The organism is Parviterribacter multiflagellatus (assembly GCF_056863265.1).
In genome coordinates, this window is the sequence record NZ_JBXPIZ010000004.1 from 221,100 (window position 1) to 276,249 (window position 55,150).

55 protein-coding genes, 1 pseudogene and 1 riboswitch (2 of these 57 only partly in view) are annotated in these 55,150 nt (G+C 73.9%); of the genes and pseudogenes, 36 read left to right on the top strand and 20 right to left on the bottom strand.

Annotated elements, in window-relative coordinates; translation table 11 throughout:
- On the bottom strand, positions 1-1,468 hold the 5' portion of the coding sequence (locus AC1UE5_RS10450) for an HtaA domain-containing protein (RefSeq protein WP_482922890.1). The gene continues 1,184 nt to the left of window position 1, outside the view; the window shows 1,468 of its 2,652 coding nt (coding positions 1-1,468); the start codon lies at positions 1,466-1,468; its stop codon lies beyond the left edge, outside the window.
- A gap of 201 nt (positions 1,469-1,669) precedes the next feature.
- Between AC1UE5_RS10450 and AC1UE5_RS10455 the strand changes: the two genes are divergently transcribed.
- Both AC1UE5_RS10455 and AC1UE5_RS10460 read left to right on the top strand, forming a co-directional pair.
- Complete coding sequence (locus AC1UE5_RS10455; protein ID WP_482922892.1) at positions 1,670-2,275, top strand: HtaA domain-containing protein; 606 nt, start codon at positions 1,670-1,672, stop codon at positions 2,273-2,275.
- A gap of 93 nt (positions 2,276-2,368) precedes the next feature.
- The gene (locus AC1UE5_RS10460; RefSeq protein ID WP_482922894.1) at positions 2,369-2,977 is read left to right on the top strand and encodes a hypothetical protein; all 609 of its coding nucleotides are present in this window, start codon (positions 2,369-2,371) and stop codon (positions 2,975-2,977) included.
- A 3-nt stretch (positions 2,978-2,980) separates the two neighbouring features.
- On the opposite strand, the gene AC1UE5_RS10465 is transcribed toward AC1UE5_RS10460, so the two are convergent.
- On the bottom strand, positions 2,981-3,199 hold the full coding sequence (locus tag AC1UE5_RS10465; RefSeq protein WP_482922896.1) for a helix-turn-helix domain-containing protein: 219 nt from the start codon (positions 3,197-3,199) through the stop codon (positions 2,981-2,983).
- Between the two features lie 303 nt (positions 3,200-3,502).
- Between AC1UE5_RS10465 and AC1UE5_RS10470 the strand changes: the two genes are divergently transcribed.
- From AC1UE5_RS10470 to AC1UE5_RS10495, 6 genes are all read left to right on the top strand, one after another.
- Positions 3,503-4,648 (top strand): hypothetical protein, encoded by a 1,146-nt coding sequence (locus AC1UE5_RS10470; RefSeq protein WP_482922898.1) that lies wholly within the window; start codon positions 3,503-3,505, stop codon positions 4,646-4,648.
- 12 nt (positions 4,649-4,660) lie between these two features.
- Positions 4,661-5,134 (top strand): putative adhesin, encoded by a 474-nt coding sequence (locus AC1UE5_RS10475; protein WP_482922900.1) that lies wholly within the window; start codon positions 4,661-4,663, stop codon positions 5,132-5,134.
- Positions 5,135-5,209: 75 nt separating this feature from the next.
- Complete coding sequence (locus tag AC1UE5_RS10480; RefSeq protein WP_482922902.1) at positions 5,210-5,530, top strand: Rieske (2Fe-2S) protein; 321 nt, start codon at positions 5,210-5,212, stop codon at positions 5,528-5,530.
- A 77-nt stretch (positions 5,531-5,607) separates the two neighbouring features.
- Positions 5,608-7,032 (top strand): Fe-S cluster assembly protein SufB, encoded by a 1,425-nt coding sequence (sufB, locus tag AC1UE5_RS10485; protein ID WP_482922904.1) that lies wholly within the window; start codon positions 5,608-5,610, stop codon positions 7,030-7,032.
- A complete protein-coding gene (sufD, locus tag AC1UE5_RS10490) occupies positions 7,025-8,233 on the top strand; it encodes a Fe-S cluster assembly protein SufD (RefSeq protein ID WP_482922906.1) in 1,209 nt (402 codons plus the stop codon). Before sufB ends, sufD begins: the two co-directional genes overlap by 8 nt.
- A gap of 214 nt (positions 8,234-8,447) precedes the next feature.
- Complete coding sequence (locus tag AC1UE5_RS10495; protein ID WP_482922908.1) at positions 8,448-9,707, top strand: calcium-binding protein; 1,260 nt, start codon at positions 8,448-8,450, stop codon at positions 9,705-9,707.
- A gap of 4 nt (positions 9,708-9,711) precedes the next feature.
- Here the strand turns inward: AC1UE5_RS10495 and AC1UE5_RS10500 are convergent, their stop codons facing one another.
- Positions 9,712-10,485, bottom strand: a complete 774-nt coding sequence (locus AC1UE5_RS10500; RefSeq protein WP_482922910.1) for a class I SAM-dependent methyltransferase — start codon at positions 10,483-10,485, stop codon at positions 9,712-9,714.
- Positions 10,486-10,508: 23 nt separating this feature from the next.
- On the opposite strand from AC1UE5_RS10500, the gene AC1UE5_RS10505 reads away from it, so the two are divergent.
- A complete protein-coding gene (locus tag AC1UE5_RS10505) occupies positions 10,509-11,648 on the top strand; it encodes a M20/M25/M40 family metallo-hydrolase (RefSeq protein ID WP_482922912.1) in 1,140 nt (379 codons plus the stop codon).
- Between the two features lie 7 nt (positions 11,649-11,655).
- Here AC1UE5_RS10505 and AC1UE5_RS10510 read toward each other — a convergent pair whose 3' ends face one another.
- Positions 11,656-13,302 (bottom strand): Ig-like domain-containing protein, encoded by a 1,647-nt coding sequence (locus AC1UE5_RS10510; protein ID WP_482922914.1) that lies wholly within the window; start codon positions 13,300-13,302, stop codon positions 11,656-11,658.
- A 47-nt stretch (positions 13,303-13,349) separates the two neighbouring features.
- Positions 13,350-14,822 (bottom strand): calcium-binding protein, encoded by a 1,473-nt coding sequence (locus tag AC1UE5_RS10515; RefSeq protein ID WP_482922916.1) that lies wholly within the window; start codon positions 14,820-14,822, stop codon positions 13,350-13,352.
- Between the two features lie 129 nt (positions 14,823-14,951).
- Positions 14,952-15,120: riboswitch (cyclic di-AMP (ydaO/yuaA leader) on the top strand.
- A 10-nt stretch (positions 15,121-15,130) separates the two neighbouring features.
- Between AC1UE5_RS10515 and AC1UE5_RS10520 the strand changes: the two genes are divergently transcribed.
- From AC1UE5_RS10520 to AC1UE5_RS10530, 3 genes are read left to right on the top strand one after another with little or no spacing between them, the layout of a single operon-like run.
- On the top strand, positions 15,131-15,931 hold the full coding sequence (locus tag AC1UE5_RS10520; protein ID WP_482922918.1) for a peptidoglycan-binding domain-containing protein: 801 nt from the start codon (positions 15,131-15,133) through the stop codon (positions 15,929-15,931).
- Positions 15,932-15,972: 41 nt separating this feature from the next.
- Positions 15,973-16,653, top strand: coding sequence for an LOG family protein (locus tag AC1UE5_RS10525; RefSeq protein WP_482923305.1), 681 nt, complete (start codon positions 15,973-15,975; stop codon positions 16,651-16,653).
- Between the two features lie 28 nt (positions 16,654-16,681).
- On the top strand, positions 16,682-18,082 hold the full coding sequence (locus tag AC1UE5_RS10530; protein WP_482922919.1) for a putative bifunctional diguanylate cyclase/phosphodiesterase: 1,401 nt from the start codon (positions 16,682-16,684) through the stop codon (positions 18,080-18,082).
- Here the strand turns inward: AC1UE5_RS10530 and arfB are convergent.
- On the bottom strand, positions 18,079-18,453 hold the full coding sequence (gene arfB, locus AC1UE5_RS10535; protein ID WP_482922920.1) for an alternative ribosome rescue aminoacyl-tRNA hydrolase ArfB: 375 nt from the start codon (positions 18,451-18,453) through the stop codon (positions 18,079-18,081). The genes AC1UE5_RS10530 and arfB overlap by 4 nt on opposite strands.
- A 93-nt stretch (positions 18,454-18,546) precedes the next feature.
- Here arfB and AC1UE5_RS10540 point away from each other — a divergent pair, with 93 nt between their 5' ends.
- A complete protein-coding gene (locus tag AC1UE5_RS10540; protein ID WP_482922922.1) occupies positions 18,547-18,750 on the top strand; it encodes a cold-shock protein in 204 nt (67 codons plus the stop codon).
- A gap of 26 nt (positions 18,751-18,776) precedes the next feature.
- Here AC1UE5_RS10540 and AC1UE5_RS10545 read toward each other — a convergent pair whose 3' ends face one another.
- Both AC1UE5_RS10545 and AC1UE5_RS10550 read right to left on the bottom strand, forming a co-directional pair.
- Positions 18,777-19,112 (bottom strand): rhodanese-like domain-containing protein, encoded by a 336-nt coding sequence (locus tag AC1UE5_RS10545; RefSeq protein WP_482922924.1) that lies wholly within the window; start codon positions 19,110-19,112, stop codon positions 18,777-18,779.
- Positions 19,113-19,126: 14 nt separating this feature from the next.
- Complete coding sequence (locus tag AC1UE5_RS10550) at positions 19,127-21,130, bottom strand: DUF2339 domain-containing protein (protein WP_482922926.1); 2,004 nt, start codon at positions 21,128-21,130, stop codon at positions 19,127-19,129.
- Positions 21,131-21,206: 76 nt separating this feature from the next.
- Between AC1UE5_RS10550 and AC1UE5_RS10555 the strand changes: the two genes are divergently transcribed.
- A complete protein-coding gene (locus AC1UE5_RS10555; protein WP_482922928.1) occupies positions 21,207-21,812 on the top strand; it encodes a TetR/AcrR family transcriptional regulator in 606 nt (201 codons plus the stop codon).
- Here AC1UE5_RS10555 and def read toward each other — a convergent pair.
- Both def and AC1UE5_RS10565 read right to left on the bottom strand, forming a co-directional pair.
- Complete coding sequence (gene def / locus AC1UE5_RS10560; protein ID WP_482922930.1) at positions 21,809-22,366, bottom strand: peptide deformylase; 558 nt, start codon at positions 22,364-22,366, stop codon at positions 21,809-21,811. The two genes, AC1UE5_RS10555 and def, sit on opposite strands and share 4 nt — an antisense overlap.
- The gene (locus AC1UE5_RS10565; RefSeq protein WP_482922932.1) at positions 22,363-23,925 is read right to left on the bottom strand and encodes an acyl-CoA carboxylase subunit beta; all 1,563 of its coding nucleotides are present in this window, start codon (positions 23,923-23,925) and stop codon (positions 22,363-22,365) included. The genes def and AC1UE5_RS10565 overlap by 4 nt, the downstream gene beginning before the upstream one ends.
- On the opposite strand from AC1UE5_RS10565, the gene AC1UE5_RS10570 reads away from it, so the two are divergent.
- Both AC1UE5_RS10570 and AC1UE5_RS10575 read left to right on the top strand, forming a co-directional pair.
- Positions 23,924-25,249, top strand: coding sequence for a D-arabinono-1,4-lactone oxidase (locus AC1UE5_RS10570; protein WP_482922934.1), 1,326 nt, complete (start codon positions 23,924-23,926; stop codon positions 25,247-25,249). The genes AC1UE5_RS10565 and AC1UE5_RS10570 overlap by 2 nt on opposite strands.
- Before the next feature lie 25 nt (positions 25,250-25,274).
- Positions 25,275-26,198: a DUF559 domain-containing protein gene (locus AC1UE5_RS10575; RefSeq protein WP_482922936.1), complete on the top strand. Its 924-nt coding sequence runs from the start codon at positions 25,275-25,277 to the stop codon at positions 26,196-26,198.
- Here the strand turns inward: AC1UE5_RS10575 and AC1UE5_RS10580 are convergent.
- The 4 genes and pseudogenes from AC1UE5_RS10580 to AC1UE5_RS10595 all read right to left on the bottom strand — a co-directional run.
- A pseudogene (locus tag AC1UE5_RS10580) lies at positions 26,152-26,838 on the bottom strand (SDR family oxidoreductase); the annotation flags it as partial. The gene AC1UE5_RS10575 and the pseudogene AC1UE5_RS10580 sit on opposite strands and share 47 nt — an antisense overlap.
- An 11-nt stretch (positions 26,839-26,849) precedes the next feature.
- Positions 26,850-28,052, bottom strand: a complete 1,203-nt coding sequence (locus tag AC1UE5_RS10585; RefSeq protein WP_482922938.1) for an amino acid deaminase/aldolase — start codon at positions 28,050-28,052, stop codon at positions 26,850-26,852.
- Positions 28,049-28,915: a GNAT family N-acetyltransferase gene (locus AC1UE5_RS10590; RefSeq protein WP_482922940.1), complete on the bottom strand. Its 867-nt coding sequence runs from the start codon at positions 28,913-28,915 to the stop codon at positions 28,049-28,051. The genes AC1UE5_RS10585 and AC1UE5_RS10590 overlap by 4 nt, the downstream gene beginning before the upstream one ends.
- A 22-nt stretch (positions 28,916-28,937) precedes the next feature.
- The gene (locus AC1UE5_RS10595; protein WP_482922942.1) at positions 28,938-29,159 is read right to left on the bottom strand and encodes a DUF6458 family protein; all 222 of its coding nucleotides are present in this window, start codon (positions 29,157-29,159) and stop codon (positions 28,938-28,940) included.
- Between the two features lie 46 nt (positions 29,160-29,205).
- On the opposite strand from AC1UE5_RS10595, the gene AC1UE5_RS10600 reads away from it, so the two are divergent.
- The 7 genes from AC1UE5_RS10600 (at position 29,206) to AC1UE5_RS10630 (ending at position 36,040) form a co-directional block, all read left to right on the top strand.
- The gene (locus AC1UE5_RS10600; RefSeq protein WP_482922944.1) at positions 29,206-30,354 is read left to right on the top strand and encodes an acyl-CoA dehydrogenase family protein; all 1,149 of its coding nucleotides are present in this window, start codon (positions 29,206-29,208) and stop codon (positions 30,352-30,354) included.
- Between the two features lie 16 nt (positions 30,355-30,370).
- Complete coding sequence (locus AC1UE5_RS10605; RefSeq protein WP_482922946.1) at positions 30,371-30,997, top strand: metallopeptidase family protein; 627 nt, start codon at positions 30,371-30,373, stop codon at positions 30,995-30,997.
- Positions 30,994-31,740: an inositol monophosphatase family protein gene (locus AC1UE5_RS10610; RefSeq protein ID WP_482922948.1), complete on the top strand. Its 747-nt coding sequence runs from the start codon at positions 30,994-30,996 to the stop codon at positions 31,738-31,740. Before AC1UE5_RS10605 ends, AC1UE5_RS10610 begins: the two co-directional genes overlap by 4 nt.
- Positions 31,741-31,860: 120 nt before the next feature.
- Positions 31,861-32,643, top strand: coding sequence for an MIP/aquaporin family protein (locus AC1UE5_RS10615; protein WP_482922950.1), 783 nt, complete (start codon positions 31,861-31,863; stop codon positions 32,641-32,643).
- A gap of 40 nt (positions 32,644-32,683) precedes the next feature.
- Complete coding sequence (gene dhaK / locus AC1UE5_RS10620) at positions 32,684-33,685, top strand: dihydroxyacetone kinase subunit DhaK (protein WP_482923307.1); 1,002 nt, start codon at positions 32,684-32,686, stop codon at positions 33,683-33,685.
- 1 nt (position 33,686) lies between these two features.
- Positions 33,687-34,337 (top strand): dihydroxyacetone kinase subunit DhaL, encoded by a 651-nt coding sequence (gene dhaL / locus AC1UE5_RS10625; RefSeq protein ID WP_482922952.1) that lies wholly within the window; start codon positions 33,687-33,689, stop codon positions 34,335-34,337.
- Positions 34,337-36,040: a putative PEP-binding protein gene (locus AC1UE5_RS10630; protein ID WP_482922954.1), complete on the top strand. Its 1,704-nt coding sequence runs from the start codon at positions 34,337-34,339 to the stop codon at positions 36,038-36,040. The genes dhaL and AC1UE5_RS10630 overlap by 1 nt, the downstream gene beginning before the upstream one ends.
- Positions 36,041-36,047: 7 nt before the next feature.
- On the opposite strand, the gene AC1UE5_RS10635 is transcribed toward AC1UE5_RS10630, so the two are convergent.
- Both AC1UE5_RS10635 and dhaM read right to left on the bottom strand, forming a co-directional pair.
- A complete protein-coding gene (locus AC1UE5_RS10635; protein WP_482922956.1) occupies positions 36,048-36,317 on the bottom strand; it encodes an HPr family phosphocarrier protein in 270 nt (89 codons plus the stop codon).
- Positions 36,301-36,699 carry a dihydroxyacetone kinase phosphoryl donor subunit DhaM gene (gene dhaM, locus AC1UE5_RS10640; protein WP_482922958.1) on the bottom strand — a complete coding sequence of 133 codons (399 nt, stop codon included), beginning with the start codon at positions 36,697-36,699 and terminating at the stop codon, positions 36,301-36,303. Before dhaM ends, AC1UE5_RS10635 begins: the two co-directional genes overlap by 17 nt.
- A 34-nt stretch (positions 36,700-36,733) precedes the next feature.
- Here dhaM and AC1UE5_RS10645 point away from each other — a divergent pair, with 34 nt between their 5' ends.
- The 8 genes from AC1UE5_RS10645 to AC1UE5_RS10680 all read left to right on the top strand — a co-directional run bounded on the left by AC1UE5_RS10645 (position 36,734) and on the right by AC1UE5_RS10680 (position 46,045).
- The gene (locus AC1UE5_RS10645) at positions 36,734-37,549 is read left to right on the top strand and encodes an IclR family transcriptional regulator (RefSeq protein WP_482922960.1); all 816 of its coding nucleotides are present in this window, start codon (positions 36,734-36,736) and stop codon (positions 37,547-37,549) included.
- Between the two features lie 73 nt (positions 37,550-37,622).
- Positions 37,623-39,803, top strand: coding sequence for an ATP-dependent Clp protease ATP-binding subunit (locus AC1UE5_RS10650; protein ID WP_482922962.1), 2,181 nt, complete (start codon positions 37,623-37,625; stop codon positions 39,801-39,803).
- Between the two features lie 102 nt (positions 39,804-39,905).
- Complete coding sequence (locus AC1UE5_RS10655) at positions 39,906-41,426, top strand: flavin monoamine oxidase family protein (protein WP_482922964.1); 1,521 nt, start codon at positions 39,906-39,908, stop codon at positions 41,424-41,426.
- A 116-nt stretch (positions 41,427-41,542) separates the two neighbouring features.
- A complete protein-coding gene (locus tag AC1UE5_RS10660; protein WP_482922966.1) occupies positions 41,543-42,691 on the top strand; it encodes an acetyl-CoA C-acyltransferase in 1,149 nt (382 codons plus the stop codon).
- A 105-nt stretch (positions 42,692-42,796) separates the two neighbouring features.
- Positions 42,797-43,912, top strand: coding sequence for a sensor histidine kinase (locus tag AC1UE5_RS10665; RefSeq protein ID WP_482922968.1), 1,116 nt, complete (start codon positions 42,797-42,799; stop codon positions 43,910-43,912).
- Positions 43,909-44,571, top strand: a complete 663-nt coding sequence (locus AC1UE5_RS10670) for a response regulator (RefSeq protein ID WP_482922970.1) — start codon at positions 43,909-43,911, stop codon at positions 44,569-44,571. The genes AC1UE5_RS10665 and AC1UE5_RS10670 overlap by 4 nt, the downstream gene beginning before the upstream one ends.
- A gap of 95 nt (positions 44,572-44,666) precedes the next feature.
- Positions 44,667-45,281, top strand: coding sequence for a DedA family protein (locus tag AC1UE5_RS10675; RefSeq protein WP_482922972.1), 615 nt, complete (start codon positions 44,667-44,669; stop codon positions 45,279-45,281).
- A 152-nt stretch (positions 45,282-45,433) separates the two neighbouring features.
- Complete coding sequence (locus AC1UE5_RS10680) at positions 45,434-46,045, top strand: AAA family ATPase (protein ID WP_482922974.1); 612 nt, start codon at positions 45,434-45,436, stop codon at positions 46,043-46,045.
- On the opposite strand, the gene AC1UE5_RS10685 is transcribed toward AC1UE5_RS10680, so the two are convergent.
- Positions 46,042-46,395, bottom strand: a complete 354-nt coding sequence (locus tag AC1UE5_RS10685; protein ID WP_482922976.1) for a hypothetical protein — start codon at positions 46,393-46,395, stop codon at positions 46,042-46,044. The genes AC1UE5_RS10680 and AC1UE5_RS10685 overlap by 4 nt on opposite strands.
- A 115-nt stretch (positions 46,396-46,510) precedes the next feature.
- Between AC1UE5_RS10685 and AC1UE5_RS10690 the strand changes: the two genes are divergently transcribed.
- From AC1UE5_RS10690 to AC1UE5_RS10700, 3 genes are read left to right on the top strand one after another with little or no spacing between them, the layout of a single operon-like run.
- Positions 46,511-48,019, top strand: a complete 1,509-nt coding sequence (locus AC1UE5_RS10690; RefSeq protein WP_482922978.1) for a sensor histidine kinase — start codon at positions 46,511-46,513, stop codon at positions 48,017-48,019.
- Complete coding sequence (locus tag AC1UE5_RS10695; RefSeq protein ID WP_482922980.1) at positions 48,016-48,675, top strand: response regulator; 660 nt, start codon at positions 48,016-48,018, stop codon at positions 48,673-48,675. The genes AC1UE5_RS10690 and AC1UE5_RS10695 overlap by 4 nt, the downstream gene beginning before the upstream one ends.
- A gap of 27 nt (positions 48,676-48,702) precedes the next feature.
- Positions 48,703-50,085: an FAD-binding oxidoreductase gene (locus AC1UE5_RS10700; RefSeq protein WP_482922983.1), complete on the top strand. Its 1,383-nt coding sequence runs from the start codon at positions 48,703-48,705 to the stop codon at positions 50,083-50,085.
- Here the strand turns inward: AC1UE5_RS10700 and AC1UE5_RS10705 are convergent.
- Entirely contained in the window at positions 50,082-50,843 is a 762-nt protein-coding gene (locus AC1UE5_RS10705) for an SDR family NAD(P)-dependent oxidoreductase (protein ID WP_482922985.1), read from the bottom strand. The genes AC1UE5_RS10700 and AC1UE5_RS10705 overlap by 4 nt on opposite strands.
- A gap of 61 nt (positions 50,844-50,904) precedes the next feature.
- Between AC1UE5_RS10705 and AC1UE5_RS10710 the strand changes: the two genes are divergently transcribed.
- Both AC1UE5_RS10710 and AC1UE5_RS10715 read left to right on the top strand, forming a co-directional pair.
- The gene (locus AC1UE5_RS10710; protein ID WP_482922987.1) at positions 50,905-51,225 is read left to right on the top strand and encodes a cupin domain-containing protein; all 321 of its coding nucleotides are present in this window, start codon (positions 50,905-50,907) and stop codon (positions 51,223-51,225) included.
- Between the two features lie 78 nt (positions 51,226-51,303).
- Positions 51,304-53,463, top strand: coding sequence for an MMPL family transporter (locus AC1UE5_RS10715; RefSeq protein ID WP_482922989.1), 2,160 nt, complete (start codon positions 51,304-51,306; stop codon positions 53,461-53,463).
- Positions 53,464-53,487: 24 nt separating this feature from the next.
- On the opposite strand, the gene AC1UE5_RS10720 is transcribed toward AC1UE5_RS10715, so the two are convergent.
- Together AC1UE5_RS10720 and glpX are read right to left on the bottom strand one after the other, a co-directional pair.
- Entirely contained in the window at positions 53,488-54,180 is a 693-nt protein-coding gene (locus tag AC1UE5_RS10720; protein WP_482922991.1) for a dihydrofolate reductase family protein, read from the bottom strand.
- Positions 54,181-55,150, bottom strand: the 3' portion of a protein-coding gene (glpX, locus tag AC1UE5_RS10725; protein ID WP_482922993.1) for a class II fructose-bisphosphatase. It continues 65 nt past the right edge of the window; 970 of the gene's 1,035 nt are visible here — the last part of the coding sequence; the start codon falls outside the window, past its right edge; its stop codon occupies positions 54,181-54,183.

Below are 55,150 nucleotides of genomic sequence, written 5' to 3' on the forward strand. Positions count from 1 at the left end.
CGTTCATGTCGCCCGTGCCGGCGAGGGCGCCGCCGATGATCGGGAACGTGTCGCTCACCCACTGGGCACCGCGAGAGGCGTTGAGCGCCAGCAGCGAGATGGGCTGGAAGTCGGACTTGCCGTACACGAGCGCCACGCGCTTCTGGCCGGAGGAGCCGACCAGCACGTCGTCGCGTCCGTCGCCGCTGACGTCGCCGACGCCGGCGAACGCGCCGATGGCCGGCTGGAGGTCCTCGTTCGCCGGGTTCCGGATGCGGAAGCCCGAGCGCGCGGCACCGAGGTCGACCGGGGTCGTAGGACCGCCGAAGACCACGTCCGCGTAGGCGTCCGAGGCGGTGCTGACGGGCGCGCTCCCGACGAGCAGGTCCGGGTCGCCGTCGGCGTTCACGTCGCCCGCGGCCGCCACGCTGGTGCCGGCCGCGCGGCCCGCGACGTCGCCGTAGATCGCGCGCAGCACCGGGGCGGGAAGCGCGCCGGGCGCGACCGTGTGGGCGCCCTGGGCGTCGGCGCCGCTCACGACGAGCACCGCGCCGCCGTTCGTGCGGGCGGGCTCCGCGCCTCCCCCGTCAGGGTCGTGGTCGAACCCGCGGGCGCCGACCGCGAAGTCGGGCACGTCGTCGCCGTCCACGTCGTCGAGCGCGGCGAGCGGGCCGAGCGCGTCGCTCGCCGTCGTCCCGGTGAGCCGGAACATCGTCGACGCCGGGTCGGCCAGGTCGACGCTCGTGGTCGCGGACCGGCCGCGGACGACCATGGCCGCGCCGATGCCCGTCGGCGCCGGGCTGAGGCCGGTGCGCCAGGCCGGGATGCCGAGGCCGATCTCGTCCTTCCCGTCGCCGTCGAGGTCGCCGAGCCCGGCGATCGAGGCGCCGAGGCGGACGCCGACCGTCGCGCTGTACGACACGCCCTCGATGCGGAAGCCGCGCGCGCCGAGGTTCGCGAGGTCGATGCTCGGCAGCGCGCGGATGCCGTTCCCGCCGAACACGACGAACACCGCGCCGTGGCGGCCGTTAGGGCTGCCGACGGGGGACCAGCCGGTCGCGCCGATGAGCGCGTCGTCGACGCCGTCGCCGTTCACGTCACCGCCGCAGGCGACGCTCGCGCCGGTGGCGGACGCCTCGGTGCCCTTGCCCGGATCCCCGCGCAGGACCACGCGGTCGGCGAGGTCGCCGGCGGCGCCGAAGACGATCGTGGCCCCGCCCGGCGCGATCGGGAGGGCGTCCGGGTTGAGGTCCTGCTGGCCCACGATCAGGTCGGGCGTCCCGTCGTCGTCGAGGTCGCACCGGCCGGCGACGGCGTGCACGGAGCCCGCGCCGTCGGCGCCGAGGACGCGCAGCTTGGGGACGGTGGTCAGGTCGAAGGGGATGGCCGCCGCGGCGGTCGCGGGCGCGAGGCAGAGCGCGGCGGCCGCGAGGACGGCGAGGCGTGCCAGGAGCAGGGCGGGCCGGCCGTGGCCCGTCGTTCGGTGCATGGTGAGGCGAGACTCCAGAAACGGGTGGGTGTGCGTACGTTAGGATCGCCTAACTTAGGCCAACCTAACGGAGGGACACGCGCTTGTCCACGGGCGCTTGACAGAAGTTAGGGCACCCTAATACGGTGGCGCCGCGCCGGGCGGCAAGGGAGTCCGTCCGGCGCGTTCATCCACTCGACCTCCACCAGGGAGGGAGGCCACATGTCGCAGTCCAACCGCTCGTGCGGTCGCGTCGCCGTGCTCGCGGCGGCGTTCGTCGCCGCGCTCGCGTTCGCCGTCCCGTCCGTCGCCTCGGCGGCGTCGCTCAGCCAGACCGACTGGGAGCTCCGGTCCGGCTGGGTCAACTACATCAACAACCCGCTGTGGAAGAACGCCCAGCCGATCACGACCTCGTGGTCGTCGCTCGGGTCGAACACGTACGGCGTGCCGGTGGTCGGTGGCACGTCCACCGCGACGGTCCGCAACCACTCGGGCCAGATCGCGTTCGACGTGGACGCGCACTTCATCCACATCACGATCGGCAACCTCACCGCGACGCGCAGCACCTCGTCGCCCGACCAGGTGACGATCGCCGCCGACGTCTCGTACGACCCGCTCTTCGGCGCGGTCGTCAGCGACCGCCGCAACATCCTCACGCTCGACCTCGACAACGCCACCGCGGCGGAGCCCGGGGACGACGGTGAGACGATCTACGAGAACGTCCCGGCGCTGCTGACCAGCGGCGGCGCCGAGGTGTTCAACGGCGGCTCGAACGGCTCGTACAGCGCGGGCCAGGCGTTCGGCGACATCTCGATCGCCTTCCCGTAGCGCCCGGCGCGTGGGGCGGCGCGGGTCGGCGCCGCCCCACGCGTGATCATCCGTTAGGGTGCCCTAAGACATGACGGAGGGCGACGACTAGCGATGTGCGCGAGCTGCCGGCCGGCGCGCGTCCTGCTCGACATGGCAGGGGCGCTGCACCACGTGGACCAGAACGCGGTCGAGGACGACCTGGGGGCCCTCGCCGCCTGCGCGATCTTCGCCCGGTGCAGCGGGCCGGCGGGGCAGCTCGAGACGATCACCGGCGCGATGGAGCCGTTCACGCTCTCCGACGCGCACGTCGGAGTGGGCGACCTGCTCGTCGACCAGGTGCTCGCGACCTGGTGCGGCACGCCGCTCCTGCTCTGCGCCGTCGCGGCGGAGGCGGGCGCGCGGGCCGGGCTCGACCTCGCCGTCGCCGGCGACGGGCGCCACCACGTCGTCGTCCACCGCGAGGACGGCGCGGCCGCCGCCTACGACCCTGAGCGCGGGCTGCGGGCGCTCACCCGCGACGAGCGGCAGCGCTTCAAGCCGCGGTGCGGCCACCAGATCGCGTTCTCCGCGTTGGCGACGATCATCGAGCGCGCCGTGCGGGGCGGCGACATCGGCCTGGCGATCCGCGCGGCGGACCTGCGGCTGAAGCTCCCGCTCGCGGCGCCCCTGCGCGCTCGGGTCGAGGCCGAGCGCCACGGGCTGCAGGCCGTCCTGAACTGACGCTCACGGCATCGCCCGCGCCCTCCGCTCGAGCTGCGGAGAGGCCCGCAGGCGGGCCACCATCGCGGCACGCGAGTTGACCTCGAGCTTCTCGAAGGCGCGCCGCAGGTGCGCGGACACGGTCCACGTCGAGATGCCGAGTCGGAAGGCGATGGCCTTGTTCGTCATGCCGTCGGCGACCATCTCGGCGATCTCGAGCTCGCGGGGGGAGAGCCGTGGCACGCCGCGGCGCTCCAGCCGCTCGGCGTGCCACGCCCACCCGTCGACCGCGACGTCAGAACGTGTGGGTGGGCACGGCGTCCGCCCGCCGCTGGACCCGGCGCGTCAGCTCCCGCAGCAGGGTCATCGAGTCGTAGCCGTCGAGCGCCTCCACGACACCCGACCTTCCCACCGCCGCGCTCGGCTGTGCGCGGGTGTCGTCCGAACGTGTGAGACACGTCCGTGTGTTGCGTGTATGTGTCACTGGTCGACCCTGCACGCTCGGCTTAGCGTCACCGCGAAATTCCCCTCCACCAAGGAGCAGCGGTGAGTACCTCGCAGAGCAGCGGCAACGAGGCGATGGCCAACCTGCAGTCCGGTTGGTACAACGCGCTCGTCACGGGTCTCAACCTCGACCCGCAGCACTTCCAGACCTGGCAGCCCATGGCCCCGGTCGGCACCACGTCGGCCCAGCTGTGGGAGCTGCTGAACCTCATCCCGCCTGCCAGCCTCACGGCGCAGTACTCGGCGGCGGGCGGCAACCAGTTCTTCTCGGACTACGCCGCGGTCGTCGCCCAGCTGCAGTCGCAGGGCCAGTACCGCGTCCGGGACGCGCTGAAGGACGCCTACCAGCCGTGGGTCAAGTACGCGGCGACGCTCGACCCGAGCGCGGACCTGGTCCAGTCGTTCGTCCGCTGGGCGCAGATCCACTACCCCGACAAGGTCGTCCCGGGCCGCCAGGCGCTGATGGCGGCGGCGCTCGACCCGATCTACCTCGCGCAGGAGGCCGTCGCGCGGTACCTCGGGCCGCCGGCCCGGACGCCCGACTTCACCCACACGATCGACGACCTGTTCGACGACCTGCAGCACGCCACGGCGGGCACGGTCGCGTTCGACAGCTCGACGGCGAGCACCGACACGAGCCACACGTGGGCGTCGGGGGAGGTGAGCGGCGCGTACGACTTCTTCTCCGCGTCCGCGAGCGGCGGGTACGACAAGCAGAGCGCGCAGGCGACGTCGTCGCACGTCACCGTGAGCGCGAGCTTCCAGCGCGTCTTCACGTTCCGCGCGATCCCGGCCGGCTGGTACAACAGCGGCGCCTTCGGGATGGCGTTCCACCAGCCCGACAACACGGTCTGGGTCGCGGGCACGCCGAACTGGGCGAGCACGTTCGGCACCGCGGGGAACATGCAGCGGTTCGCCAGCTCGCTCGTCGTCGTCGACGGCATCACGATCACGACGACGTCCGACGCCACGTACTCGACCGACGACCAGACGGACATCCACGCCGCGGCGTCGGGCGGCGTGTGGCCGTTCTTCTCGGTCAGCGCGCAGGGCGGGATGTCGACCCAGGTCACGTTCGACGACCAGGGCCACATGACCGCGACCACCACGAGCCCCGCGGGCAACCCGGCCGTGCTCGGCGTCAACGTCCTCACCGCCGCCGACTTCCTCGGCGGGGCGAGCGTCTGAGGGGCGGTCGTCATGCCGATGGACGAGGGCGGCCCGAACCGCTGCCTGCTCCGCTACCGCACGACCCGCAACGCCAACGGCCAGGTGCTCTTCGTCTGCGCCCACGGCGGGTGGGACGGCACGTCGATGGTCCGGCTGCCGCCCGGCTCGCAGATCTGGTTCTTCGGTTCGAACCAGCCCAACGCGAACACGATCACCGCCGGCCGCTGCTACCAGATCATGCGGGCCGACACCCCGATCAGCCCGAGCTCGATCGGCGGCGGCCAGGCGTCGATCTGGAACTACTCGATCACCGAGTTCCCCGGCGACTGGCAGGGGGCGATCGAGGCGGTGGAGCACGCCAAGGAGGCGCACGGCATCGCGAACGACTGCGTGATGGTCAGCGACGACCGGCGCGGCACGAGGACGATCCGGCTGAGCGACGTGATGGCCGCGTTCCCGGGCTACCACGCGTACGCGTGGATGGCCTGCCGCGTGGGCCACTGACGGCCGGGCAGGAGGCGTCGGGGCGTCGCGGCGGGCTCGCGGCGCCCCGTCCTCGCGCGCGCCTATCCTCGGCGCGTGCCCTCGGAGACCATCGACGTGTGCCCGCTCGCCGACCTGCCCCCCGGCGCCCACAGGGTCGTCGAGTGGGAGGACCTGGAGATCGCCGTCGTCAACTGCAACGGCGAGCTGCTGGCCATCGAGGACCGCTGCTCGCACGACGACGGCATCCTGCTCGAAGGCGAGCTGGACCAGGAGCGATGCCGGGTCGAGTGCCCGCGTCACGGCTCGTGGTTCGACCTGCGCAGCGGCCAGCCGCTCAACCTTCCCGCCTACCAGGCCGTCGAGACGTTCGACGTCGTGGTCGAGGACGGGATGGTCCGTCTCGAAGTGGACTGACAGCACAGTCCACCCGGCCCGGGAAGTGACGTGCGGGCCGATACAATTCCTATTCCCCAGGCAGGAATTGGAGACCCATGGCTGCAACCCCTGAAACCGAGACGCTTCAGAGCCTGAACGCGGATTACACCGAGCGCTACGGGTTCCACGACGCGGAGAACTACCTCTACAAGGCCCCGAAGGGCCTGTCCCGCGAGCTCGTCGAGAAGATCAGCGACTTCAAGAACGAGCCCCAGTGGATGCGCGAGTTCCGCCTGAAGTCGCTCGACCACTTCCTCGCACGGCCGATGCCCACGTGGGGCTCGCCGATGCTCGAGGAGGTCGACTTCGACGACATCCACTACTTCGTCCGCGCGTCCGAGAAGGCGTCCCGCTCCTGGGACGACGTGCCGGAGGACGTCAAGAAGACGTTCGACCGCCTCGGCATCCCGGAGGCGGAGCGCAAGTTCCTCGCCGGCGTCGGCGCCCAGTACGAGTCCGAGGTCGTCTACCACCAGGTCCGCGAGGACCTGGAGAAGCAGGGCGTGATCTTCCTCGACATGGACTCGGGCCTGCGCGAGCACGAGGACCTCGTCCGCGAGTACTTCGCCTCGATCATCCCGGCGAACGACAACAAGCTCGCCGCGCTCAACAGCGCCGTGTGGTCGGGCGGCTCGTTCGTCTACGTCCCGCCGGGCGTCTCCGTCGAGATGCCGCTCCAGGCCTACTTCCGGATCAACACGGAGAACATGGGCCAGTTCGAGCGGACGCTCATCATCGCCGACGAGGGCTCGTACGTGCACTACGTCGAGGGCTGCACCGCTCCGACGTACAGCTCGGACTCGCTGCACTCCGCGGTGGTCGAGCTGATCGCCAAGCCCGGCGCGCGCATCCGCTACACGACCGTCCAGAACTGGTCGCAGAACGTCTTCAACCTCGTGACCAAGCGGGCCGTCGCCGAGCGCGACGCGACCGTGGAGTGGGTCGACTGCAACCTCGGCTCCAAGCTCACGATGAAGTACCCGTCCGTCTACCTCACGGGCGAGCGGGCGCACGGCGAGATCCTGTCCATCGCGTTCGCCGGCAAGGGCCAGCACCAGGACGCGGGCGGCAAGATCATCCACGCCGCGCCCAACACGACGTCCAACATCTTCGCCAAGTCGATCTCCAAGGACGGCGGCCGGTCCTCGTACCGCGGCCTCCTCGAGGTCGCCAAGGGTGCGCACGGCTCGCGGTCGAAGGTCGTCTGCGACGCGCTGCTCCTCGACGAGGACTCGCGGTCGGACACCTACCCGACGATCCGCATCGGCGAGGACGACGTGGACGTCGGACACGAGGCCACCGTGTCGAAGGTCGGCGAGGAGCAGCTGTTCTACCTCCAGTCGCACGGCATCGACGAGGAGGAGGCCTCGAAGCTCATCGTCAACGGCTTCATCGAGCCGATCGTCAAGGAGCTCCCGATGGAGTACGCGGTCGAGATGAACCGCCTCATCGAGCTCCAGATGGAGGGTTCCATTGGCTAGTGCCACCGCTACGGACTGGCGGGCGCTCGACCTCCCGCAGCACAAGGGCACGCCCGGCTGGGAGTTCACCGAGCTGAGGAAGTTCGACCTCGCCTCGTTCCCGAAGGCCGACGCGACGCCCGCGACCATCGAGGTGCCGGAGCCCGTGCTGCCGGCGCCCGAGGGCGCCGTGGTGCTCACGCAGGTCGACGGCGCGTGGCAGCGCGTGGAGAAGGCGGTCTCCGAGGGTCCCCTCGTCATGCCGCTGTCGCAGGCGGTCGAGGAGCACGGCGACCTCGTCGACAAGTACCTCGGCACGGTCGTCGACGACGCCGATCCGTTCGTCGCGCGCAACGCGGCGGAGTGGGAGGGCGGCGCGTTCGTCTACGTCCCGCGCAACACGCAGCTCGACGCGCCGGTCGTCCTCAACGCGATCCAGGCCCAGCAGGGCAGCGCCCTGAACTGGCGTGTGCTGGTCGTGCTGGAGGAGGGCGCGCACGCCGAGGTGTGGGAGCAGCAGCTCGCCGCCACCGACGGCCTCGTGAACGTCGTCTTCGAGCTCATCGTCGGCCAGAACGCGACGCTCCGCTTCCTGAGCGCGCAGGACCTCGACGAGAAGTCGTGGGTCTTCGGCCGCCAGCGCGCCCGCGTGGAGCGCGACGGCACGCTCGACTGGGTCGTGCTCGGCTTCGGCTCCGCCAACGGCAAGGTGTTCCAGAACACGATCCTCGAGGGCGAGGGCGCGACCGGCAAGGTCACCGGCGCCTACGCGACCCGCGGGCGTCAGCACCTGGACTTCGACACCACGCAGGAGCACGCGGCCGCCAACTGCGTCTCGGACCTCGCGTTCCGCGGCATCCTCGGCGACCGCTCCAGCGTCGTCTGGCGCGGGATGATCAAGGTCGACCCGGGCGCGCAGCAGACCGACGCGTTCCAGGAGTCGCGCAACCTCCTGCTCTCCAAGAAGGCCCACGCGGACGCGATCCCGGGCCTGGAGATCCTCGCCAACGACGTGCGCTGCACGCACGCGGCGGCGATCGCGCAGATCGATCCCGACCAGCTCTTCTACCTGCGCTCGCGCGGGCTGACGCAGCCGGTCGCCGAGCGGCTCGTCGTCGAGGGCTTCCTCGCCGAGCTGGTCGAGCGGTTCGAGGAGGGCCCCGTGCGCGAGGCCCTGGCCGCCGCGCTCGAGCGGCGCCTCGGCACCGTCCTGGGGGACTAGCTCCGCCGCTTCGCGTGCGCAGCGCCACACGGATGCGTGTGGCGCTGCGCACGCATGTCCTTGCACCGGGCCGCGCCGGTGCGGGAGGGTCGTGCTCATGTCACGATCCACACGAGCTCTTGTCGCGGTGGTGTTCCTGTGCACCGCCGCGCTCGCGGTGCCTGGTGTCGCATCGGCGGCGTTCACGAGCACCATCACAGGCACGACGGTCACGATGACCGGGGATGACACGGCAGAGACGCTGATCATCGGCCAGGCGGGCGGGGTCCTCACGCACAACCAGACGGGCGGAGGGTTCAACTCGAGCACCGACTTCAACACGGTCGCCGCGGGCAACGACCCCGTCGCGGCGGCGGCCGCGAACTTCGTCATCAACACCGCCGGCGGTGACGACACGGTGCTCTTCGCGCGCGAGGACCTGACCAGCGGCGCGTCGACCATCAGCGGCGGCGCCGGCAACGACGTGCTGGGCGGCACCGAGGGCGCCGACACGATCAACGGCGGCGACGGCATCGACCGCCTGATCGGCAACCAGGGCGGCGACACCATGAACGGCGACGCCGACGACGACACGCTCGTCTGGAACAACGGCGACGGCACCGACAACATGGACGGCGGGCTCGGCCAGGACAAGGTCGAGGTCAACGGCGCGCTCGGCGGCGGCGATGCGTTCACGCTCGTGCCCACGCCCGGTGGTGCGCGGTTCGACCGGACGAACCTCGTCCCGTTCGGCCTCAACATCACGACCGCGGAGACGATCGGCGTGGCCGGCCTGGGCGGCGACGACACGTTCAGCGTCGGGGCGGGCGTGCCGCTCGGCGTGACGTTCGACGGCGGCCAGGGGAACGATACGTTCACCGGCGGCGACGGCGACGACGCGTTCTTCGGCGGCTCGGGCAACGACACGGGCACCGGCGGCGGCGGGCGCGACCTGCTCGACGGCCAGTCCGGCAACGATTCGCTGCTCGCGCGCGACACCATCGGCGACCTCGTCCGGTGCGGTGACGGCGTCGACGCGGCGCAGACCGACTCGAGCATCGTCGACGTCGTGATCGGGTGCGAGGGCCTCGACGCGACGCCGATCCCGGTCGTGGTCCCGCCGGTGGTCGACACCCGGGCGTTCGCGGCGACGGTCCGCAGCACCAGGGCGACGGTGGCGCGCAACCGGCGCTCGTTCCGGCTGTCGATGAGCTGTCCGGCGACCGAGACCGGCGGCTGCCGCGTCGCCCTCGCCGTGACCACCAACGCGACCGTGCGCGTCGGCAGCCTGCGCGTGCGGCTGCTGCTCGGAACGGCGACGGCGCGGCTCAACCCGGGCCAGACGCGCAACGTGACCGTGCGGCTCCCGTCTGGCGTCGCACGGCTGTTCCGCAACCGGACGCTCGCCGTCCGCGTCACCGCCGTGACGACCGACGGCGCCGGCAACGTCGCCGAGGCCGTGCGCCGCGTGACGCTGCGCCTCCCGCGCCGCTGAGCATCTAGCGCCGGGTCGCGGCGATCCCGATCAGGCCCGCGCCGCCCAGCGGCGCGGGCGCCGCGAACCCGGCGTCGGCCAACCACCGCAGGAGCGTCGGACGCGTGGGCGGCGTGCCGGGGAGGATCCCGGCCAGCCGCCCCGCGACCACGACCGCGTCCGCCCGGCGCGAGCCGCCGCTGACGAGCGTCACGAGCCACAGCCGGCCGCGCGGGCGCACCACGCGACCCAGCTCCAGCAGGAACGCGCGCGGGTCGGGCATCACGTGGAGCCCGTTGAGCGACACCGCCGCGTCGGCCGCCCCGTCGCTGAGCGGGAGCGCGGTCGCGTCGGCCCGCAGGAGCGCGACGTCGAGCGGCGTCCGCGCCGCCACCTGCGCCGCGCGCTCGAGCATCGCCACGCCGAGGTCGGCGGCGATCACGCGCCCCGCGTAGCCCTGCCGCGCGAGGAGCGGAAGCAGCGTCCCGCCGCCGCTCGGAACGTCGAGCAGCACCCCGGCCTCCCTCCCGCGCCGCGGCGTCGTCTGGGCCGCGACGCGGCCGACGAACCCGTCGAGGTCGGTGATCGGGCCCACGTCGCCGTACGCGATCGGCGCCAGCCGCCGGACGCGGTCGTCCTGGATCACCCGGTCGTACAGCGCGCCGTACAGCCCCTCGAACCGCCCGGCGCCCGGCGCGGCCGCGGGCAGCGCGCTCACGATCCCGTGGCCCTCGTCGCGCACGTCCGCGGTGAGCAGGTCGGAGAGCCACGACGCGGACACGGCCCGGGAGCTTGCCACGGCGCGGGATATCGTGGCCGCTCATGCCGACGGCCTGGATCGCGCAGCACGCCGCACGGATCGCCGCCGAGGCGCCGGAGCAGCTCCGCGCGCTCGTCGACATCTCCTCGCCGTCCGGCGATGTCGCCGGCGCGGAGGCTGCCATCGCCGCCGTGCGCGCGCTGCTGCCGGACGCGGCGACGGTCGAGCGCGTCCCGTGCTCGTCGCCCGACCACGCCGACGACCTCGTCGTGCGGCTGCGGAGTGACACCGGCACGGGCCGCATCCTGCTCGTCGGGCACCTCGACACGGTCATCGGCCACGCCGACCACCGCCCGATGACGATCGAGGGGGACCGGCTCAACGGCTCGGGCACCGCCGACATGAAGGGCGGCGACGTGCTCGCGATCGGCGTCCTCAAGGCGTTCGCGGAGGGCGACGGGCCGGGGTTCGCGGAGATCGCGCTGCTGCTGGTCAACGACGAGGAGTGGCGCGTCGTCCCGTTCGCTCACACCGAACGATTCGCCGGCTTCGACGCCTGCCTGTGCTTCGAGGCCGGCCAGCACGGCCCGCACGGGGAGGAGGGCGTTGTGGTGCGGCGCAAGGCGGCAGGCACGGTGCGCGTGCGCGCGTTCGGGCGCGAGGCGCACTCGGGCTCGGCGCCGGAGAAGGGCGCCAACGCGCTGCTCGCGCTGGCGACCGCCGCGCAGGCGATCGCCGGGACGGCCGACCCGCACGGGCCCCAGCACCTCACGTCGGTCCCGACGATCCTGCGCTCGGGCGACGCGTTCAACGTCGTGCCGGCGGCCGGCGAGCTCATCGGCGACCTGCGCGCCCGCAGCGCCGAAGCGTTCGACAGGGTGATGGCCGCGATCCCCGAGAGCGTCGACGGCGTCCGGCTCGAGGCCGAGCTCCTGCGCAAGTGGCCCGGGATGGACGCGCGCGAGACCGCGGCGCCGGTGCTGCGGCGCGCCGGCGAGCTGCTCGGCGCGCGGATCGACGCGGGTTCGCGCGGCGGGGCGTCGGACGCGAGCCACTTCGCCGCGGCGATCCCGGTGACGATCGACGGGCTCGGCCCGCGCGGGGGTGGCGCGCACGCCCCGCACGAGCACGTGTCGATCGCGTCGCTGGAGCCGCGAGCGCGGGTCGCGCTCGCGGTCGCAGCGGCGGCGCTCGGCGCCTAGCCTGCCGCTACTTCACCTTGAACGTCAGCCAGCGCGAGGTCGAGCTCTTGAAGGGCTTGACGCCGACGTACTTGACGCGCACCCGCCACTGGCCCTTGTACTTGAGCTTCTGCTGGAAGCGGAAGGGCTTGCTGGCGTTGTAGGCGGCGCCGTGGATCTTCTTCCACTTGCCCTTGCGCTTGTTCTGCCATTCGACGAGCACCTTGCCGCCGAGCTTGAAGCGGAGCGTCGAGCGGACCTGCCCGACGAGCGTGCGCTTGCGGCCCTTGCCGAGGAGCTTCAGGCCCTTGGCGGACGTCGGCTGGCTCTTGAGCGCGCGCGGGTCGATCTTGCGGAACGTCACCTCGGCGCGGCCCTGGTTGCCCGCGGCGTCCTTGGCGGTGACGACGAGCGTGTGCGTCCCGACCGGCAGCTTCTTCGCGCCCATCCACGTGAGGCCGACGCCGGCCTTCGCGTCGAGCGGCTGGCCGCCGTTGGTGAAGTTGCGGATCTCCTTCGGCGCGCCCTTCAGCTGCAGCGTGATGCGGTGGACGTCGCCGTCGGTCGAGCTCGCCTTGATCGGCAGCGGCTCGCCGGTCCCGATCGTCACGTCGGACGTCGGCGACGTGATCTGCACCTTCGGCGCGACGAAGTCGCCGCACGGGCCGGTGAGGCGGTCGCCGAGCCGCGCGTACTGCTGGAAGGCGGCGTAGGCCGGGCGGCGCGTGCCGTCGTGGCGGAGCAGGCCGTATGCGTTCATCTCGCTCAGGCCCGGCGCCGGATCGCGGTGGCGGAACCACATGGCGACCTGGACGTAGGGGGTCTCCTTGAGGCAGTGGAAGGCCTCGAGCAGGAACTTCGCCTGGTCGGCCTCGGTGACGCCGGCCTTCTTCTGGCCGGCCCACATGCCGCGGCCGCAGACGTCGTTGGTCGTCGACCAGCCGATCTCGGTGAGCCAGATCGGCTTGGGATCGCCGTTGGCGACCATCACGTCGTGCAGGGCGCGGTAGCCCAAGAACGTGAAGCGCGCGATGCGGCCGTTGTCCTCGCGGTAGTAGCTCGACGGCGCGGCGATCTGGCAGGCGGTGTCGGTGTGGGCGGCGATCGCGTCGAAGTGCCCCTTGGCGCCGTGCTGGTAGGCGGCCTGGAGGAAGTCGACGTTCGCGCCCGTCATCGGGCCGAAGACGACCGTGACGCCGGGGTTGACGGCCTTGATGGCGGCGTACGAGCGCTTGAGGAGGTCGACGTAGCGGTCGACCTGCGGGCCACCGACCCAGAACTCGCCCTCGTCCTGCTCGTTCCAGATCTCGATGGCCTCGAGCGAGCCCTTGAAGCGGGCCGCCATGTGCGCGACGGCGTTGGCGTACGCCTGCGGGTCGGCGGGCGCGGTGCTCGTGGCGCTGTTGACCATGAGCAGCGACTTGACGCCGCGCCGGTCCTCCTCGGCGAAGGTGGCGGCGTACTGGTCCAGGCGCCACTCGGGGATGTCCTCGTAGGCGATCGCGTGGCGCGCCCACTTGGCGCCCAGGTCGCTGAGCTGGTCGAAGTCCTGGGCGGCGGCCGGCGAGGCGCCGGTGAGGTCGAGGCCCGGCTCGGCGGCGGAGGCGCTCGTTGCCGGGAGCGCCACCGCGGCGGCGGCGCAGAGGAGCGTGAGGAGTCGGCGGGGCGGAAGCACGCCTGGTTGATCGGCGTGCTTCCGCCCTGCTTGACCCTTTCCCGCTCCTAGAGGACGATCTCGCAGTTCTTCGTCCGGTCCTTGGCGTCCTTGGCGACGCGATCGCGGCCGGGACCGCAGTCGATGACGTCCTTGCCGCCCCCGACGGCGAGCAGCGTGTCGTCGCCTGCGCCGCCGAGCAGCTTGTCGGTGCCGAAGCCGCCGTTGAGCTGGTCGTCGCCCACGCCGCCGACGAGCTTGTCGTCGCCGCGGCCACCCTCGATCTCGTCATCGCCGGCGCCGCCGTCGAGCAGGTCGTCGCCGAAGCGGCCGAACAGCTCGTCCGGACCGCCGCCGCCGAAGAGGCGGTCGCTGCCGCCGGCGCCCTCGAGGAAGTCGGAGCCGACGCCGCCGGCCATCTTGTCGCCGCCCTCGGTGCCGATGATGCGCTCGTCGGCCGCCGAGCCGCCGCGGCAGCCCTTGGCGAAGGAGCAGAGGACGCGCGACTCCTGCGCCCGGACGTGCTCGAGCACCTGCTCACCGGCGGCGCCGGCGGCGCCCACGGCCGCGTTGTTCCAGCCGGCCGCGAGCACCTGGCCGCGCGCGGTGGCGACGTCGTCGGTGTCGGTCGGGTCGTTGCCGGACTCCTGGCCGACGACGGCGCGCATGACGTTCGGCAGCACGATCTTCTCGCAGCCGGCGGTCTGCTCGGCCTCGCCGCGAGAGCTGACGAACACGGTGTCGTTGCCGTCGCCGCAGTCGACCCGGTCCTGCGCGGGGCCGGTGTAGATCACGTCGTCGCCCGGGCCGCCGGCGATGTTGTCGACGCCGCCGAAGCCGTAGATCGTGTCGTTGCCCGTGCCGCCGTCGAGGTCCGCGCCGCCGCCGTCGTCGACGAGGACGTCGTCGCCGTCGCCGCCGGTGACCGGGAAGCCCGGGTTCTGGCCGGGGCCCGCGTCGATGCGGTCGTTGCCGGGGCCGCCGTCGAGGACGTCCTCGCCCGAGCCGCCGAAGAGCACGTCGTTGCCGTTGCCTCCGAGGATCTTGCGGTCGGAGCCGAGGTTGCCGTGGAGGTAGTCGTCGCCCTCACCGCCGTCGAGCAGGCGGTCGTTGCCGGCGCGCGCCTCGACGATGAAGTCGTTGCCGTTGCCGCCGACGGAGCTGTCGTCGCCGTCGCCGCCGTCCATGACGTCGTCGCCCTCGCCGCCGTCGAGCGCGTCGTTGCCCGACTCGCCGTAGAGGCGGTCGCGGCCGAGGCCGCCGCCGAGGTCGTCGTCGGCGCTGCCGCCCTCGAGGCGGTCGTCGCCGTCCTCGCCGTTGAGCACGTCGCCGCCGGTGCCGCCCGCGATGAAGTCGCTCCCGCCGCGGCCGGACAGGCGGTCGGACGAGCCCTGGCCGGACATCGTGTCCGGGCCGGCGGTGCCGACGAGGGTGTCGGCGAGACGGCCGCCTTGACGGCCCGTGATGGCGGCGGAGGCGGTCGCGCAGACCGTGAAGGCGGCCAGCACGAGCAGGCCGAGCAAGCGGAGGCGGGAAGGCATGGTCTGCCAATCGGCACGTCAGCGCGCCAACTGAGAGGCCCCGGACATCCGGTCGAGCCAGGCCGCGCCAGGTGTGCGGTCGGGCACACCACGGCTTATGTCCCCGCGAGGCGATACAGTGCCCGGCGTTCGTAGGACCAGCCGAGCTCCTCACCGTGGTTGGTGAGGAGACGGGGGACCCATGGGCCGTTCGACGTCTGGACGGCCGGGGGCGAATCACCGCCATCACGGCGGCGTAGCGCTGCTCTTTCTGCGCGAGCCCGACAGCTAACCCCGCAGGCAACCGCCGAAAGAGAGGTCTTCAAGCAGTGCCGACGTCCGTACCCGCCCGCCGCCCACTTGCCGCGCTTGTCGGCGCGTTCGCAGCCCTCCTGCTGCTCGCGCTCAGCGCCGCTCCCGCCCAGGCCGCCCTCGGCGACCGCACGCTCGCCAAGGGATCCCGCGGCGGCGACGTGAAGGAGCTGCAGAAGCTCCTCCGCCGCGCCGGCTTCTCCACGAAGGTCGACGGCGTCTTCGGCAGCGGCACGCACCGGCTGGTGCGTCGGCTGGAGAGCGACCTCGGCCTGACGATCGACGGGCGCGTCTCGGCGGAGGACGTCGAGAGCGTCGAGACGGCGCTCAAGCCGTCCGCCGGCAGCGGCGGGTTCTCGGCCGACTCGCTGAACCGCCCGCGCGCGGTCTCCGCCCAGACGGCGCCGGGCGAGAAGGCCGAGCTGACGGAGGACGGCCTGGCGATCCCGCCGGCCAACGCCCCGGAGGCGGTCAAGCAGATCATCGCCGCCGGCAACGAGATCGCCACGACGCCGTACCGGTACGGCGGCGGTCACGGCAAGTGGAAGGACTCGGGCTACGACTGCTCGGGCTCGGTCTCCTACGCGCTGCACGGCGCGGGCCTGCTCGACGCGTCGATGCCCTCCGGCGGCTTCATGGACTGGGGCGAGGCCGGCGAGGGCCAGTGGGTCACGATCTACGCCCACGGCGGCCACATGTACATGGTCGTGGCCGGCCTGCGGTTCGACACCAGCGGCCGCGCGAAGTCGGGCTCCCGGTGGCAGACGGAGGAGCGCTCGCCGAGCGGCTTCACCGTGCGCCATCCTGAGGGGCTCTGACCGACGAACCACTCCGACACCCACAGGACGCCGACGAGGAGCTGCTCTCCGCGCAGCTCCCGTGCGTGGCGTCCGAGATCACGGACGCCCAGCGCGTCGAACGGATGCGCGCCGAGCTGGCGCGCGGGTTCGACGCGCTCTCGTCCGTCACGCGCGGCGTCGCCGTCTTCGGCTCGGCGCGCACGCCCGAGGACAGCCCGCGCTACCAGCTCGCCCGCGACATCGGCCGCACGCTCGGCTCCGCCGGGTTCTGCGTGATCACCGGCGGCGGCCCCGGCGCGATGGCGGCCGCCAACCGCGGCGCCCACGAGGCCGGCGCGACGTCGATCGGCCTCGGGATCGACCTCCCGTTCGAGCAGGGGATGAACCCCTGGGTCGATGTCGGGATCGACTTCCACTACTTCTTCGCGCGCAAGGTCATGTTCGTGCGGTACTCGAACGCCTTCGTCGTGCTGCCCGGAGGGTTCGGGACGATGGACGAGCTGTTCGAGGCGCTCACGCTCATCCAGACGCGCAAGATCAGGCACTTCCCGGTCGTGCTGGTCGGGACCGAGTACTGGTCCGGGCTGCTCGACTGGCTGCACGAGCACATGCTCGGCGCGGGGATGATCTCGCCGCAGGACCTGACGCTGCTGCGGCTCACCGACAGCGTCGACGAGGTCGTCTCGATCGTCTCCGCGGCGGCCGAGCGGCAGCTGTCCGACGGTTCTGGTGCGACATGACCCGTTTGGCGCTCCTACACTCGACACGGTGTCGGTTGTGGGAGATCGGCCGGACCGTGCGTCCCTGACAGTCGCCGCGCTGCTCGCCGAGGCGGGCCGCGACGCGCGCTCGCGGGGCGCCGAGCGCGACGCGCTCACCGGCCTGCTCGGCCGCGTCCCGGTGCGGCAGCGGCTGCAGGACGCGCTCACCCGCGCGGCGCTGGGCGAGACGCGTCGCGTGGGACTCGTGGTGGTCGACCTCGATCGCTTCCGGCGCGTGAACGAGACGCACGGGCTCGACGCGGCCGACGAGGCGCTCTGCCTGATGGCGCGGCGCCTGTGCGCGGCGGCGGGCCCGGACGTGGCCGTCGGCCGGCTCGGCGGCGACCGGTTCGCGGCGGTGCTGGACGACGTCGCCGACGAGGAGGAGGCCGCGCAGCTCGCGCAGGCGCTCGTCGCGGCGGTGCGGCGGCCGTTCGCGCTGCGCGGCGAGGACGTCGCGCTGACGGCGAGCGCGGGCGTCGCGCTGGCCGTGGCGGCGGAGGCGGGCGCGGCCGAGCTCGTGCGCGATGCGGAGGTCGCCGCGGAGCGGGCGAAGCTCGCGGGGCGCGACCGCTACGAGCTGTTCGACGAGCTCGCGCGCATCCGCGCGCGGGAGCGCATCGCGCTGGAGCGGGATCTGCGCGGCGCGGTGCTGCGCGAGGAGCTCGTGCTGGCCTGCCAGCCGATCGTCGGCATCGGTGACGGGGCGGTCGTCGGCGTCGAGGCGCTCGTGCGCTGGCGCCACCCCGAGCGCGGCCTGGTGCCGCCCGGGCAGTTCATCGCGATCGCCGAGGAGGCGGGGCTGATCGCCGACATCGGCGCGTGGGTCCTGCGCCGGGCGTGCGTCGAGGTCGCGCGGCGGCAGGACGGACGCGGGCTCACCTGCCACGTCAACCTCTCGCCGCACCAGGCGGCGGACCCGACGCTGCCCGCGCAAGTCGAGGACGCGCTCGCGGCGTCGGGGCTGCCGGCGGAGGCACTCGTGCTGGAGCTGACGGAGAGCTCGCTGATGGAGGCCGGGGAGCGGCCGCTGGCGGTGCTCGACGCGGTGCGCGAGCTGGGCGTGCGGATCGTGCTCGACGACTTCGGGACGGGCTACTCGTCGCTCGGGCGGTTGCGCCACGTGCCGATCGACGGGCTGAAGATCGACCGCTCGTTCGTCGCCGGGCTGGAGAGCGGCGGCTCACGCGACGCGCTGATCGTGTCGGGGCTGATGGAGCTGGCGCGGGCGCTCGGCCTGACGGTCGTCGCCGAGGGCGTCGAGACGGAGGGTCAGCTGGAGCGCCTCGAGCGGATGGGCTGCCGCTACGCGCAGGGCTTCCTCCTCGCGCGCCCGGTCGAGGGCGAGGCGCTCGACGCGCTGCTCGCCCGCCCGGGCGGGTTGCTCCCGAGCGCCTCGGCGGCCTAGTCGTCGTAGCCGCCGCGGCGGCGGCCCTGCTTGCGCTCGGACTGGCGCCGCTTCGCGTCCAGCCGGCGCACCTTCGACGCCTTCGTCGGCTTCGTCGCCCGCCGCGTGCGCGGCACGTGCAGCGCACGTTCGAGCTTCTCCCGCAGCCGCTCCAGCGCCAGCTCGCGGTTGCGCAGCTGCGAGCGGTGGTCCTGTGCGACCGCCGTCACGCGCTCGCCGAGGCGCTGCACGATCAGTGCCCGCTGCGCGTCGGACAGGTGCTCGCTCGCCGTGGCGTCGAGGATCGCCTCGACCCGCGACGCGGTGACGTTCGCGTGCTGCCCGCCGGGGCCGGACGACCGGCTCGTCCGAAGCTCCGCTTCCGAGAGCAACGCCTCCCAATCAACCCTCCGCTGACCATGCATCAGTCGGTCGGCTCCAACTGGTACCGTCGCGCTCCGTCAGACACCCCATACGGAGGATTCATGGCCACCGGGACGGTCAAGTGGTTCAGCGACGACAAGGGCTTCGGCTTCATCACGCCTGACGAGGGCAGCCGTGACCTGTTCGTGCACTTCTCGGGCATCATCGCCGACGGCTACCGCTCGCTTCCCGAGGGACAGCGCGTGTCGTACGACGAGGAGAGCGGCGACAAGGGGCCCAAGGCGGTCAACGTCCAGAAGATCTAGCGCCGCCGACCGCCCGGGCGCGGCGGCTAGTGGTCGGCGACCTCGCCGCCGCCGTCCACCGTCAGTCCCTCGTCGGCCCACTTCAGCAAGCCGCCCTCCATCGACCAGGCGTCGTAGCCCGACGCGCGGAACGCCTGCGCGGCCATCGCCGAGCGGGCGCCGGCGCGGCACTGGAAGACGATCTTCTGGTCCTTCGGGAGCGACGCGGCCTGCTCGCTGAGGTGCTGGAGCTCGATGTGGCGCGAGCCCTCGATGTGGCCGGCCTCGCGCTCGTACGGCTCGCGGACGTCGACCACGATCGCCTCGCCGCGGTCGAGCAGCTCCTTGGTCTCCTGCGGGGTGACTTCGATCTCGGGGTCCATGCGGGGGTTCTCGCTCAGTGGGGGATCTCGGCTCCGAGACTACTGCCGCGGATGCGCTGCCACGCGTAGCCGCCGACCAGCAGCAGCACGCCGATCGCGAGCATCGAGCCGACGCGCGCGAACGCGTCCAGCTCGGTCAGGTCGTGCAGCACGACCTTCCCCAGCGCGACGCCGAGGAGCGCGAAGCCCGCGGTGCGCACCGTCTGACGGTCCACGCGCAGGCCGGCGACGAGCAGCGCGAGGCCGGTGACGCCCCACAGCGCGCTGAGCGCCGTCTGCGCCCCCGCGCCCGCGCCGCACGCGGTCACGAGCACCGTCGACACGGCGTACAGGGCGATCGGCGCCGGCGCGACCGGCCCGAGGCAGCGCCACGCGGCGAGGCCGACCGCGACCAGCGCAGCGAGCGCGGCGTTCGTGTCCGGCAGCCCCTCGAGCAGCGCCGCCGGCGGCGCGACGACGAGCGCGGCACCGCCGGCGAGCAGGAGCAGGACGAGCGACGCGTGGCCGGCGAGCGGGTCGTCGGTGCGGCGGGTGATCTGCGCGAGCACGGCGGCCTCGGCGGCGAACGCGACCGCGAGCGCGGCGCCCTCGAGGTTGAGCGCGGCGAGGCCGGTGACCGTGACGAGGCCGAGCGCGTGCAGGGCCGCGCGCCACGCCGGGCGCTCGGCGAGCACGACGCCCGAGGTGAAGCACGCGATGGCGAGGGCCACGAGCGCGGGCGTCTCCGGGGTTCCGCCGCCGGCGACCATCGTCTGCATCAGCGCGAGCGCGACGTGCGCGCCCAGCCCGGTCTCGGCGGCGCCGCGGTCGAGCTTGCCGGCGTCCTTCAGGTGGCGGACGAGCAGGGCGAAGACGACCGCGGACGCCGACCACGCGGCGGCCAGCGCGGGCCCGTCGAGGATGGTGAGGAGCGCGAGGTCGCCGGTCGCGACGGCCAGCGACGCGGCGGGCACGCCGAGCGGGTGGCGGACGTGGATGAGCGGCGCGGCCAGCGCGGCGTGCGCGGCGGCGAGGCCGAGCAGCCAGGCCGTCTCGTGGTCGAGCGTGAGCAGGCCGGCGGCGACGAGCACGAACGCGTTGCCGACGAGCAGGACGACCGGCACGGCCCGCTCGGCGCCCGCGCGGCGGACCATCGCGACCGCGGTCGCGGTGGTCAGCGTCCCGAACGCGACCAGCGTCAGCAGCGTGATCTCGCCGCTCAGCCACTGCGGCGTGACGACGGCGTAGGCGGCCAGGCCGAGCCAGTCCCAGCGGCGGCGCACGCACACGACGGCGGCGCAGACGGCGCCGACGAAGAGCAGCGCGGCGGTGCCGGGATCGGCGGGCGCGCCGACGAGCAGCGGCGCGGCGAGCCCGCCGAGCAGGCCGAGCGCCGCGATGCCCTGGGCCGACCACCGGATCGCCAGCGTGGTGCCGAGCGCGCCGACGCCGACCAGCAGGCACGCCCCGGCGAACGCCGGCGCCTGCTCGTACACGCGCGACGCGACGGTGACCACGGCGAACAGCCCGGCGATGCCCGCGGCGGTGGTGGCCAGCGCCGCGTCGGTCTGGCCGCGCCTCTCGTGCAGCCACGCGCCCGCGGCGACGAGGCTGAAGCTGGCGAGCGCGCCGAGCGTGGTGCGCAGGCCCTCGCCGATCCACCCGCGCGAGACGCCGATCGCGACGAGCAGGACGATGCCCGCGAGCACGACCACGCCGCCGGTCCACGCCAGCACGCGCCCGCCGAGGAGGTCCTCCATGCCCGGCTTCGCGGCGGCCGGGGTGACCGGCGACGCCGAGGCGCCGGACGGCGCGGGCGGCGACGGCGGGTGGGGGAGCGGCGTGCGTCCGACGTGCCGTGCGGTCGCGCTCGCGACCGACGTCCACCCGAGCCCGCCGCGCGCGGCGACCGCCTCGGCCGCGACCTCGTCCACGACGCTGCGCGCCTGCGCGGCCTCCGCGTCCATGCGCGCCTCCAGCCGGGCGAGCCGCTCGTGCAGCTCATCCGTCATCCGTTCCAGCGTGTCGAGCCGGGTCACCGTGCTCTCTCCTTCCTTGTTGACCATGGGTCGACAGCTGTTTACCCACGGTCAGCAAGGCGGTTACACTGAGGTCGTGCGAGCCCGCGCTCCCTTCACCCGGCTGCAGGTCGACGAGCGGCGCGCCGCGCTGCTCGCGACGGCGACCGAGCTGTTCGGGACGCACGGCTACGACGAGCTGTCGATGGCGAAGATCGCGAAGGCGGCCGGGGTCTCCAAGCCGCTGCTCTACCACTACTTCCCGACGAAGCAGAAGCTCTTCGAGGCGGTCCTGGCGGAGACGGCGGAGCGCATCCTCGGGCAGCTCGCGCTCGACACCACGCTCCCGCCCGCCGAGCAGCTCGCGACGGGCCTCGACGGGTTCCTGCGGCTGATCGACGAGAACGCGACGGCCTACGAGAAGCTGATGCGCTCCGCCGGCATCCCCGAGGTGCGCGAGCTGATCGACGGCGTCCGCGAGCAGACGGCGCAGACGATCCTCGCCGGCCTCGGCACCGACGCGCCGAAGGTGCGCGCGGCGGTCCGCGGGTGGCTGTGGCTGATCGACGGGGTGTGCCTGGACTGGGTGCGCGAGCGTGACCTCACCCGCGCCGACGTCCACGGCCTGCTGCTCAGCAGCCTGCTGGGCGCGCTGACGGCTGCGGGCTACGACCCCGCGCCGCTCGTGGCGCCGCCCTCCTAGCGGCCGCGCTCGCGCAGCGCGCGGATCGCGTCGCGCTTGGCGTCGCGGTCCAGGTGGTCGAGCACGAGGATGCCGTCGAGGTGGTCGATCTCGTGCTGCAGGCACGACGCGTGCGCGTCCTCGGCCTCGATCACCAGCTCGGCGCCGTGCTCGTCGGTCGCCCGCACGCGCACCGCGCGCGGCCGCTCCACCTCGTACACCGGGCCGCGGATCGACAGGCACCCCTCGACGAACGTCTCGCGCTCGTCGGAGGCCCACTCGATCTCGGGGTTGATCAGCGCCTGCGGCTCGGCGTCGGGCACGTCGGGCTCGCGGTAGACGAGCAGCCGCCGCAGCGAGCCGATCTGCGGCGCCGCGAGGCCCACGCCCCACGCGTCGATCATCAGCTGCTTCATCTCGGCGAGCTGCGCGCGGACGTCGTCGTCGATGTCGGTCACCGGCGCCGTCTTCGTGCGCAGCACCGGGTCGCCCCACTGGACGATCCGCGCGAACGCGCGCTCACGCCGCCGGATGACCTCGGGGTCGACCGTCTCGTCGTACTCGTCGTCGCTCATGGCCGGTACCCGCGTCCCTTCTCGCCGTTGCCCTGTTCGTGCCGGAGCAGCTCGTGCGCGCGCTCGGCCCAGTCGCACAGGATGCGTCGCGTGTCGCGCGGGTCGATGATCTCCTCGACCCCGAAGCGCTCGGCGGTGCGGAAGGGCGAGCGGACGGCGTTGAGCCGTGCCTCGATCTCCGCCCGCAGCTTGACAGGGTCGTCGCTGGTCTCGAGCTCGCGCCGGTACGCGACCTCCAGCCCGCCCGCGATGGGCAGCGAGCCCCAGTCGCCGGAGGGCCAGGCGTACCGCAGGTTCAGCCCGGCGTGGTTGCCGTGCCCGGCGCCCGCGACGCCGTAGACCTTGCGCACCAGGACGGACACCCACGGCACGCTCGCCTGGTACGTCGCGACCAGCGCGCGGGTGCCACGGCGGATCGTGCCCTGCTTCTCGCTCGCGGTGCCGATGACGAAGCCCGGCTGGTCGACGAGGTTGACGACCGGCAGGCGGAACGTGTCGCACAGGTCGACGAAGCGCGTGAGCTTGTCCGACGCGTCCGCGGTCAGGCCACCGGCGTAGTGGTTGGGGTCGGAGGCGATGACGCCCACCGGGCGGCCGTTCAGCCGGGCGAGCGCGGTGATCGTCGAGCGACCGAACCGCGCGCCCATGACGAAGAGCGAGCCCTGGTCGAACACCGCGTCGAGGATGCGGCGCATCTTGTACGGCTTGCGCGGGTCACGGGGGACGATGCCGAGCAGCTCCTCCTCGCGCCGGTCGGCGGGGTCGGTGGAGGCGACGACCGGCGGCAGCTCCCACACGTTGTCGGGCAGGTAGGAGAGGAAGCGCTTGAGCTGCTCGAGCGCGTCCTCCTCGCCGGAGGCCTCGTTGTCGACGGCGCCGGCGGCGGTCTGCGCGCGGGCGCCGCCGAGCTCCTCCTTGTCCGGCGTCTCGCCCATCGCCCAGGCGACGACCGGCGGCCCGGCGACGAAGAGCTGCGCGGAGTCGCGGACGATGACGCTGAAGTGCGAGGCCACCACGCGGGCGGCGCCGAGGCCCGCGCAGGGCCCGAGCGCGGCGGCGACGACGGGGACGCGCGCGAGGTTCGCGCCCATGAGGTCGAACCCGGGCACGAACGGCACGTACGTGTAGCCCATCGACTCGAGCGACTTGACGCTGCCGCCGCCGCCCGTGCCGTCGACGAGGCGGACGAGCGGCTGGCGGAGGTCGTGCGCGGCCTGCTCGGCCCACACCATCTTCTGCCAGATCGCGGCGTCGGCGGCGCCGCCGCGGATCGTGAAGTCGTCGCCCTGGACGACGGCGCGGCGGCCGTTGATCCGGCCCTGGCCGACGACCATGTTCGCGGCGGTGAAGTCCAGCAGCTCGCCGTGCTCGTCGTACTCCCCGAACCCGGCCAGCTCGCCGGTCTCGTGGAACGTCCCGGCGTCGAAGAGGCGGTCGACGCGCTCGCGGACGGTCAGCCGCCCGCGCTCGTGCTGGCGCCGCACGCGCTCCTCGCCGCCCATGCGGTGGGCCAGCTCGCGCCGGCGCGCCAGCTCCTCCAGCTCAGGCTCCCAGGTCATGCGGACGGCGAGTCTATTGGTGTGCCTCTCCTGCCAGGATGTCCGCGTGTGGAGGAACTGGACAGGTGAACAGGTTTGTACCCCATCGGTCGTCGAGCGGCCGCGCTCGACCGACGAGGTGCGGGCCGCGGTGCAGCGCGCGGTGGCGGCCGGCCGGCGCGTCCGGGTGGCGGGGGCGGGGCACTCGTTCACCGACGCGGTCCTGACCGACGGGACGCTGCTCGACCTGTCCGCGATGGACGCGGTGCTCGACGTGGACCGCGGCTCGGGCCTCGTGCGCGTGCAGGCGGGCATCAGCCTCAACGTGCTGTCGGCGCGGCTGCTCGAGCACGGGCTCGGCTTCGAGAACCTCGGCGACATCGACGTGCAGTCGATCGCGGGGGCGTGCGCGACGGGGACGCACGGGACGGGCAGTCGTCTCCGGAACCTCAGTGCGGGTGTCGTCGCCGTCCAGCTGGTCTTGGCCGACGGGTCCGTCAGGGAGATAGCGGGAGGAGAGGAGCTGCGGGCCGCACGCGTCTCGATCGGTGCGTTGGGCGTGGTGACCGAGATCACCCTGCGCTGTCCGCCGGCGTATGTGCTGCGGGGGCATGACGCACCGAGACCGCTCTCCGGCGTGCTCTCTTCCCTTGATCAGCTCGCCGACGGCGCGCGGCACTTCGAGTTCTACGTGTTCCCCCACAGCGACCTGGCGCTGACGCGGACGAACGACATCGTCGACGAGGCCCCGCGCCCGCCCGGCCGCGTGGACCGGTTCTTCAACGACATCGTGGTGGCGAACGGCGCGCTGCGCGCGGCCTGCGAGCTCGGCCGCCGCGTCCCGTCCGCGATCCCACTCGTCAACCGCACCGTCGCGCGCGGCTTCAGCGAGCGCGTGCGCGTCGACCGCTCCCACCGCATCTTCGCGTCCCCACGCCTCGTGAAGTTCACCGAGATGGAGCAGGCGTTCCCGCGCGAGGCCGCCGCGACGGTCATCCCGCAGATCAAGGCGACCCTCGAGCGCTACCCGGTCGTGTTCCCGATCGAGGTCCGCTTCGTCGCGGCCGACGACTCGCTGTTGTCCCCCGCCGGCGGCCGCGACACGGTCTACGTCGCGGTCCACAACCTCGTCGGGATGCCGTGGGAGGCGCCCTTCCGCGCCGTCCAGGCGATCGGCGACGAGTGGGCCGCGCGCCCCCACTGGGGCAAGCGCCACTTCCACACCGCCGAGACCCTGCGCCCGCGCTACCCGGAGTGGGACACGTTCGCCCAGGTCCGGGCCACCCTGGACCCGTCGCACGTCTTCACCAACGACTACGTGGCCCGGACCCTGGGGGCGAGTTAAGGAGGTCGTGCGCCTTCTCGACCGTATGAGTCGAAAAGGCGCATCACCTATCGAGGAGTTCCTCGCCGACCTGGCCGCGCGGCAGCACGGGGTCGTCGCGTGGTGGCAGATCGAGGCCGCGGGCCACACGCGGTGCCTCGTCGACACGAGGTTGCAGGCGAAGCGGCTCCACACGGTGCACCGCGGCGTGTACGCGGTCGGGCATCCGACGGTGACGCCGCGGGGGAGATGGATGGCGGCGGTGCTCGCCCTCGGCGCCGTCGCCGTCCTCTCGCACTGGTCCGCGGCGTGGTTGTGGGGGTTCGCGCAGGGTGGGGGAGCGCTGATCGACGTCACCGTGCCGGGCAGGGGCGGGAGGCAGCGGCGGAAGGGGGTCCGCGTGCACCACGCGGCCGAGGTGGAGCGGGCGGTGCGGGACGGGATCCCGGTCACCACCCCGGCGCGCACGCTCCTCGACCTCGCGGCCGTGGCGCCGCAGCGGGTCGTCGACCGCGCGGTGGACGCGGCGGAGCGCGAGCGGCTGTTCGACCTGGAGGCGATCCGCGCCCTCCCGCTCAACGGCCACCGCGGAGCCAAGAAGCTCCGCGCTGCGATCGCGAAGTGGGACGGCGCGCCCACGGACGAGGAGCTGGAGCGGCGCTTCCTGGAGCTGTGCGTGGAGCGCGGGCTCCCGCGGCCGCTCTCCCAGGCAGCGGTGGCGGGGTTCGCGTGCGACTTCGTGTGGCCGCACCACCGGCTGGTCGTGGAGCTGGACGGCCGGCACCACCTCACGCGCCGGCAGCAGCTGCTCGACCGCGAGAAGGAGGCCGCGCTGATCCTCGCCGGGTACCGCGTCCACCGGTTCGTCTGGCAGCAGGTCGTGCGCCGGCCCGACGAGGTGGAGGCGACCATGCGGGTGCTGCTCAGCGGGCGGTCCAGCCGAGGTCCATCGGCACCGGCACGCCGGTGAACGCGCGGCCGCCCGGGCCGCAGAGGAAGGCGACCACGTCGGCCACCTCGTCCGGCTCGATCAGCCGTTTGACCGCGTGCGGCGCCAGGATGACGTCGTCGAGGGCCTCCGACTCGGAGATGCCGTGCTCGCGCGCCTGCGCGGGGATCTGCGCCTCCACCAACGGCGTGCGGACGTACCCCGGGCAGAGCGCGGTGGCGAGGATGTTGGCGTCCGCCCCTTCCAGCGCCAGCGTGCGAACCAGGCCGAGCACCCCGTGCTTCGCCGCCACGTAGGCCGCCTTGTAGGGCGAGGCCACGAGGGCGTGGGCCGAGGCCACGACGACGATGCGCCCACCGGAAGGCGCCGCGCTCAGCGCCTCCCACGCGTACTTGGCCAGCAGGAACGGCGACGTGAGGAGCACCGCGAGCAGCGCGTCCCAGCGGTCCTCGGGGAACTCGCTCACCGGCGCGACGTGCTGGAAGCCCGCGTTCGGGATCACCGCGTCGAGCCGCCCGAACCGCTCCAGCGCGGCGTCCACCACCGCGCGGTTGCCCTCGCGCGTCGTCAGGTCCCCGTCGTCGACGTCGACCCCGTGCACGTCCCAGCCGTCGGCCGCCAGGCGCTGCGAGATCGCCTGGCCGATGCCGCTGGCCGCGCCGGTGACGAGGGCTACAGGAACGTCCGTCCCTCCCCGCGGTACGTCGGCACGGCGTCCACGACCTCGTCACCGCGAACGAGGTGGAGCGTGTCGAACCGCTCGCACAGCTCGCCCGCCTTGGCGTGGCGGAAGAACACGACGTCGCCGACGCGCAGCGACCGCGCGGCCTCGCCGTGCAGCGGCGTCTGGACCTCGCCGGCGCCCTCGAGCGGGTCGAGCTCGAGGCCCTCGGGGAGCGCCGGGCGGGGGAGCCGGTCCGCCCCCGCGGCGCCCGACGCGTGGTAGCCGCCGCCCAGGACGGTCGCGATCTCCGGGCTCGGGCGGCGGACGACGGGGAGCGCGAAGAACGCCGCGGGCCGCGGCGAGAACGCGCGGTACGTGTCGAAGAGCGTCGGCCCGTAGAGCCCGGAGCCCGCGGCGGCCTCGGTGACGTACGGCGCCTCGCGGGAGGTCCGCTCCAGCGAGCCGGTGCCGCCGCCGTTGACGAACTCCAGGTCGGGCGCCACGGCGCGCACCGCCTCGACGATGCGCCGCCGGCGCCCGGCCAGCTCGCGCGCGCTGAGCGCCTGCATCACCTGGATCGCGAGCCCGCGCGCCCGCGACGCGGGCCGGTCCCCCACGCCCGCGATCTGCGCCTCGTAGGCCATCATCCCCACGAGCCGGAACCCGGGCCGCGCCCCGATCGCCCGCGCGAACTGCGCCGCCTGCGCCGGCCCGTGGAGCGGCGAGCGCCAGGCGCCGACGCGGATCTTGCCACCGCGCAGCGGCTGCCACGACGTGTCGAGGTCGATCGCCACCCGCACCTCGGCGCGATCGGGCGACGACGGCGCGACCAGGCGGTCGACGAGATCGAGCTGCGCGACGTCGTCGACCATCAGCGTCACCTTCTTCGCCGCCTCCGCGTCGGAGGCCAGCGTGCGGAGGGCCGAGCGGTCGACGGTCGGGTAGCCGACGACGAGGTCGTCGAGGCCCTCCGACGCCAGCCACAGCGCCTCGGGCAGCGTGAACGCCAGCACGCCGGCGAAGCCGGGCCGCGCGAGCGTCGAGGTGAGCAGCGTGCGGCACCGGATCGACTTCGACGCGACACGGATCGGCATGCCCCCGGCCCGCCGCAGGAGGTCGTCCTCGTTCGCGGCGTACGCGTCCAGATCGACGCACGCGAAGGGCGCGTCTATCCCCGAAGTGGCTCGCGCGAGCCGCTCATACGTGGTCATCCCCAGAAGAGGTTGAACAGCCCGAACATCCGTCGCGGCTCATGGTCCACCGGCGGCCCGTACCGCATCCGCTGGGCGCTGTTGACCGCCTGGAAGCCCCAGCCGGCGAGCAGCCGCGCACCGGCCGCGTTGTCGTCGGGCACCGTGATCGTCAGCGGCTGGGGCTCGCTCACCAGCCCGCGCAGGACGACCTCGCCCGCCTCGGAGTCCTCGGCGATCACCGCCGGCCCGGCGCCCCAGGGCGTCTGCAGCGCCACGCCCGCGAGCACGCCGTCGCGCTCCCACCCGACGCCGAGCAGCGCGGGGAGCAGGTCGAGGACCGCGTGGCGGTCCTCGCCGGTCGCCAGGCGGTCCAGCTCCAGGATGCGCGCGCGGTCCGACGGGCGCAGGCGCCGGAGCCCCATCGCCGACAGCGGCCGCGGCCCGGGCGGAGTCCCGCGCCACGCGCGCGCCCGCGCCTCGTGCTCGAAGCCGACCCGCTCGTAGACCGGGCGGCCCATGTCGGTCGCGTACAGCATCGTCGTGCGCGCGCCGCGGCCCTCCAGCCAGTCGATCGCCGCGCGCGTGAGCTGCTCGCCGATCCCGCGCCGCCGCGCGCGCGGGAGCACCCCGAGCGCGCCGATCCAGCCGGTCTCGCCGAACCAGGCGCAGCAGGCACCGCCGACGAGCCGCTTGCCGGAGACCGCGACGAGGATCTCGCCGTCCGGTGAGTCGCGGGGGTAGTTGAGCAGCCGCGCGACGTGCGGGCCGAAGCCGGCCTCGTCGAGGGTGCGGGCGACAGGCTCACCCGGGCGTGCCGGCCGGATCTCCACTCGCGGCTCCCTGCGACGCGAGAAGGGGAGGACGGTGCTGCCGGCGGCCACCGCCCGACCCTACAACCTGGGCCTATGCGAGGGGATCCCGCTCGACGTAGCGCTCGCGCCGCACGGGCACGGCGCGGTCGCGCGCCTGCATCAGGAAGACCAGCGAGATGAGCAGGCCGACGGCGCCGACGACCATCAGGATGACGCCGACGGTGGCCAGCTCGATCCCGGCGATCGTGTCCGTGACCGCGAACTTCAGGATCGCCCCGACCGCGAGGAGGAAGAGGCTCGTTCCGATTCCCATGATCGGCGCGTTACCCGCCTAGGCACGGCCATTACCATCAGTTGGCATGCAGACGACGAGCCCGGACGTGTACTCCATCCCCCAGGAGTTCCTGGACTTCAAGGACACGATCCGGCAGATCGCCGTCGAGCGCGTCGCGCCCCGCTCCCACGACCTCGACCAGAAGGCCGAGTACCCGCACGACCTCCGGCAGCTGCTGGCCGAGAACGACATCCTCGCGCTGCCGTTCGCCGAGGAGCACGGGGGAACGGGCACCGGCACGCTGATGCTGCAGATGGCGGTCGAGGAGCTGGCGAAGGTCGACGCCTCCGTCGCGCTCATGCTCATGGTGCAGGAGCTCGGGACGCTCCCGATCCAGCTCTTCGGCAGCGACGAGCTGAAGGAGCGGTTCCTCCCCAGGTGCGCCACCGGCGAGTGGTCGCCGGCGTTCGCGCTGTCCGAGCCGGAGGCGGGCTCCGACCCCGTCGCGATGCGCACGTCCGCCGTCCAGGACGGCGACGACTGGATCATCAACGGCCAGAAGGCCTGGATCACCAACGCCGGCATCGCGGACTTCTACGTCGTCTTCGCCACCACCGACCGCGAGAAGCGCCGCACCACGGCGTTCGTCGTCGAGGCCGACCGGCCCGGCTTCTCCACCGGCAAGCTCGAGCACAAGCTCGGCATCCGCTCCTCGCCGACCGGCTCGCCGGTGCTCGAGGACGTGCGGGTGCCGTCGGAGAACATCATCGGCGAGGTCCACAAGGGCATGCACGTCGCGCTCGGGACGCTGGAGCGCACGCGCCTCGGCGCCGCCGCGCAGGCGGTTGGCATCGCCCAGGGCGCGACCGACTACGCCGCCAGCTACGCGCGCGAGCGGGTCACGTTCGGCAAGCCGATCAACCAGCACCAGGCGATCGCGTTCAAGCTCGCCGACATGGAGGCGGGCACCGCCGCCGCGCGCGAGCTGCTCTACAAGGCGTGCGCGCTGGCCGACCGCAACGACCCGCAGCTGGCCAAGTACTCGTCGATGGCCAAGCTCATCGCGTCCGACAACGCGATGCGCGTCACCGTCGAGGCCGTGCAGGTGCTCGGCGGGTACGGCTACGTGACCGAGTACCCCTTGGAGCGGATGATGCGCGACGCGAAGATCACCCAGATCTACGAGGGCACGAACGAGATCCAGCGCATGGTCATCTCGAGGACGATGGCGTGAGGAGCCCGAGCTAGCCATGCCCCCGCTCCGCCGCATCGCGTTCGCCGCAGTCGTCGCGCTCTCCGTCGCGCTGTCGGCGATCGCGCTGCTGCAGGGCTTCCACACCTCGTTCCCGATCCGCCTGCTGGAGACGGCCGCGCTGATCTTCCTCGGCGCGGCGGTGATCGGCGGCGGGATGATGGCGATCGGCCTGCGGATGGCCGACTGGCGGGAGCCCGAGTCCGAGGCGGAGTTCGACCGCATCGTCGAGCGCTCCGAGCGCCTGGCCCGCGAGGGCCTCGCGGCCGAGCCCGACGAGATGGAGTTCCTCGAGCTCGACCCGCTCAACGACGAGGACTTCGAGGAGCTGGTTCGCGAGGCGCTCGACGAGCTCCCCGACCTGCTCCAGGAGGCGCTGCGCCGCAACGTCGGCGTCGTCATCTCCGACGACGGCCGCCGCCACCGCGCGTACGGCCTGTACCGCGGCGACGGCGTGTCCCGCGACAACTTCCCGGACCAGATCATCATCTTCCGCGACACCCTCCGCCGCGACTTCGGGCACGACCCGGAGCTGCTGCGCGAGCAGGTCACGATCACGGTCCGCCACGAGCTGGCCCACCACCTCGGCGCCGACGAGCTCGGCGTGCGCGACCTCGGGCTTTGAGCTCCGATCTGGAGGTCGCCGTCGCGGCCGTGCGAGCCGCGGGCCCGGTGCTGCTCGACAAGCACGGCCGGGTGAGCGTCGGGTTCAAGTCCGCGCCGACCGACGTCGTGACCGAGGCGGACGTGGCGGCCGAGGCCGCGGCGGTCGCGGTCATCGCTCGCGAGCGGCCGGACGACGGGATCCTCGCCGAGGAGGGGTCGAACGCGGACGGCGCGCGCCAGTGGACGGTCGACGCGCTCGACGGGACGCTCAACTACACGCTCGGCATTCCCGTCTGGTGCACCGCGGTGTCGCTGACGGACGCGGATGGGGAGCGGCTGGCGAGCGCGGTCCTCGACCCGTCGCGCGACGAGCTCTTCTGCGCCGCCCGCGGCGAGGGCGCGTGGGTCGTCCGCGGCGACGGCTCGCGCGAGCGCCTGCAGGTCGCCGGCCCGGAGCGGCTCGGCGACGCCGTCAGCTCGCTCTACGTCCACCCCGGCGCCGTCCCGGACGGCGCCAAGCGCCTCGTCGACGCGACCGGCACCCTGCGTGCGCTCGGCTCCGGCTCGCTCGAGCTGGCCTGGACGGCCGCCGGCCGCCTCCACGCGTGGACGCAGTACGACGCGCTGGCGTGGGACTGGCGCCCCGGCGCCCTCCTCGTCGCCGAGGCAGGCGGCGTCGCGCTCGAGACCGGTCGCTGGTCGATCGCCGCCCGCGCGCCCCTGGCGGACCAGATCGCCGCGACGGTCGAGCCGGTCGCCTGAGAACGGCACGGGTGCGCGTCCGCACCCGGCTTCGCTTGACACCTCCGCGAGGCGGGAGTACGGTCGCGGCCGTAACGACATTCGACATTGTCGAATGCGGGTCGGCCCAAGGAGGGCAAGGTGGAGGAACACTCGCTGTCCCAGCGCGCGCTGGCCGAGACGCTCGGCACGGCGCTGCTCGTGCTCGTCGGTCCCGGTTCCGTCGTCGCGACGCTCCAACTGGCGGGCGACAGCACGCCGGCGATCACCGGCGCGGATCTGCTCGGCATCTCGTTCGCGTTCGGGCTCGTCATCACGGCCCTCGTGTACGCGATCGGCAAGGTGTCGGGCTGCCACATCAACCCAGCGGTGACGTTCGCGCTCGCCGTCACGCGCCGGTTCCCGTGGCGCGAGGTGCCCGCGTACGTCGGCGCGCAGGTCGTCGGCGCGGTGCTCGGCGCGCTGGCGATCTGGGCGGTGTTCGCGGGCGCGGCGATCGACCTCGGGATGGGCATGACGTCGTTCAACGAGGACACCACGACGTGGGCCTCGGCGATCTTCGCGGAGGGCATCGGCACCGCCATCCTCGTCTTCGCCGTCCTCGGGATCGTCGACGGCCGTTCGCCCAGCGAGTTCGCGGGCGTCGTCATCGGTGGCGTCGTCGTGGCGATCATCATGGTCGTCGGGCCGATCACCGGCGCGTCGCTCAACCCGGCGCGCGCGTTCGGCCCCGAGCTGATCTCCGCGATCGGCGACGGCCCGACGCAGTGGGCGCAGCTCATCCCGGTCTACGTCCTGCCCGCGCTCGTCGGCGGTGCGCTCGCCGCCGTGACGTACGACTACCTGACAACGCCACGCAAGACGGCGCGCCCGATCCGCGAGGCGGTCACGACGCCCGACACCACGCCCGCGCCGACGGTCTAGGCAAGAGGAGAACGACATGGCAGCTGCCACCACCGCGCCGATGCGCAAGTTCCTGAACGACCCCGCGAACGTCGTCACCGAGTCGGTGCAAGGGCTCGCGCTCGCGCACGGGGATCTGGTCCGCTACGACGCCGCGCAGGGCTTCGTCGCGCGTGTCGGGGCGCCCCGGGAGGGGAAGGTCGCGCTCGTCTCGGGCGGCGGCTCGGGGCACGAGCCGCTCCACGCCGGCTTCGTCGGGCGCGGCATGCTCGACGCGGCCTGCCCCGGGGAGGTCTTCACGTCCCCGGTGCCCGAGCAGATGCTCGCCGCGACCAAGGCGGTCGACGGTGGCGCGGGCGTCGTGCACCTCGTCAAGAACTACACGGGCGACGTGATGAACTTCAAGCTCGCGGCCGAGGACGCCGCGGACGAGGGGATCGCGGTCGAGTCCGTGCTGCTCGACGACGATGTCGCCGTCAAGGACTCCCTCTACACGGCCGGTCGCCGCGGGGTCGGTGCGACGGTCCTGGCCGAGAAGATCAGCGGCGCGGCCGCCGAGCGCGGCGACGACGTGGCGGCGGTCGCCGCGGTCGCCCGGCGGGTCAACGAGCGGACCCGCTCGTTCGGCGTCGCGCTCTCGTCCTGCACGCCGCCCGCCGCGGGCGCGCCGATCTTCGACCTGCCCGCCGGCGAGATGGAGGTCGGCGTCGGCATCCACGGCGAGCCGGGACGCCGGCGCGAGAAGCTCGTGACCGCGCGCGAGATCGCCGCCGAGATGGTCGAGGCCGTGCTCTCCGACCGCCCGCTCGCGAGCGGCACCCCCGTGCTGGCGTTCGTGAACGCGCTGGGCGGCACGCCGCTGCTCGAGCTGTACCTCCTGCACGGCGAGATCGAGCGGGCGCTGGCGGACGCGGGCCTCCGCGTCGAGCGCCGCCTCGTGGGTCCGTACATCACGTCGCTCGAGATGGCCGGTGCGTCGCTCAGCCTCCTGGAGCTGGACGAGGAGCTGACCGCGCTGTGGGACGCCCCGGTGCACACGCCTGCCCTCCGCTGGGGCGTCTGAGATGATCGCCGCCACCGCGATGGACGCCGCCGCCGTGACCGCCTGGATGTCCGCCGTCGAGGCGGCGGTCCGCGCCGAGCGCGACCATCTGACCCAGCTCGACGCCGCGATCGGCGACGGCGATCACGGGACGAACATGGATCGCGGCTTCACCGCGGTCGGCAAGGCGCTCGGCGGCGACGGCGTCGAGGGCCAGCCCCCCGGCAAGCTGCTGATCCTCGCCGGCAAGACGCTGGTCTCGACGGTCGGTGGGGCGAGCGGCCCCCTCTACGGACAGGCCTTGCGGCGCGCCGGCCGGGCGCTCGGCGACCGGGAGACGGTGGACGCGCTGGCGCTGGCGGACGCGCTGGACGCCGGCATCGCGGGGATCGTCGACCTCGGTGCCGCGGCGCCGGGCGACAAGACGATGCTGGACGCGCTGGTGCCCGCGGCCGCGGCGCTGCGCGCGGCGGCCGGCGAGGGCCGGCCGCTGGCCGCGGCGGTCGACGCCGCCGCGTCCGCGGCCGAGGAGGGCGCGCGGGACACCACGCCGCTGCAGGCGCGCAAGGGCAGGGCCTCTTACCTGGGCGAGCGCTCGATCGGCCATCAGGATCCCGGCGCGACGTCGGCGGCGCTGCTGCTGCGTGCGCTGCACGCGACGCTGGCGGCGTGATGGGCGAGCGGCAACTCGCCGGCCGCCCCGCGTCCCCCGGCGCCGTCGCGGGGCCGGCCTGGCTGCTCGACCCGCTCGTCGACGACGCACCCGGGGCCGTGGCGGAGGCGGCGCGCGCGGCGGAGGCGGCACGCGCCGCCGAGGGGCTCGCGGCCGCGGCGGCCGAGCTCGACGCCGTCGCCGAGCGGCTTGCGGCGGACGGTCGCGAGGACGATGCCGCGATGGTCGAGGCGGGCGCGATGATGGCTCGCGACCCGATGCTCGCGGCGGCCGTCGCGGCACACGTGACGGCCCACGGACGTACCGCTGCCGCGGCGGTCCTGGCCGGGAGCGCGGAGCAGGCGGCGATCCTGGCCGCGCTCGACGACCCCATGCTCGCCCAGCGGGCCGACGACGTGCGCAGCGTCGGGCGGCGAGCGGCGCGGTGGCTGGCCGCCACCGCTTCCACGGACACCGCGCCCCCTCCCGGCGCGGTGGTCGTCGCGCGCGACCTCGGCCCGGCCGACGTGGCCGACGTGGCCGAGGTCGCCGGCGGGTTCGCGCTCGCCGCGGGCGGCGCGACGGCGCACGCCGCCATCGTCGCTCGGTCGCTCGGCCTGCCGATGGTCACCGGCCTCGGGGACGCCGTCCTGCGCGTGGGCGCCGGGGCGGAGCTCGTCGTCGACGGCGACGCCGGGATCGCTGTCCTGGCCCCGGCGCACGCGCGCGTGGCGGCCGCGCATGCCGCGGCGGACCGTCGCCGCGCGCTGCGCCAACGCGCCGCGGCGGAGCGGGACCTGCCCGCCGTCACCCGCGACGGTCACCCGATCGCGGTCCTCGCGAACGTCGCCGCCGCGCCCGAGGTCCCGGTCGCGCTGGCGGCCGGGGCGGAGGGCGTTGGGCTGCTCCGCACAGAGCTGGCGCTGCTGGACGCCCCCGCGTGGCCGGACCAGGCGGCGCACCGCCGCGCGCTCGGCCCGATCCTGCGGCAGCTTGACGGCCTGCCGGTGACCGTGCGCGTGCTCGACTTCGGCGGCGACAAGGTGCCGCCCTTCCTGCGCGGGACGCCGCTGCGCGGCATCGAGCTGCTGCTCGCTCATCCCGACGCGCTGCGGGCCCAGCTCGCCGGGCTCGTGGACGCTCGCGGCGACGCGGCGGTGCGCGTGCTGGTGCCGCTCGTCTCGGCGCCCGAGCAGGTCGACGCGGTCCGGGCGCTCCTGCCGGCGGGCGCGGACCTCCCCGTCGGCGCGATGGTCGAGACGCCCGAAGCCGCTGCACACGCCGCCGCGCTCGCCGCGCGCTCGGACTTCCTCTCGATCGGGACCAACGACCTCACCGCCTCGACGCTCGGGGTCGACCGCTTCGCGGCGGGCGCCGCTGTCGCGCACGATCCCCGGGTGCTCCGCCACGTCGCGGCGACCGCGGCCGCGGCGGCGCACGCCGCGGTGCCGCTCGAGGTCTGCGGCGAGGCGGCCTCCGATCCGGTGCTGTGCCCGCTGCTGGTCGGCCTGGGCGTCGCCGAGCTGAGCGTCGGGGCCGCCCGCGTCGGGACCGTCCGCGCGTGGATCCGCGCGCTCGATCGAGGGCAGGCCGCGCGCCTGGCCCGGCAGGCGCTGGCGGCGGCCTCGGCCGACGAGGTCGAGGCGCTCGTGGCGCCGGTGGCCGCGCGCCTGCGCGCGATCGAGCGCGGCGAGGCGCCGGCCGAGCCGGTCGCGGCGCGATGAGCCCGCGCTACTCGGTGAGCGCGGCGACGAGCGCGCTCAGCGCGTCGAGCGCGGGCTCGGCGTCGTCGCCGTCGGCGCGCAGCCGCAGGTCGGTGCCGCGGCGGGCGCCGAGACCGAGCACCGCGAGCAGGCTCTTCGCGTCGGCGACGCGGCCGCCGGCCTCCACCTCGATCCGCGCGTCGAAGCCCATCGCGGCCTTGACGAACTGCGCGGCGGGCCGGGCGTGCAGGTCGACCTCCGCGGGGAGCGTCACCAGGGTCTCAGAGCTTGCGGGCATCACGTGCCTCCTCGGCTGCGCGGACGACGTCGGGCAGTGGGCTGCCCATCGAGGCCACGACGGCCGCCGCCACGGCACCCTCCACGAGGGGCGCGTCGGCGAGGGTCGCGTGGCCGTTGCCGTTCCCGTCGGCGCCCGCGTCCTCGAGCACGCTCCGGATGGTCAGGATCGCGCTGCCCAGGTCCCCGAGCACGAGCACGCCGTCGCCCGTGTCGGCGGCGGCGATCGCCTCGCGGACGAGCTCCTCGGACGTGCCGAGCGAGCCCTCGGGCCCGCCACCGGCCGCCCGGATCCGCAGCTCGGGACCGGCCATCTGGCCGGCCAGCTCGACGACTCCCCGGGCGAGGTCCTCGCTGTGCGACACGACTACGATCCCGACCACGTGCGCAGCGTACATCCTCGAAGGACATTCGACAATGCCGAATGAACGGTCCTCGGGCGCGCGGCCCCGCACGGCGAAGCGCGGCACGATCCAGTCGGTCGACCGCGCCGCGCGCATCCTGAAGATCCTCGCCAGCGGGCCGCGGCGGCTGGGGGTGTCGGAGATCGCGCAGCGGCTCGACCTCGCCGCACCGACCGTCCACGGGCTGCTCCAGACGCTCCAGGCGCACGGCTTCGTCGAGCAGGACCGCGACACGGACAAGTACCAGCTCGGCGCGGGGCTGCTGCAGCTCGGCAACTCGTACCTCGATCTCAACGAGCTGCGCGCGCGCTCGCTGCAGCACGCTGAGCGGCTCGCCGCGCGCGCGGACGCGGCCGTGCGCGTGGGCGTGCTGCACGGTGCCAGCGTGGTCGTCGTCCACCACGTGTTCCGGCCGGACGACACGCTGCAGATCCTCGAGGTCGGCGCGCAGCTGCCGGCCCACGCGTCCGCGCTCGGCAAGGCGATGCTCGCCTACGCGTCCGAGGAGGTCGTCGAGGACCTCGTCGCCGCGGGCCTGCCGAAGCTCACCGGGAGGACCCTCTCGGCGCGCGCGCTGCGCGAGGAGCTGGCGGCGATCCGGGCTCGCGGCATCGCGCGCGAGCGCGACGAGGCGGTCCTCGGCGAGGCCAGCGTGGCGGCGCCGATCTTCGACCACGCCGGCCACGGCGTCGGCGCGATCGGCGTCGTCGGCGACACCGACCGGATCCTTCCGCGCGGGCCCCGCAAGGGGCTGGTCACCGCCGTCTCGGAGGCCGCCCGCGGTGTCTCCCGTGAGCTCGGCGCACCCCGCTGGCCGACCAGCGCCTGACATCCGCCGGTGCGGTGCGTGCTGTCGGGCACGGTAGGTGCATGCGCAACTACTGCGTGATATCTTAGTCCGCGTGACTGAGATCTTCTGCACCGCGTGTGGCCGTCCTGCGGCGGTCCGCATGCAGGTCGTGAACCAGGGCGTGCGGCGCGAGATCGCGCTGTGCGAGCAGCACGCAGCCGAGCTCCAGGCGCGTGCCGGTGTGGCCGGCGGCTTCCAGCCGGGCCCGTTCGGCGCTGCGCGCGGTGAGCAGGCGGAGGGTGCGGCCGACGCCGGCTCCAAGACGCCAGCTCTCGACGAGTTCGGCCGCGACCTCACCGGCGACGCCCGCGAGGGCCGCATCGATCCGGTGATCGGCCGCGACGCCGAGATCGAGCAGACCGTCGAGATCCTCGCCCGCCGGCGCAAGAACAACGCCGTGCTGATCGGCGAGGCCGGCGTCGGCAAGACCGCGATCGCGGAGGGCCTGGCCCTGCGCGTCGCGAGCGACGACGTCCCGGACACGCTGCGCGGCGCGCGCATCGTGGCGCTCGACCTCGCCGGCATGGTCGCCGGCAGCCAGTACCGCGGCCAGTTCGAGGATCGGCTGAAGAAGGCGCTGGCCGAGGTGGTCGAGTCCGAGGGCCGCATCGTGCTCTTCATCGACGAGATCCACACCGTGCTCGGCGCCGGCAACGCCGAGGGCGGGATGGACGCCGCGAACATGCTCAAGCCGATGCTCGCCCGCGGTGAGCTGCGGATGGTCGGCGCCACCACGCTGGCCGAGTACCGCAAGATCGAGCGTGACGGCGCGCTCGCCCGCCGGTTCAGCCCCGTGATGGTCGAGGAGCCCTCGACCGACGAGGCGATCGCGATCCTGCAGGGCCTGCGCGCGGCGTACGAGGCGCACCACGAGGCGACGATCACCGACGCGGCGGTCGAGGCGGCCGTGCGGCTGTCCGAGCGCTACGTCACCGAGTACCAGCTGCCCGACAAGGCGATCGACCTGATGGACCAGGCCGCCGCGCGCGTCCGCCTGAGCGGCGGCGCGGGCGACGACGAGGCCGCCGGCATCCGGCGCGCGCTCGACGAGGCCCGGGCCGCGAAGGAGCGGGCCGTCCAGAACGAGGAGTACGAGCGCGCGGCCGAGCTGAAGCTCGCGATCGAGGGCTTCGAGTCCCGTCTGGAGGCGCTCGGCGTGCCCGCCGACGAGGCGAGCAAGCCGGTCGAGCGGGTCGTCGACGAGCGTGACGTGGCCGCGGTGGTCGCGGCGCGCACCGGCATCCCGGTCGGCGAGCTGGTCGCCGGGGAGCTGGAGCGCCTCAGCGAGCTGGAGGCCGACCTGCACCAGCGGGTCGTCGGCCAGGACGCCGCGGTCGAGCTCGTCTCCGACGCCATCCGCCGCGCCCGCGTGGGCCTGGCCGACGAGGACCAGCCGCTCGGCACGTTCCTCTTCCTGGGCCCGACCGGCGTCGGCAAGACGGAGCTGGTGAAGGCGCTGAGCGAGCGGCTGTTCGCCACCGAGAAGGCGCTCGTCCGCATCGACATGTCCGAGTTCCGCGAGCCGCACACGGTCGCGCGGCTGATCGGCTCGCCGCCCGGCTACGTCGGGTACGGCGAGGGCGGCCAGCTCACCGAGCCCGTGCGGCGCCGGCCCTACAGCGTCGTGCTGCTCGACGAGATCGAGAAGGCGCACCCCGAGGTGTGGAACGTCCTGCTCCAGCTGATGGACGACGGGCGGCTCACCGACGGTGAGGGCCGGACGGTCGACTTCACCAACACGGTCGTCGTGATGACGTCGAACCTGGGCGCGGGCGGCGCGAAGAAGCGCGGCCTGGGCTTCACCGCGGCGGACGACACGTCCGCGGACGAGGACCGGATGCGCGCCGCCGCGAAGGCCGCGTTCCTGCCCGAGTTCCTCAACCGGATCGACGAGATCGTGACGTTCGAGGCGCTGTCCGAGCAGCACGTCGAGCGGATCGCGGAGGTGATGGTCGGCAAGATCGCCGAGCGGCTGCGGGCCGAGCGCGGCGTCGAGCTGGAGGTCGAGCACGACCTCGTGGCCCGGCTGGCGCGCGAGGGCTTCGACGCCGACTTCGGCGCCCGCCCGCTCAAGCGCCACCTGCGCCGGACGCTCGAGAAGGAGCTGACCCGCGCGATCCTCGACGGCCGCGTCGTCGAGGGCAGCCGCGTCGTGGCCCGCGCGGGCGAGGACGGGGCGATCGTGCTCGAGGTCGAGCAGCGCGACGCGCCGCAGCCCGCCGCCGCGGCGTAGGACGGCGCGGCCCACGCGGCCGCGCCAGGTTGGCCCCACCGGACCACCGTCAACGACTAGCGTGCGCGCCAGGTCTCGAGTTCCCGGAGGAGGAGCGAGGACATGGCGCGCACGCCGTTGATGGGTCGTCTGCAGGAGGCCGCCGCCGAGGCGGCGCCGACACGCAGGCAGGTGCTGCAGGCCGGCGCCTTGGCCGCCGCGGCGGCGGTCGCCCCGCGCTGGGCCCCGGTCGCGCAGGCCGCGACTGCCCCGCGCATCGCGGTCGTCGGCGGCGGGCTCGCCGGGCTGACCGCGGCCTACCGGCTGCGGCAGGCCGGGCACGCCGCGACGGTCTACGAGGCCAGCGACCGGCTGGGCGGCCGCTGCTGGTCGATCCGCGGCGCGTTCGCCGACGGCCAGGTCGCCGAGCACGGCGGCGAGCTGATCGACCAGGGGCACACGGCGATCCGCCAGCTCGCGCAGCAGCTCGGGCTGCGGCTCGACAACCTCCTGAGCGCCGAGCCGAACGGGACCGAGCCGTTCTACCGGTTCGACGGCCAGCCGTACACGTACGCGCAGGCGACGACCGACCTCAAGGCGATCTGGCAGCAGATCCACAAGGACGTCAGCGCCGCGAGCTACCCGACGCTGTACGACGGCACCTCCACGCCGCGCGGCCGCGAGCTCGATCGGATGTCGATCGCGGACTGGATCGGCGCGTACGTCCCGGGCGGCCTGTCGTCGAAGCTCGGGCAGCTGCTCGACATCGCCTACACGATCGAGTACGGCGCCGAGATCGCCGACCAGAGCGCCCTGAACTTCCTCTACCTGATCGGCTACTCCGGCCAGGGGCAGCTGCGGCTCTTCGGGCCCTCGAACGAGAAGTACCACGTGCGCGGCGGCAACGACCAGATCCCCGCGGGCATGGCCGCGGCGATCGGGGAGGCGCGCATCCGGCGCGGGCACGCGCTCACGGACGTCCGCGAGAACGCGGACGGGACGTACCGCCTCGGCTTCGCGAACGGCGCCGTCGTGACCGCCGACCGCGTCGTCCTGGCGCTCCCGTTCTCGATCCTGCGCGCGTCGGTGGACATCTCGAAGGCCGGCTTCAAGGCGCTCAAGCGGACCGCGATCGCCGAGCAGGGCATGGGCACGAACTCGAAGCTCAACGTCGGCTTCACCCGCCGCCACTGGGCGGCGCTCGGCAACAACGGCGACACGACCGCGGACACCGGCTTCCAGAACACGTGGGAGGTCAGCCGCGGGCAGGCCGGGGCGAGCGGCATCCTCGTCGACTACACGGGCGGGACGATCGGCGCGAGCTTCGGCACCGGCACGCCGGCGGAGCGGGCGCAGCAGTTCCTCGGCCAGCTCGAACCCGTGCTGCCCGGCATCACGCAGGCGTGGAGCGGCCGCGCGACGGTCGACTTCTGGCCTGGGCACCCGTGGACGAAGGGCTCGTACTCGTACTGGAAGGTCGGCCAGTACACGAGGTTCGCCGGGGTCGAGCGCGAGCCCGAAGGCCGGCTCGGCACGTGCCACTTCGCGGGCGAGCACACGTCGGTGGACTTCCAGGGCTACCTCAACGGGGCGGTGGAGACGGGCGAGCGCGCGGCTGCGGAGGTCGTCGCCGCGCTCCGTTGACTCGCGAGTCAACTGCGGGTGTACGCTGTAGGAGAACGGCCCCCGCGAGTGCGACGTCGGGGGGATAAACCGCCCCGCGAGTGCGACGCCGGGGTTCTCACAAGGAGTCCTGTCCTATGCCTGAGGCCGTCATCGTCGACGCCGTCCGCACGCCCATCGGCCGCGCGGTCAAGGGGTCGCTCAAGGACGTGCGTGCCGACGACCTCGCCGCCGTCCCGCTCAAGGCGCTCCAGGAGCGCAACCCGGGCGTGAACTTCTCCGAGACCGTGGACGTCATGTGGGGCGCCGCGGCCCAGGAGGGCGAGCAGGGGTACAACCTCGGCCGCAACGCGGCGCTCATCGCCGGGATCGACCATCACGTCCCGGGCGTGACGCTCAACCGCTTCTGCTCGAGCTCGCTGCAGACGATCCGCATGGCCTACCACGCGATCAAGGCGGGCGAGGGCGACCAGTACATCGCCGGCGGCTCGGAGGCGGTGTCCCGCGCGAGCGGCGCGCACGTGCCGTTCCACCCGCAGCTCGACGGCTCGCCCGAGTCGAAGTACAACGTCTACATCCCGATGGGCCTCACCGCCGAGAACGTGGCGGAGCGCTGCAACGTCAGCCGCGAGGCGCAGGACGAGTGGGCGGTCATCTCGCAGAACCGCGCGGTCGACGCGCAGGAGAGCGGGCACTTCGACAAGGAGATCGTCCCGGTCACGCTGCCCGACGGCACCGTGGTGACGAAGGACGACGGCCCGCGCCCGGGCACGACGCTGGAGAAGCTCTCCTCGCTGCGGCCGGTCTTCAAGGAGGACGGCACGGTGACGGCGGGCAACGCGTGCCCGCTCAACGACGGCGCGGCCGCGACGCTCGTGATGAGCGCCGAGAAGGCGGAGGCGCTGGGCCTCAAGCCGCGCGCGCGGATCGTCGCGTCGTCGGTCTCGGCGATCCGCCCGGAGATCATGGGCCTCGGCCCGATCCCGGCGATCCAGGCCGTGCTCAAGCAGGCCGGCATGACGATCGACGACATCGACGTCGTCGAGATCAACGAGGCGTTCGCGGCCCAGATCGTCCCGTGCAAGGACGAGCTCGGCATCCCGGAGGAGAAGCTCAACCCCTTCGGCGGCGCGATCGCCCTCGGTCACCCGTTCGGCATGACGGGCGCCCGCATCATGACCACGCTGCTCAACGACCTCGAGACGCTCGACAAGACCTACGGGATCGAGTCGATGTGCGTCGCCGGTGGCATGGGCATGGCGATGATCGTGGAGCGCCTCAACTAGCGCCGCGTCGCGAGGAGGCCCGGACGCCCGGGCCTCCTCACCCGCGTTGCCGCTTGTCGGCGCGACGCCGGTGAGCCGCTCGCCGCGGTTGGCATCCTGGTCGGCATGCCGACCCGCTCGCTGCCCAGCCGCGTCTCCTCGTGGGCGAGGGGGCATCCGCTCGCGGTCGACGCCCTGCTCGCCGCGGCGCTCGCTGCCGCGTCGGTCACCGACCTCGGCGAGAGCACGGACGAGCCGCTGCTCGGGTGGCTGGTGCTGGCCGGGCTCGTGCTCCCGCTCGTGCTGCGGCGGCGCGCGCCGTTCGCGGTCTTCGCGACCATCGCCGCCGTCTCGTTCGGCCAGTGGCTGGTGATGGAGGGCACGACGGCGAACGCGGCGGTGCTCGTCGCGCTCTACACGGTCGTCGTCGCGGAGCCGCGCCGCGCGCTGGTCGTGGCGGCCGTCGCCGCCGCGCAGCTGGGCGCGGTCCTCGCGGGGCTCGCCGCGGACGACACCGTGGCGTTGTCGATCGTCGCGCTGACCGCGATGGTCGCCGCGACGGTGGCGACCGCGGTCGCGATCCGGGCCCGTCGCGCCGCGGCCGCGGCCGCGCTGGGGCGGGCGGTCGCCGGCGAGCGGGAACGCATCGCACGCGAGCTGCACGACGTCGTGGCGCACAGCCTCACGGTGATGGTCGCGCTCGCCGACGGCGCCCGGCTCACCGCCGGGGCCGATCCCGAGCGCGCCGACCGCGCGATGGAGGGCGTGGCGACGACCGGCCGCCGCTCGCTGGCCGAGATGCGCCGCGTCATCGGCTACCTGCGCGAGCCGGACGGCACCGGGCCGCTCGCGCCGCAGCCGGGCCTCGCGGACCTCGACGCGCTGCTGGAGGACGTCCGCCGCGCCGGCCTGCAGGCGGAGCTCACCCGCGCCGGCACGCCGCTCCCGCTCGGCCCGGCCGCCGAGCTCACGCTCTTCCGCGTCGTGCAGGAGGCGCTGACCAACACGCTCAAGCACGCCCGCGGCGCGTCGCGCGCCGAGGTCACGCTCGCCTACGACGCGACCGGCGTGGCGGTCGAGGTCGTCGACGACGGCGCGTCCGGAGCACCCGGGGCAGCCGGTCAGGGCCACGGCCTGAGCGGCATGCGCGAGCGCATCCAGGCCCACGGCGCGCGGCTGGAGGCCGGCCCGCGCCCCGGCGGCGGCTGGCGGGTCCGCACCCGGCTCGAGGCGGCCGCGTGACGCGCGTGATCCTCGCCGACGACCAGCCGCTGCTGCTGGAGGGCTTCCGCATGATCCTGGAGGCGCAGGGCGACATCGAGGTCGTCGCCACCGCGGGCGACGGCGCCGCGGCGGCCGAGCGGACGCTCGCGCTCGACCCCGACGTCGTCGTGATGGACGTCCGCATGCCCGGCGTGGACGGCATCGAGGCGACGCGGCGCATCGTCGCGGCGGGCGCCCGCGCGCGCATCCTCGTGCTGACCACGTTCGACCTCGACGAGTACGCGTTCGGCGCTCTGCGGGCCGGGGCGAGCGGGTTCCTGCTCAAGGACGTGCCGCCCGCCGAGCTCGTCGGCGCGATCCGCGCCGTCGCGGACGGCAACGCCGTCGTGGCGCCGCGGATCACCCGGCGGCTGCTCGACGCGTTCGCCGAGCGCCTTCCCGCGAACGGCACGACGGCGGAGGGGGAGGACCCGCGGCTCGCCGCGCTGACCGCGCGCGAGCGGGAGGTGCTGGTGGAGCTGGCCGGCGGCCGGACGAACGCGGAGATCGCAGAGCGGCTCGTCGTCTCGGACGCGACCGTCAAGTCGCACGTCGCGCGCATCCTGCAGAAGCTCGGCGCGCGCGACCGCGTGCAGGCCGTGATCGTCGCCTACCAGACCGGGCTCGTCCGTCCCTAGGGGCGATCCCGTAGCCCGCGCGGGCGAGGCGGCCGGGCACGAAGTTCGCCCGCGCGGCCGATGTCTCGGCGGCGCTTGCGCGGCACGTTCTGGGCGTGTTCGATCAGCTCGCCGACATGGCCCGCGACGCGGTCACCGACGCCGGATACCCGGGCGTCCTGGCCGCGATGCTCGCCGAGAACGTCATCCCGCCGATCCCGTCCGAGATCGTCCTCCCGCTCGCCGGCTTCGAGGTCCACGCCGGCAACCTCGCGTTCCTCGCCGTCCTGCTCGCCGCGACCGCCGGCTCGGTGCTCGGTGCGCTCGTCCTCTACGCGGTCGGCCGCGCGGGCGGCCGCCCGCTGGTGCTCCGCTGGGGCGGGATCCTCCGCGTGAGCGCCGCTGACCTCGACCGCGCCGAGGGCTGGTTCGCGCGCTGGGGCGACTGGGTCGTGCTCGGGGCGCGGGTCGTTCCGCTCGCCCGCAGCGTCGTCTCGATCCCCGCCGGCACGATGCGCATGCCGCTCGGCCGGTTCGTCCTGCTCACCGCCGCGGGGAGCGCGGCGTGGAACGCGCTGCTGATCGGGCTGGGCTGGCAGCTGGGCGCCAACTGGGAGGACGTGTCCGACACGGTTGGGCGGGCGTCGAAGGTCGTGCTCGTGCTCGCCGTCGTGGCCGTCGCCGCTGCTGTCGCCTGGCTGCTCCGCCGCAGCCGTCAGCCCGCCTCGTAGGCTCCCGCGCGTGGCCCGCCGCGCTCCCGACCGTCGCCCCTTCGGCCCCGGGCCGTTCGTGCTGTCCGCCGGGCTCAAGCAGACCTGGCAGGGGTGGCCGTTCGACCTGCCGGCCGTGCAGGGCGCTGGAGGGGCTGCGGTTCGACGCGCCGGTGACGTTCCTCGTCGGCGACAACGGCGCGGGGAAGTCGACGTTGATCGAGGCGCTCGCGTACGCGCTCGGGTTCGACGCGCAGGGCGGGACGACCGGCGACGAGATGGGCATCCGCCAGCGCGGCGTCAACCCGCTCGGGGACGAGATCGACTTCGAGCTCGGCCCGTGCAAGCCGCGCGAGCAGTTCTTCCTCCGGGCCGAGTCGTTCTTCAACTTCGCGCACCTCGTGGAGGCGAACGACCTCGTCGACGCGTACGGCGGCGTGTCGCTGCACCGGCAGTCGCACGGCGAGTCGTTCCTCGCGCTGGCGTCGTCGCGCTTCGGCGGTGAGCGGCTCTACGTCCTCGACGAGCCGGAGGCCGCGCTGAGCGTCACGAGCGCGCTCGCGTTCCTCGGCGTCATGCACCACGCGACGAAGGACGGCGCCCAGTTCATCGTCGCGACGCACTCGCCGATCCTGCTCGCCTTCCCCGGCGCCCGCATCTACGAGCTGGGGGCCGGGGGCGCGAGCGAGGTGCGCTACGACGCCGCGGACCCCGTGCGGCTCATGCGCGCCTTCCTCGACGCGCCCGAGCGGTTCCTGCACGAGATCGTCGACGACGGCCGCTAGTCGTCGGTCGCCAGCAGCAGCGTCAGCACCGCGAGCGCGACGAGGCCGAACGGGATCGCCTCCACCTCCTGCCAGCCGGCGATCTTCAGCGCGGTGAAGGCGAGCTGGCCGGCCATCGCGCGGCGCAGCAGCAGCGCGGCGCGCGGACGCCCGCGCAGCGTGCCGAGCGCCGCGGCGACCGTCGTCGCGCCGAGCAGCGCGGCGGCGACGGCGATGGGCGTCCAGACGGACCACTCCCAGAAGACGACGGCGCCGGCGCAGTTCATGACGCCGAGCGGCAGGGCGATGCCCGCGGCGATGCGGACGCGGAGCGGGAGCTTGGTGGGGTGGGGCAGGGCGATCGTGCTCATGGCGCCGACTCTCGGCGGCGGGCGTCCCGGGCCGCAACGGCCGCGCGTCACGACCTGCGCGGGACGCCGCGTCCCGTGACAACCGGGACGGCGAGCGGCGAGGATGCACCCGACGATGTCCTCCGCCGCCCTCGATCCGCCCGCCGGCCGCGCCTCGCGCAGCGGCGTGCGCCGTCCCGCCGCCCGCACCGTGGCGCTGGCGATCGCGGTGGCGGCCGGCGTGGTCGCCGCGACCGGGCTCGTGCTGATGGCGGTGAACGCGGGGACCGCGCTGCCCGACGGGAGCGACTGGCGGGTCGCGAACGTCGGCGCGCTCGGCTTCCTCGCCTGCGGCGCGCTGCTCACGGTGCGCCAGCCGGCGAGCGGGCTGAGCTGGGTCGCGCTCGCCGTCGGCGCCACGCTGGCGGTGGCCCTCGCGACGAGCGAGTACGCCGTGCTCGCGCTCGTCACCGCCCCCGACGACGGCCTGCCGGCCGGCCGGTGGGCGCAGTGGCTCTCGCAGTGGGTGTGGATGCCCGGCTACCTGCTGCTCGTGACGCTCCTCGTGCTCCTCTTCCCGGACGGCCGCCTGCCCGGTCCGCGGTGGCGCGCGGTGCTCCCGCTCACCGCCGTGCTCGTCTTCGCCAGCACGGTGCGGTTCGCCGTCACGCCGTGGGAGGACCTCGGCGAGCCGGTCGTCGCGCCGCACGTCGCGAACCCGGTGAGCGCGCCCGCGGTCGCCGACGCGCTCACGCCGCTGCTCCTGCTGGCGATCCCGTGCGTCGGGCTCGCGGCGTGGTCGGTGATCGTCCGCGTCCGCCGTGCGGACGGGGCCGAGCGGCGCCAGCTGCGGTGGTTCGGCGGTGGGGTCGCGGTGGCGGCCGTGCTGCTCGCGGCGGGCCAGCTCGACCACGACGTCGCGCCCTACGCGCTGGCGCTCGCCCTGCTCGTCCTCCCCGCGGCGGTCACGGCCGCGGTGCTTCGCCACGGCCGCTGGCTGGGCGAGCGGCTCGTGGGCGACCTGCGCGCCTCGCGCGAGCGGCTCGTCTCCGCCCGCGAGGAGGAGCGCCGCCGGCTGCGCGCCGACCTGCACGACGAGGTCGGCCCGTCGCTGGCCGTGCTCGCGCTGCGGCTCGACGCCGCCGCGGAGGGCAACCCGGCCGAGGGAGAGCTGCGCGCGCTCGCGGCGCACACACGCGACACGCTCGCCCAGGTGCGGCGCATCGTCCACGACCTGCGTCCGGCCGCGCTGGCCGACCTCGGGCTGGAGGCGGCGCTCGGCGCCGCGGTCGCCCAGCTCGACGGCGCGGGCCTGCGGGCGCGGCTGGACGTGCGCGGCGGCCCGCTCGGGGCGCTGCCCGCCGCGGTCGAGGTCGCGGCCTACCGGATCGTCCGCGAGGCGCTCGCCAACGCCGCGCGGCACGCGGGCGCGCACGCGGTCGAGGTCACGGTGGAGCGGCGCTCCGGAGTGCTGCTCCTCAGCGTCGAGGACGACGGCGCCGGGCTCCCGCCGGACGGGGCGCGCGGGCGCGGCCTCGGGCTGGCGTCGATGGCCGAGCGCGCCGACGAGCTGGGCGGCCGGCTGACGGTCGGCCCGCGCGCGGCCGGCGGCGGGACGAGCGTCGCGGCGGAGCTGCCCGCGTGAGGGTCGTCGTCGCCGACGACCACCCGATGTTCCGCGAGGGCCTCGCCGCGGTGCTCGGCGGCCTTCCCGGCGTGGAGGTCGTCGGCGCCGCCGCGGACGGGGAGGAGGCGGTCGAGCAGGTCCGCGCGCTCCGCCCCGACGTCGTCGTGATGGACCTCCACATGCCGCGCCGCAACGGCATCGACGCCACCCGCGCGATCGTTGCCGAGAGCCTGCCGACCGCGGTGCTCGTGCTGACCATGCTGGAGGACGACCAGTCGGTCGTCGCCGCGCTGCGGGCCGGCGCGCGCGGCTACCTCGTGAAGGGCGCCGGCCGCGACGACGTCGCGCGGGCGCTCGACGCGGTCGCGCACGGCCACTCGTTCCTCGGGGCCGACGTCGCCCCCGCGGCACTCGCACGGATCGCCAGCGGCGGCGGCGCGCCCGATCCGTTCCCCGACCTCACCGACCGCGAGCGCGAGGTGCTCGAGCTCGTCGGCCGCGGCCTCACCAACGCGGCCATCGCCGACGCGCTCGTGCTCAGCCCGAAGACCGTCCGCAACCACGTCTCCAACGTCCTCGCGAAGATCGGCGCGGCCGATCGGGCGGAAGCCGTCGCCCTGGCGCGGGACGCGGGGGGTGGCAGGCCAACTCCGGGGGGTTCCCCGATGCGATGACGGGTCCCCCGAGGGCAAGGTGCGAGCATGAGCTCTCCCGAGTCCGCGGCGGGCACCGCCGGGCCCAACGTCAACGGCGCGGTCGTCCGGCCCGGTGACGCGTCGTACGACGACGTCCGGAAGGTCCACAACGCCCTGGTCGACCGGCGCCCGGCCGCGGTCGTCCGGGCCGCCGACGCGGGCGACGTCGCGGCCGCGATCGCGCACGCGCGGGAGCACGGGCTGAAGCTCGCCGTCCGCGGCGGCGGGCACTCGGCCGCCGGCCACTCGGCGGTGCAGGACGGGCTCGTCCTCGACGTCCGCGGGCTCGACGCGGTCCGCGTCGACCCGCAGGCGATGACCGTCACCGTCGCCGGCGGGGCGACGATGGCCGCGGTCGACGCGTTCGCGCAGGAGCACGGCCTCGCGTTCACCGGCGCGCGCTTCTCGTCGGTCGGCGTCGCGGGCTTCACGACCGGCTCGGGGAGCGGCTGGCTCGAGCGCACGATGGGCCTCGCCTCCGACACGCTCGCCTGTGCGCGCGTCGTCACCGCCGACGGCGCCGAGGTGACCGCCAGCCCGAGCGAGAACCCCGACCTCTTCTACGGCCTGCGTGGCGGTGGCGGGAACTTCGGCGTCGTGACCGAGCTGACGTTCCGCGCGATGCCGCTCGGCCCCACGGTCGTCGGCGGCTTCCGCGCGTACCCGTTCGAGCGCGCGGCCGAGGTCGTCGCCGCCTACGCCGCCGCGCTGGAGGACGCGCCCGACGAGCTGTGCGGGGCGCTCGCGCTGACGACCGCTCCGCCGATGCCGTACGTCCCCGCGGCGCTGCACGGGCAGCCGATCGTCGGCCTCGTCGTGCTGTGGGCGGGCGACCCCGTCGACGCCCCGTACGGCCTGCGCCGCCTGCGCCCGCTGGGCGAGCCGCTGATCGACCTCGTCGGCGAGGTCCCGTACACCGAGCTGCAGCGCTCGTTCGAGCAGGGGCCGCAGCTCGACCTGCGCGCCTACCTGAAGTTCGGCGTCACCCCGGCGCTGACCCCGGGCGCGATCGACACGCTCTGCGCGCTCGGCGGCGAGCTGACGCCCGGGACGTCGATCCTCCTCTCGCCGCTGGGAGGTGCGTTCGGGCGCATGCCGGAGGACCAGACCGCGCTCGGCGACCGCGACGCGCGCTGGACGTACCAGCTGCTCAGCGGGTGGCTCGACCCCGCCGACGACGCGTCGAACATCGCGTGGCTGCGCGCGGCCGCGGCGGAGCTGGCCGAGCACACGCGCCCGTCGGCGTGGCCCAACTACGTCGCCGACCGCGCGCGCGGCGGCGGGCTCGCCGTGCCGTACGCGCCGGAGACGCTCGCGCGCCTGCGGGCGGTGAAGCGGACGTGGGACCCCGCGAACGTGTTCGCGGGGAACCACAACATCGTCCCCTAGCGCGGCGCCATGCGCAGCGCGCCGTCGAGGCGGATGGTCTCGCCGTTGAGCATCGCGTTCTCGGCGATGGCGACGGCGAGCCGGCCGTACTCCTCGGGGCGGCCGAGCCGGGACGGGAACGGGATCGACTCGCCGAGCGCGTTGCGCGCCGGCGCCGGCAGGCCCGCCAGCAGCGGCGTGTCGAACAGCCCCGGCGCGATCGTGTTCACGCGCACGCCGACGCCGGACAGGTCGCGCGCGGCCGGCAGCGTCAGCCCGACGACGCCGCCCTTCGACGCGCTGTAGGCGACCTGGCCGATCTGCCCGTCGAACGCCGCGATCGAGGCGGTGTTGATGAGCACGCCGCGCTCGCCGTCCTCGCTGGGCTCGTTGGCCGACATCGCCGCGGCCTCGTACCGGAGCGCGTTGAAGGTCCCGATCAGGTTGACGCGGATGACCGTCTCGAACGGCTCCAGCGCGTGCGGCCCGCGCTTGTGCGCGATCCGCTCCGCCCAGCCGATGCCCGCGCAGTTCAGCCCGATCCGCAGCCCGCCGTCGGCCTCCGCCGCGGCGGCGACCGCGGCCTCCACCTCCGCCGGCTCGGTGACGTCGGCCTTGACGAACCGCGCGCCGATCGCGGCCGCGTGCTCCTCGCCGAGCTCGGCGTTGAGGTCCGCGATCACGACCTTCGCGCCGCGCGCCGCCAGCTCCGCCGCCGCCGCCCCGCCGAGGCCGGAAGCCCCGCCGAACACCACTGCTCCTGCTCCCTCGATGCGCATAGGCGGAGCACCCTAGACCCCCGTGCCGTTCGCCGGACGCCCGTCGGGGTAGCGTGCGGACATGAAGTCCTGGGACCTCACCACACTCGACGTCGAAGTGCACAAGCCGCAGGTGCTCATCTCCGAGGAGGGGGCGCAGCGCGTCATCGCCGTCAACCTCCCGGGCGGCGACCTGCTGCAGGACCACGAGGTCCGCGAGCACGCGACGCTCGTGCTCCTCAGCGGCAAGCTCGAGATCGACGCCGACGGATCGACCACGACGGCCGGCACCGGGTTCGTCGCGCACTGGGAGCCGCACGAGCGCCACGAGGTCCGTGCGGTCGAGGACTCCAGGTTCCTGCTCGTCCTGGCCCCCTGGCCGGCAGCGGATCACCACACCTGACCCGGTAGGGACAACCCCACCCCTCCTCGGGAGCATCCCGCATGGCCGTAGGGCTCGGCGAAGTCGAGTCTTACTGCCATGGAACGGAAGCAGAACATCGCAGCCCGGGCCGGGCACTGGAGCGCCCGGCACAAGAAGCGGGCGATCCTCGGGTGGTTCGCCTTCGTCATCGTCGCGATCGTCATCGGCGGTGCCGTCGGAACGCAGTCGCTCAAGGACGAGGACACCGGGTCGGGGGACTCCGCGCGGGCCGACAAGATCTACGACGACGCCTACCCCAAGGCGGTCGAGGAGTCGGTCCTCGTCCAGTCCAAGAGCGGCGACAAGACGGCGGTCGAGGCCGGCGTCGCCGACGTGCGCGCGGCGCTCAAGAAGTTCGACACCGTCGCGCTCGAGGACACCGAGACGTCGGCTGATGGTCGTTCGATGCTCGTGCAGTTCAAGCTGCCCGGCAAGGAGGACGACGAGGCCGAGGAAGCGATCGTGCCCATCGAGGCCGCGGTCGAGAAGACGGCCGCGGCGCACCCCGAGCTCACGATCGGGCAGTTCGGCGACGCCTCCGCCGACAAGGCGCTGAGCGAGCGCTTCGAGGACGACTTCCAGCAGGCCGAGTTCCTCTCCCTGCCGATCACCCTGATCATCCTCATCGTCGCCTTCGGCGCGCTGGTCGCCGCGACGGTGCCGGTGCTGCTCGCGCTGTCGTCGGTCGGCGCCGCGCTGGGCCTCGTGGGCCTGGCCTCGCAGCTGATGCCCGTGGACGACGCGGTCGCCTCCGTGGTGCTGCTGATCGGCATGGCGGTCGGCGTCGACTACGCGCTCTTCTACGTCCGGCGTGAACGCGAGGAGAAGGCCAAGGGCGCGGACGGGCTGACGGCGATCGACATCGCCGCCGAGACCTCCGGCCGCGCGGTCCTGATCTCCGGCCTCACCGTGCTCGTCGCGATGGCCGGCATGTTCTTCACCGGCAACGCCGTCTTCTCGTCCTTCGCCGTCGGCACGATGCTCGTCGTCGCCGTGGCGATGATCGGCTCGCTGACCGTGCTCCCGGCGACGCTCGCCGCGCTCGGCAACAAGGTCGACAAGGGCCGCGTGCCCTTCCTGCACCGGCTGCGCCGCGCCGACGGCGAGTCGCGGGTGTGGAACGCCGTCCTGACGCGCGTCCTCAAGCGCCCCGTCGCGTCGGTCGTGCTGTCCGGCGGCATCCTCGTCGCGCTGGCGATCCCCGCCTTCGGCATCCACACCGCCAACTCGGGCGTGGACGACCTGCCGCGTGACCTGCCGATCATGCAGACCTACGACAAGATGCAGGCCGCCTTCCCCGGCGGGCAGATCCCGGCCGTCGTCGTGGTCGAGGCCGACGACGTCACCGCGCCGCGGGTGCAGGAGGCGATCGCCGAGCTGCAGAAGACCGCGCTCGCGACGGGCCAGATGGACGAGCCGATCAGCGTCGAGGTGTCGCCGAACAAGCAGGTCGCGGCGATCTCCATCCCGATCCAGGGCAACGGCACCGACGACAAGTCGAACACCGCGCTGGCGACCCTGCGCGACTCCGTGATCCCGCAGACGATCGAGGGCGTGCCCGGCGTGCACGAGGCGCTCGTGACCGGCATGACCGCGGGCTCGAAGGACTTCAACGACGAGATGAAGGCGGCCGCGCCGGTCGTGTTCGGCTTCGTCCTCTCGCTGGCCTTCCTCCTGCTGCTGGTCGAGTTCCGCTCGATCGTGATCCCGATCAAGGCGATCATCCTCAACCTCCTGTCGGTCGCGGCGGCCTACGGCATCCTCGTGCTGGTCTTCCAGCACGGCGTGGGCGCGGACCTGCTGGGCGTCGACGCGGCGTCGCAGGGCTCGATCACGAGCTGGCTGCCGATCTTCCTGTTCGTGATCCTGTTCGGCCTGTCGATGGACTACCACGTGTTCATCCTCAGCCGGATCCGGGAGGCCTACGACGACGGGATGTCGTCCGAGCAGGCGGTGGCGCACGGCATCAAGTCGACCGCCAGCGTCGTGACCAGCGCCGCGGTGGTGATGGTCGCGGTGTTCGCGATCTTCGGGACGCTGAGCTTCGTCGACATGAAGCAGATGGGCGTGGGCCTCGCGGCCGCCGTCCTGATCGACGCGACCATCGTCCGGGGCGTCCTGCTCCCGGCCACGATGAAGCTGCTCGGCGACTGGAACTGGTACCTGCCTCCGGCGCTCGCCCGGCGGCTGCCGCGGCCGGCTCGCGCGGCGGCATGAGTCCGGGCCTCCTGCGCCGGCCGGTCAGGTGAGCCGGTAGCGCAGGAAGAGCGCCCCGTCCGCCTCGTGCACCGTCACGAGGCGGACGTCCGTCGAGGGCCCCGGGCGACCGGGGCCTTCGACGATGGTCGTCACGTCCGTTCCCGCGACGACCTGCGGGGAGAGGGTGAGGAACAGCTCATCCACCAGGCCGGCGCTCAGCAACGAGGCGTTGAGCGTCGGCCCGCCCTCGCACAGGAGGGAGCGGACGCCGTGCTCGCGGCGCACCCGCCGCAGCGCGTGCTGCGGGTCGGCGTCGGCGCCGGTGTAGACGACGGGGCGCGCCTCGTCGTCGTGGAAGAGCGGGATGTCGCGCGGGACATCGCCGCTGCGGCTGAGGACGAGCGCGACCGGCTCGGGCTCCAGGCCCCGCCTGACCCGCTGCCGCTGCCGCTCGGGGTCCTTGATCAGCCGCCCGTACCGCTCGGCCCGGAGCGTGCCGGTCCCTGCCAGCACGGCGTCCACCGCGCCGCGCAGCGCGAAGAACACCGCCTGGTCGGCCGGCACCCCGAGCCCCGCGCTGATCCCGTCGACCGTCGCCCGCCCGTCCACCGAGCTGATCATGTTCACGACGACGTACGGCCGCTCGGGCGGCGCCAGCGCTCCGAAGTCGACGTCCTGCAGGTACGTCGCGGCGTCGACCGGGGCGGGGTCGGGATGCAGGCGCTGGAGCAGCAATCAGCCGTAGCGCTGCGTGGTGCCGCCGGTGAGCTGGCGGAGCTTCGCGCGGTCGTGCGTCGCGGCGATGCGGCGGACGGTGCCCGAGCGCGAGCGCATGACGAGCGACTCGGTCGTCGCCGACGTCGTGCCCTTGTAGCGGACGCCCTGCAGGACGTCGCCGTCGGTCACGCCGGTGGCGGAGAAGAAGCAGTCGTCGCTCTTGACGAGGTCGTTGGAGGTGAGCTGCTTCTCGAGGTCGTAGCCCTGCTCCAGCGCGGCGGTGCGCTCCTCGTCGTTGCGCGGGAACAGGCGGCCGACGATCTCGCCGCCCATGCACTTCAGCGCGCACGCGGAGATGACGCCCTCCGGCGTGCCGCCGACGCCGTACAGCAGGTCGACGGGCGAGTTCTCGCTCACCGCCAGCATCGCGCCCGCGACGTCGCCGTCGGAGATCAGCCGCACGCGCGCGCCGGCGTCGCGGATCTCCTTGATGGCGCCCTCGTGGCGCGGGCGGTCGAGCACCACGACCATCACGTCGCGCACGTCGCACGAGCGGCGCTTGGCCACCAGCTGCACGGTCTCGGCGAGCGGGCGGTCGAGGTCGAGCAGGTCCGCGATCTCCGGGCCGCCGGCCATCTTCGTCATGTAGACGCAGGGGCCCGGGTCGAACATCGAGCCGCGCTCGGCCAGGCCGATGACCGCGAGCGCGTTCGGCATGCCCTTCGCCGTCAGCGTCGTGCCCTCCAGCGGGTCCACGGCGATGTCGACGGCGGGCTGCGTGCCGTCGCCGATCTGCTCGCCGTTGTAGAGCATCGGCGCCTCGTCCTTCTCGCCCTCGCCGATGACGACGACGCCGTCCATCTGCACGGTGTCGAGGACGATCCGCATCGCGTCGACCGCGGCGCCGTCGGCGGCGTTCTTGTCGCCCATGCCGACCCACCGCGCGGCGGCCAGCGCGGCCGCCTCCGTGACGCGGACGAGCTCGAGC

Excerpts from the sequence above, each read along its gene's own strand:
- AC1UE5_RS10455 (WP_482922892.1), top strand. The coding sequence starts at position 1,670 with ATGTCGCAGTCCAACCGCTCGTGCGGTCGCGTCGCCGTGCTCGCGGCG.
- AC1UE5_RS10460 (WP_482922894.1), top strand. The coding sequence starts at position 2,369 with ATGTGCGCGAGCTGCCGGCCGGCGCGCGTCCTGCTCGACATGGCAGGG.
- AC1UE5_RS10475 (WP_482922900.1), top strand. The coding sequence starts at position 4,661 with ATGCCGATGGACGAGGGCGGCCCGAACCGCTGCCTGCTCCGCTACCGC.
- sufB (WP_482922904.1), top strand. The coding sequence starts at position 5,608 with ATGGCTGCAACCCCTGAAACCGAGACGCTTCAGAGCCTGAACGCGGAT.
- AC1UE5_RS10495 (WP_482922908.1), top strand. The coding sequence starts at position 8,448 with ATGACCGGGGATGACACGGCAGAGACGCTGATCATCGGCCAGGCGGGC.
- AC1UE5_RS10505 (WP_482922912.1), top strand. The coding sequence starts at position 10,509 with ATGCCGACGGCCTGGATCGCGCAGCACGCCGCACGGATCGCCGCCGAG.
- AC1UE5_RS10515 (WP_482922916.1), bottom strand. The coding sequence starts at position 14,822 with ATGCCTTCCCGCCTCCGCTTGCTCGGCCTGCTCGTGCTGGCCGCCTTC.
- AC1UE5_RS10540 (WP_482922922.1), top strand. The coding sequence starts at position 18,547 with ATGGCCACCGGGACGGTCAAGTGGTTCAGCGACGACAAGGGCTTCGGC.
- AC1UE5_RS10545 (WP_482922924.1), bottom strand. The coding sequence starts at position 19,112 with ATGGACCCCGAGATCGAAGTCACCCCGCAGGAGACCAAGGAGCTGCTC.
- def (WP_482922930.1), bottom strand. The coding sequence starts at position 22,366 with ATGAGCGACGACGAGTACGACGAGACGGTCGACCCCGAGGTCATCCGG.
- AC1UE5_RS10570 (WP_482922934.1), top strand. The coding sequence starts at position 23,924 with ATGCGGACGGCGAGTCTATTGGTGTGCCTCTCCTGCCAGGATGTCCGC.
- AC1UE5_RS10565 (WP_482922932.1), bottom strand. The coding sequence starts at position 23,925 with ATGACCTGGGAGCCTGAGCTGGAGGAGCTGGCGCGCCGGCGCGAGCTG.
- AC1UE5_RS10575 (WP_482922936.1), top strand. The coding sequence starts at position 25,275 with ATGAGTCGAAAAGGCGCATCACCTATCGAGGAGTTCCTCGCCGACCTG.
- AC1UE5_RS10585 (WP_482922938.1), bottom strand. The coding sequence starts at position 28,052 with ATGACCACGTATGAGCGGCTCGCGCGAGCCACTTCGGGGATAGACGCG.
- AC1UE5_RS10595 (WP_482922942.1), bottom strand. The coding sequence starts at position 29,159 with ATGGGAATCGGAACGAGCCTCTTCCTCCTCGCGGTCGGGGCGATCCTG.
- AC1UE5_RS10600 (WP_482922944.1), top strand. The coding sequence starts at position 29,206 with ATGCAGACGACGAGCCCGGACGTGTACTCCATCCCCCAGGAGTTCCTG.
- AC1UE5_RS10605 (WP_482922946.1), top strand. The coding sequence starts at position 30,371 with ATGCCCCCGCTCCGCCGCATCGCGTTCGCCGCAGTCGTCGCGCTCTCC.
- dhaK (WP_482923307.1), top strand. The coding sequence starts at position 32,684 with ATGCGCAAGTTCCTGAACGACCCCGCGAACGTCGTCACCGAGTCGGTG.
- dhaL (WP_482922952.1), top strand. The coding sequence starts at position 33,687 with ATGATCGCCGCCACCGCGATGGACGCCGCCGCCGTGACCGCCTGGATG.
- AC1UE5_RS10630 (WP_482922954.1), top strand. The coding sequence starts at position 34,337 with ATGGGCGAGCGGCAACTCGCCGGCCGCCCCGCGTCCCCCGGCGCCGTC.
- AC1UE5_RS10635 (WP_482922956.1), bottom strand. The coding sequence starts at position 36,317 with ATGCCCGCAAGCTCTGAGACCCTGGTGACGCTCCCCGCGGAGGTCGAC.
- AC1UE5_RS10645 (WP_482922960.1), top strand. The coding sequence starts at position 36,734 with ATGCCGAATGAACGGTCCTCGGGCGCGCGGCCCCGCACGGCGAAGCGC.
- AC1UE5_RS10655 (WP_482922964.1), top strand. The coding sequence starts at position 39,906 with ATGGCGCGCACGCCGTTGATGGGTCGTCTGCAGGAGGCCGCCGCCGAG.
- AC1UE5_RS10660 (WP_482922966.1), top strand. The coding sequence starts at position 41,543 with ATGCCTGAGGCCGTCATCGTCGACGCCGTCCGCACGCCCATCGGCCGC.
- AC1UE5_RS10665 (WP_482922968.1), top strand. The coding sequence starts at position 42,797 with ATGCCGACCCGCTCGCTGCCCAGCCGCGTCTCCTCGTGGGCGAGGGGG.
- AC1UE5_RS10685 (WP_482922976.1), bottom strand. The coding sequence starts at position 46,395 with ATGAGCACGATCGCCCTGCCCCACCCCACCAAGCTCCCGCTCCGCGTC.
- AC1UE5_RS10690 (WP_482922978.1), top strand. The coding sequence starts at position 46,511 with ATGTCCTCCGCCGCCCTCGATCCGCCCGCCGGCCGCGCCTCGCGCAGC.
- AC1UE5_RS10700 (WP_482922983.1), top strand. The coding sequence starts at position 48,703 with ATGAGCTCTCCCGAGTCCGCGGCGGGCACCGCCGGGCCCAACGTCAAC.
- AC1UE5_RS10705 (WP_482922985.1), bottom strand. The coding sequence starts at position 50,843 with ATGCGCATCGAGGGAGCAGGAGCAGTGGTGTTCGGCGGGGCTTCCGGC.
- AC1UE5_RS10710 (WP_482922987.1), top strand. The coding sequence starts at position 50,905 with ATGAAGTCCTGGGACCTCACCACACTCGACGTCGAAGTGCACAAGCCG.
- AC1UE5_RS10715 (WP_482922989.1), top strand. The coding sequence starts at position 51,304 with ATGGAACGGAAGCAGAACATCGCAGCCCGGGCCGGGCACTGGAGCGCC.